At 66.8% G+C, this 56789-nt stretch carries 51 protein-coding genes, 1 tRNA gene and 1 pseudogene (1 of these 53 running past the window's edge); 14 read left to right on the forward strand and 39 right to left on the reverse strand.

Annotation, left to right across the window (positions count from 1 at the left end; all coding sequences use genetic code 11):
• Positions 1-324: 324 nt before the first annotated feature.
• A complete protein-coding gene (locus ACFQEY_RS11405; RefSeq protein WP_379768597.1) occupies positions 325-642 on the reverse strand; it encodes a hypothetical protein in 318 nt (105 codons plus the stop codon).
• 226 nt (positions 643-868) lie between these two features.
• Here ACFQEY_RS11405 and ACFQEY_RS11410 point away from each other — a divergent pair, with 226 nt between their 5' ends.
• A complete protein-coding gene (locus ACFQEY_RS11410) occupies positions 869-1942 on the forward strand; it encodes an NAD(P)/FAD-dependent oxidoreductase (RefSeq protein WP_379768599.1) in 1074 nt (357 codons plus the stop codon).
• 87 nt (positions 1943-2029) lie between these two features.
• Here the strand turns inward: ACFQEY_RS11410 and ACFQEY_RS11415 are convergent, their stop codons facing one another.
• The 21 genes from ACFQEY_RS11415 to ACFQEY_RS11515 form a co-directional block, all read right to left on the reverse strand.
• On the reverse strand, positions 2030-3817 hold the full coding sequence (locus tag ACFQEY_RS11415) for a Na(+)/H(+) antiporter subunit D (RefSeq protein ID WP_379768601.1): 1788 nt from the start codon (positions 3815-3817) through the stop codon (positions 2030-2032).
• The gene (locus ACFQEY_RS11420) at positions 3814-6021 is read right to left on the reverse strand and encodes a proton-conducting transporter transmembrane domain-containing protein (RefSeq protein WP_379768603.1); all 2208 of its coding nucleotides are present in this window, start codon (positions 6019-6021) and stop codon (positions 3814-3816) included. The genes ACFQEY_RS11415 and ACFQEY_RS11420 overlap by 4 nt, the downstream gene beginning before the upstream one ends.
• Positions 6018-7658: a proton-conducting transporter transmembrane domain-containing protein gene (locus ACFQEY_RS11425; protein WP_379768605.1), complete on the reverse strand. Its 1641-nt coding sequence runs from the start codon at positions 7656-7658 to the stop codon at positions 6018-6020. The genes ACFQEY_RS11420 and ACFQEY_RS11425 overlap by 4 nt, the downstream gene beginning before the upstream one ends.
• Positions 7651-8172, reverse strand: coding sequence for a cation:proton antiporter subunit C (locus ACFQEY_RS11430; RefSeq protein ID WP_379769261.1), 522 nt, complete (start codon positions 8170-8172; stop codon positions 7651-7653). Before ACFQEY_RS11430 ends, ACFQEY_RS11425 begins: the two co-directional genes overlap by 8 nt.
• 125 nt (positions 8173-8297) lie before the next feature.
• A complete protein-coding gene (locus ACFQEY_RS11435; RefSeq protein WP_379768607.1) occupies positions 8298-8978 on the reverse strand; it encodes an MnhB domain-containing protein in 681 nt (226 codons plus the stop codon).
• Positions 8975-9607 (reverse strand): DUF4040 domain-containing protein, encoded by a 633-nt coding sequence (locus ACFQEY_RS11440; protein ID WP_379768609.1) that lies wholly within the window; start codon positions 9605-9607, stop codon positions 8975-8977. The genes ACFQEY_RS11435 and ACFQEY_RS11440 overlap by 4 nt, the downstream gene beginning before the upstream one ends.
• Complete coding sequence (gene mnhG / locus ACFQEY_RS11445) at positions 9604-9930, reverse strand: monovalent cation/H(+) antiporter subunit G (RefSeq protein ID WP_379769263.1); 327 nt, start codon at positions 9928-9930, stop codon at positions 9604-9606. Before mnhG ends, ACFQEY_RS11440 begins: the two co-directional genes overlap by 4 nt.
• Positions 9930-10235: a cation:proton antiporter gene (locus tag ACFQEY_RS11450; RefSeq protein WP_379768611.1), complete on the reverse strand. Its 306-nt coding sequence runs from the start codon at positions 10233-10235 to the stop codon at positions 9930-9932. Before ACFQEY_RS11450 ends, mnhG begins: the two co-directional genes overlap by 1 nt.
• The gene (locus ACFQEY_RS11455; protein WP_379768613.1) at positions 10232-11515 is read right to left on the reverse strand and encodes a monovalent cation/H+ antiporter subunit E; all 1284 of its coding nucleotides are present in this window, start codon (positions 11513-11515) and stop codon (positions 10232-10234) included. The genes ACFQEY_RS11450 and ACFQEY_RS11455 overlap by 4 nt, the downstream gene beginning before the upstream one ends.
• Before the next feature lie 169 nt (positions 11516-11684).
• Positions 11685-12854, reverse strand: a complete 1170-nt coding sequence (gene coaBC / locus ACFQEY_RS11460) for a bifunctional phosphopantothenoylcysteine decarboxylase/phosphopantothenate--cysteine ligase CoaBC (RefSeq protein WP_379768615.1) — start codon at positions 12852-12854, stop codon at positions 11685-11687.
• Between the two features lie 122 nt (positions 12855-12976).
• Positions 12977-14131 (reverse strand): DUF63 family protein, encoded by a 1155-nt coding sequence (locus ACFQEY_RS11465; RefSeq protein WP_379768617.1) that lies wholly within the window; start codon positions 14129-14131, stop codon positions 12977-12979.
• A gap of 78 nt (positions 14132-14209) precedes the next feature.
• Positions 14210-14659 (reverse strand): Lrp/AsnC family transcriptional regulator, encoded by a 450-nt coding sequence (locus tag ACFQEY_RS11470; RefSeq protein ID WP_379768619.1) that lies wholly within the window; start codon positions 14657-14659, stop codon positions 14210-14212.
• A gap of 64 nt (positions 14660-14723) precedes the next feature.
• A complete protein-coding gene (locus tag ACFQEY_RS11475; RefSeq protein ID WP_379768621.1) occupies positions 14724-15482 on the reverse strand; it encodes a phosphopantothenate/pantothenate synthetase in 759 nt (252 codons plus the stop codon).
• 154 nt (positions 15483-15636) lie between these two features.
• Positions 15637-17337: an acyl-CoA mutase large subunit family protein gene (locus tag ACFQEY_RS11480; protein ID WP_379768623.1), complete on the reverse strand. Its 1701-nt coding sequence runs from the start codon at positions 17335-17337 to the stop codon at positions 15637-15639.
• Between the two features lie 151 nt (positions 17338-17488).
• Positions 17489-19834: an amino acid permease gene (locus ACFQEY_RS11485; RefSeq protein ID WP_379768625.1), complete on the reverse strand. Its 2346-nt coding sequence runs from the start codon at positions 19832-19834 to the stop codon at positions 17489-17491.
• Positions 19831-20271: a universal stress protein gene (locus ACFQEY_RS11490; RefSeq protein ID WP_379768627.1), complete on the reverse strand. Its 441-nt coding sequence runs from the start codon at positions 20269-20271 to the stop codon at positions 19831-19833. Before ACFQEY_RS11490 ends, ACFQEY_RS11485 begins: the two co-directional genes overlap by 4 nt.
• A gap of 119 nt (positions 20272-20390) precedes the next feature.
• Positions 20391-21959 (reverse strand): TrkH family potassium uptake protein, encoded by a 1569-nt coding sequence (locus tag ACFQEY_RS11495; protein ID WP_379768629.1) that lies wholly within the window; start codon positions 21957-21959, stop codon positions 20391-20393.
• A gap of 130 nt (positions 21960-22089) precedes the next feature.
• Positions 22090-23598: a TrkH family potassium uptake protein gene (locus ACFQEY_RS11500; protein WP_379768631.1), complete on the reverse strand. Its 1509-nt coding sequence runs from the start codon at positions 23596-23598 to the stop codon at positions 22090-22092.
• 1 nt (position 23599) lies between these two features.
• Positions 23600-24937 carry a Trk system potassium transporter TrkA gene (gene trkA / locus ACFQEY_RS11505; protein ID WP_379768633.1) on the reverse strand — a complete coding sequence of 446 codons (1338 nt, stop codon included), beginning with the start codon at positions 24935-24937 and terminating at the stop codon, positions 23600-23602.
• Positions 24938-25015: 78 nt separating this feature from the next.
• Positions 25016-25909, reverse strand: a complete 894-nt coding sequence (locus tag ACFQEY_RS11510) for a mechanosensitive ion channel family protein (RefSeq protein WP_379768635.1) — start codon at positions 25907-25909, stop codon at positions 25016-25018.
• A complete protein-coding gene (locus tag ACFQEY_RS11515) occupies positions 25909-26154 on the reverse strand; it encodes a YhbY family RNA-binding protein (RefSeq protein WP_379768637.1) in 246 nt (81 codons plus the stop codon). The genes ACFQEY_RS11510 and ACFQEY_RS11515 overlap by 1 nt, the downstream gene beginning before the upstream one ends.
• 477 nt (positions 26155-26631) lie before the next feature.
• Between ACFQEY_RS11515 and ACFQEY_RS11520 the strand changes: the two genes are divergently transcribed.
• A complete protein-coding gene (locus ACFQEY_RS11520) occupies positions 26632-27285 on the forward strand; it encodes a TetR/AcrR family transcriptional regulator (protein WP_379768639.1) in 654 nt (217 codons plus the stop codon).
• Between the two features lie 57 nt (positions 27286-27342).
• Here ACFQEY_RS11520 and ACFQEY_RS11525 read toward each other — a convergent pair whose 3' ends face one another.
• Positions 27343-28044 carry an HD domain-containing protein gene (locus ACFQEY_RS11525; protein WP_379768641.1) on the reverse strand — a complete coding sequence of 234 codons (702 nt, stop codon included), beginning with the start codon at positions 28042-28044 and terminating at the stop codon, positions 27343-27345.
• A 142-nt stretch (positions 28045-28186) separates the two neighbouring features.
• Positions 28187-29602, reverse strand: a complete 1416-nt coding sequence (locus ACFQEY_RS11530; RefSeq protein ID WP_379768643.1) for a DUF7289 family protein — start codon at positions 29600-29602, stop codon at positions 28187-28189.
• Positions 29603-30262: 660 nt separating this feature from the next.
• Here ACFQEY_RS11530 and ACFQEY_RS11535 point away from each other — a divergent pair.
• From ACFQEY_RS11535 to ACFQEY_RS11545, 3 genes are all read left to right on the forward strand, one after another.
• Entirely contained in the window at positions 30263-31180 is a 918-nt protein-coding gene (locus ACFQEY_RS11535) for a cation diffusion facilitator family transporter (RefSeq protein ID WP_379768645.1), read from the forward strand.
• Positions 31181-31331: 151 nt separating this feature from the next.
• Positions 31332-31796 carry a PH domain-containing protein gene (locus ACFQEY_RS11540; RefSeq protein ID WP_379768647.1) on the forward strand — a complete coding sequence of 155 codons (465 nt, stop codon included), beginning with the start codon at positions 31332-31334 and terminating at the stop codon, positions 31794-31796.
• The gene (locus tag ACFQEY_RS11545) at positions 31793-33679 is read left to right on the forward strand and encodes a PH domain-containing protein (RefSeq protein ID WP_379768649.1); all 1887 of its coding nucleotides are present in this window, start codon (positions 31793-31795) and stop codon (positions 33677-33679) included. The genes ACFQEY_RS11540 and ACFQEY_RS11545 overlap by 4 nt, the downstream gene beginning before the upstream one ends.
• A 31-nt stretch (positions 33680-33710) precedes the next feature.
• On the opposite strand, the gene ACFQEY_RS11550 is transcribed toward ACFQEY_RS11545, so the two are convergent.
• Positions 33711-34856, reverse strand: coding sequence for an acyl-CoA dehydrogenase (locus ACFQEY_RS11550; protein WP_379768651.1), 1146 nt, complete (start codon positions 34854-34856; stop codon positions 33711-33713).
• Positions 34857-35002: 146 nt separating this feature from the next.
• Between ACFQEY_RS11550 and ACFQEY_RS11555 the strand changes: the two genes are divergently transcribed.
• Positions 35003-36070, forward strand: coding sequence for a phytoene/squalene synthase family protein (locus ACFQEY_RS11555; RefSeq protein WP_379768653.1), 1068 nt, complete (start codon positions 35003-35005; stop codon positions 36068-36070).
• 30 nt (positions 36071-36100) lie between these two features.
• On the opposite strand, the gene ACFQEY_RS11560 is transcribed toward ACFQEY_RS11555, so the two are convergent.
• The 3 genes from ACFQEY_RS11560 to guaB form a co-directional block, all read right to left on the reverse strand.
• Positions 36101-38206 carry a DEAD/DEAH box helicase gene (locus ACFQEY_RS11560; RefSeq protein ID WP_379768655.1) on the reverse strand — a complete coding sequence of 702 codons (2106 nt, stop codon included), beginning with the start codon at positions 38204-38206 and terminating at the stop codon, positions 36101-36103.
• A 66-nt stretch (positions 38207-38272) separates the two neighbouring features.
• The gene (locus ACFQEY_RS11565; protein ID WP_379768657.1) at positions 38273-38857 is read right to left on the reverse strand and encodes a HalX domain-containing protein; all 585 of its coding nucleotides are present in this window, start codon (positions 38855-38857) and stop codon (positions 38273-38275) included.
• Positions 38858-38976: 119 nt separating this feature from the next.
• Entirely contained in the window at positions 38977-40464 is a 1488-nt protein-coding gene (guaB, locus tag ACFQEY_RS11570) for an IMP dehydrogenase (RefSeq protein ID WP_379768659.1), read from the reverse strand.
• A gap of 371 nt (positions 40465-40835) precedes the next feature.
• Here guaB and ACFQEY_RS18790 point away from each other — a divergent pair, with 371 nt between their 5' ends.
• The 4 genes from ACFQEY_RS18790 (at position 40836) to ACFQEY_RS11585 (ending at position 42673) form a co-directional block, all read left to right on the forward strand.
• Complete coding sequence (locus ACFQEY_RS18790; RefSeq protein ID WP_465261635.1) at positions 40836-41042, forward strand: DUF8099 family protein; 207 nt, start codon at positions 40836-40838, stop codon at positions 41040-41042.
• Positions 41043-42086 carry a DUF5794 domain-containing protein gene (locus ACFQEY_RS11575; protein WP_379768661.1) on the forward strand — a complete coding sequence of 348 codons (1044 nt, stop codon included), beginning with the start codon at positions 41043-41045 and terminating at the stop codon, positions 42084-42086.
• Positions 42087-42163: 77 nt separating this feature from the next.
• The gene (locus tag ACFQEY_RS11580) at positions 42164-42388 is read left to right on the forward strand and encodes a DUF5795 family protein (RefSeq protein WP_379768663.1); all 225 of its coding nucleotides are present in this window, start codon (positions 42164-42166) and stop codon (positions 42386-42388) included.
• A gap of 110 nt (positions 42389-42498) precedes the next feature.
• Positions 42499-42673, forward strand: a tRNA-Trp gene (locus ACFQEY_RS11585).
• Positions 42674-42759: 86 nt separating this feature from the next.
• Here the strand turns inward: ACFQEY_RS11585 and ACFQEY_RS11590 are convergent.
• From ACFQEY_RS11590 to ACFQEY_RS11605, 4 genes are all read right to left on the reverse strand, one after another.
• The gene (locus ACFQEY_RS11590; protein WP_379768664.1) at positions 42760-42945 is read right to left on the reverse strand and encodes a hypothetical protein; all 186 of its coding nucleotides are present in this window, start codon (positions 42943-42945) and stop codon (positions 42760-42762) included.
• A 38-nt stretch (positions 42946-42983) separates the two neighbouring features.
• Positions 42984-44195, reverse strand: coding sequence for an LEA/WHy family protein (locus ACFQEY_RS11595; RefSeq protein WP_379768666.1), 1212 nt, complete (start codon positions 44193-44195; stop codon positions 42984-42986).
• A gap of 51 nt (positions 44196-44246) precedes the next feature.
• Complete coding sequence (locus tag ACFQEY_RS11600; RefSeq protein ID WP_379768668.1) at positions 44247-44444, reverse strand: DUF5800 family protein; 198 nt, start codon at positions 44442-44444, stop codon at positions 44247-44249.
• A gap of 180 nt (positions 44445-44624) precedes the next feature.
• The gene (locus tag ACFQEY_RS11605) at positions 44625-44807 is read right to left on the reverse strand and encodes a DUF5786 family protein (RefSeq protein ID WP_379768670.1); all 183 of its coding nucleotides are present in this window, start codon (positions 44805-44807) and stop codon (positions 44625-44627) included.
• Between the two features lie 144 nt (positions 44808-44951).
• Here ACFQEY_RS11605 and ACFQEY_RS11610 point away from each other — a divergent pair, with 144 nt between their 5' ends.
• Positions 44952-46013 carry a polymer-forming cytoskeletal protein gene (locus tag ACFQEY_RS11610; RefSeq protein WP_379768672.1) on the forward strand — a complete coding sequence of 354 codons (1062 nt, stop codon included), beginning with the start codon at positions 44952-44954 and terminating at the stop codon, positions 46011-46013.
• Positions 46014-46034: 21 nt separating this feature from the next.
• Here ACFQEY_RS11610 and ACFQEY_RS11615 read toward each other — a convergent pair whose 3' ends face one another.
• Positions 46035-46799, reverse strand: a complete 765-nt coding sequence (locus ACFQEY_RS11615) for a ribonuclease H-like domain-containing protein (protein ID WP_379768673.1) — start codon at positions 46797-46799, stop codon at positions 46035-46037.
• Between the two features lie 209 nt (positions 46800-47008).
• On the opposite strand from ACFQEY_RS11615, the gene ACFQEY_RS11620 reads away from it, so the two are divergent.
• Positions 47009-47950 carry a DUF4349 domain-containing protein gene (locus ACFQEY_RS11620; RefSeq protein ID WP_379768675.1) on the forward strand — a complete coding sequence of 314 codons (942 nt, stop codon included), beginning with the start codon at positions 47009-47011 and terminating at the stop codon, positions 47948-47950.
• A gap of 132 nt (positions 47951-48082) precedes the next feature.
• On the opposite strand, the gene ACFQEY_RS11625 is transcribed toward ACFQEY_RS11620, so the two are convergent.
• The 4 genes from ACFQEY_RS11625 to ACFQEY_RS11640 all read right to left on the reverse strand — a co-directional run bounded on the left by ACFQEY_RS11625 (position 48083) and on the right by ACFQEY_RS11640 (position 52571).
• Positions 48083-49531 carry a small ribosomal subunit Rsm22 family protein gene (locus ACFQEY_RS11625; RefSeq protein WP_379768677.1) on the reverse strand — a complete coding sequence of 483 codons (1449 nt, stop codon included), beginning with the start codon at positions 49529-49531 and terminating at the stop codon, positions 48083-48085.
• Between the two features lie 27 nt (positions 49532-49558).
• Positions 49559-50332, reverse strand: a complete 774-nt coding sequence (locus ACFQEY_RS11630) for an NAD(P)-binding domain-containing protein (RefSeq protein WP_379768679.1) — start codon at positions 50330-50332, stop codon at positions 49559-49561.
• 137 nt (positions 50333-50469) lie between these two features.
• Positions 50470-51729 (reverse strand): MFS transporter, encoded by a 1260-nt coding sequence (locus tag ACFQEY_RS11635; protein WP_379768681.1) that lies wholly within the window; start codon positions 51727-51729, stop codon positions 50470-50472.
• A 107-nt stretch (positions 51730-51836) separates the two neighbouring features.
• A complete protein-coding gene (locus ACFQEY_RS11640; protein WP_379768683.1) occupies positions 51837-52571 on the reverse strand; it encodes a thioredoxin domain-containing protein in 735 nt (244 codons plus the stop codon).
• 149 nt (positions 52572-52720) lie between these two features.
• Here ACFQEY_RS11640 and ACFQEY_RS11645 point away from each other — a divergent pair.
• Positions 52721-53014: pseudogene (locus ACFQEY_RS11645) on the forward strand (DUF5779 family protein); the annotation flags it as partial.
• Between the two features lie 173 nt (positions 53015-53187).
• Positions 53188-54162: a sugar phosphate nucleotidyltransferase gene (locus ACFQEY_RS11650; protein ID WP_379768685.1), complete on the forward strand. Its 975-nt coding sequence runs from the start codon at positions 53188-53190 to the stop codon at positions 54160-54162.
• Positions 54163-54199: 37 nt separating this feature from the next.
• On the opposite strand, the gene ACFQEY_RS11655 is transcribed toward ACFQEY_RS11650, so the two are convergent.
• Positions 54200-55666: a DHH family phosphoesterase gene (locus ACFQEY_RS11655; RefSeq protein ID WP_379768687.1), complete on the reverse strand. Its 1467-nt coding sequence runs from the start codon at positions 55664-55666 to the stop codon at positions 54200-54202.
• Positions 55667-55768: 102 nt separating this feature from the next.
• On the reverse strand, positions 55769-56789 hold the final stretch of the coding sequence (locus tag ACFQEY_RS11660; protein ID WP_379768689.1) for a TRAP transporter permease. 1682 nt of this gene lie beyond the right edge of the window; 1021 of the gene's 2703 nt are visible here — the last part of the coding sequence; its start codon lies beyond the right edge, outside the window — the gene reads right to left on this strand; the stop codon is at positions 55769-55771.

Consider the following 56789-nt stretch of genomic DNA (forward strand, 5'->3'; position numbering starts at 1 on the left):
GCGGCCGCGGGCTCCCTCGCGGGCTCCTCGCGGCCTATCGGCCGCTCGGAGGCGCGCCACCGACTCTCTATTTATAAATAGCCGTCGCCGCCACATTCGGCCGTTTAAATACCACGTCGGCGACGGTGGTCTGCGATCCTCACTCCCGCAATCGCTCATCGCTATTTCTGGATTGGTGTCCCGAGAGACATATCACAACTATCGAGGATTTCACCAGCGCAACTTCGGCCTCCTTCCGTACGTGCGGTCCCGAGCAACTCCCGTATCTGCGTTTCAGCCGCAAGATCGCACCCGCCGTCCCGTTCCTGCGGCGCTTCGGCTCGATCACGTCCAGAACCCGGCGAAAAGAAGGAGGTTCCGCGCGGCCACCCCGAGCGAGATGAGGCCGATTCCGGCGCACATCACCGTCGCGATGAGCCGGCGGGTCCCGCCCGCGATCGCGACTGGAACGCCGATAACGACCATTCCGAGGACTTTGGTGAGCGCCATCCCCGGCACGAGTCCGAATCGGGTGATGAACGCGCTGCCGATGGGCGACCCCTCGACGTACTCTCCGCCGGCGATCGCGACGTAGGTCGATCCCGCGTCGGCGGCAGCGCCGACGACGAGAAGCGCGGCGGCGACTGCGAGTCGAGAAACCACTGCCACAGGGCACGCGACGGATCGATATAAATGGCAGGGAGGCGACCGAAAACTGACCGGCCCACAGCGATCTGCAGTTCGTCGTCGGAGCCCTCAGTCGAGCGATCGCTTTGCGATGCGGGGCGGTCGTGCGGACGACGCGAGGCGATAGTACCGATCCGTTGGGTGGTCGCGGAGCGCGCACACCACGACGCCATTTAAACCCGAGGCGCTCGTAACCGGCGCAATGAGTTCGTCCGACGACGACTACGACGTCGCGGTGGTCGGCGGGGGTCCCGCCGGACTGACGACCGCCCTGTACGGGGCCCGATTGGGCCACGAAACGGTGCTTATCGACCGCGGCGGCGGCCGAGCGGCGATGATGGCCGACACCCACAACGTGATCGGCGTCACCGAAGAGACGTCCGGCAACGAATTCCTCGCCACCGGGCGCGAACAGGTGCAGTCGTACGGCGGGACCTTCGAGCGCGGCTTCGTCACGGACGTCGAGGGCACCGACGACGGTCGCTTCCGCCTCTCGACGAACGACGCCGAGTTTCTCGCCGATCGGGTCGTGCTCGCGACCGGATTTTCCGACGAGCGACCCGACCCGCCCCTGCCGCGGACCGGGAAGGGACTTCACTACTGTCTCCACTGCGACGCGTACATGTTCGTCGACGAGCCGGTGTACGTGATGGGCCACGGCGAAGCGGCCGCTCACGTCGCGATGATCATGCTCAACGTCACCGACGACGTTGACTTGCTCACCCGCGGCGCGGAGCCGACGTGGAGCGAGGAGACCGCCGCTCAGTTGGAGGCGCACCCGATAGAGGTGATCCGCGAAGAGATCTCCGGCGTCGAGAACGACCCGAACTCGGGCTGGCTGGCGGCGCTGGAGTTCGCAGACGGCACCACCCGCGAGTACCGCGGCGGCTTCCCGATGTACGGGTCGGACTACAACACCGCGCTCGCGGAGGGGCTCGGATGCGATCTCACCGAGAGCGGCGAGATCGACGTCGACGACCACGGTCGAACGAGCGTCGATGGCATCTTCGCGGTCGGCGACGTGACGCCCGGACACAATCAGGTCCCCGTCGCGATGGGGCAGGGTGCAAAGGCCGGGCTCGCGATCCACAAGGAGATCCGCGAGTTCCCCCGCTCGATCGAGGCCATCGCCCGAGACGGGCCAGTCTCTCCGGACGAGGTGCCGGCCATCTCCCCCGAGCTACTGGCGACCGCCGTCGTTCACGAAGGACACGCGGGCGGCCCCCGCGAAGGTGTGGAGGTCGACGCCGAAAAGCCGACCGCTGCCGACGACTGAGTCGATAGCGCCGTTTGCGTCGTTGACGACGACTGACGGATGTCGGCAACTATTTGACGAATTCGGTGGGGCGGATTCGAACCGCCCTCAGCTCAGGACGAACACGAACAGCGCGACGCCCGCCGCGAGCGTCAAGAAGAGGACGCTTCGGCCGATTCCGGTCCGTATCTCGACGTCGACGCCGGCCCGCGCGAGGGCCTCCCGCGGGTGCATCGCGGTCCACTCGATGACCCCGACTAGGTCCATCACGAAGCGGTCGACCGCGGCCCACAGCTCCGTGACGCCCCAGACCGAGCCGCGGCCGAGGTAGAACGCCGCCGGGTACGTCACCGCGTCGACGTCGGGCATCCGGTGAGCGAGCCAGCCGAGCGGCCGCTTCAGCGCGAAGAAGCCGACGAACCCGGCCGCCATCAACGCGGCGCTCTCTGTCAGGTGACTCGTGCTGTAGGGGTGTAGCTGCGGGGCGATCGCCTCGGTGAACGGCATCAGGTCGACGAGATAGCCGTAGGTGGCCGGCGTGCCGAAGAAGACGCACGCCCCGCCCGCTAACGCCATCCCGACCGTCTGGAACCGGGTGGCGTCCTTCGGGTTCAGTGTCGCCGACCCGTGGAAGAACATGTAGTATCCGAGCTTGATGAACGACATGAACGTCCCCACGCCACCGAGGATGAGGAGCCACCAGAGCAGCCCCTCGCCGAGCAGCAGCTCGTAGTTGTGGACCTCGTGAGCGGAGTCGATCACCATCCCCTTCGAGATGAACCCGTTGAATCCGGGAACGGCCGTAATCGAGGCCGCGCCGACGAGGTACACGAGGAAGGTGACCGGCATCACCCGCCAGAGCCCGCCCATCTCCTTGATGTCCTCGACGCCGGTCCGGTAGATCACGACGCCGACTGCCATGAACAGCAGGCTCTTGTACAGCACGTTGTTGAACAGGTGCGCGAACCCGCCGGTGACGGCGAAGTCGCCGACGTAGGTGGCGAGTCCGAGCCCGGCCAGCATGTAGCCGACCTGCGCCTGGATGTGGTACGACAGCAAGCGACGCGGATCGTACTGCAACAGCGCGAAGAACGCGCCGTAGACGGCCATGAACCCGCCGAGGTACGCGAGCCACATGCCGCCGTCGGGGAACGCGCGGTACATCACGTACACCGCGGTCTTCGTCGTGAACACCGAGAGGAACACCGACGCCGCGACGTGCGGGCGCGGGTAGGTGTCCGGCAGCCACGTGTGCAGGAAGATGAATCCGCAGTTGATTCCGATCCCGATCGCGGCGAGCAGCGTCGCCGAGGCGTGGATCCCGGTCGCTTCCGCGAACAGGAAGATCTCGTCGGCCGGGACGCTGCCGAGCATCGACGCGCCGTGGACGACGACCGCGCCGAGCAGGAACGTCCCGCCGATCCCGTGGAACAGGGCGTAGCGGTACCCCGCCCTGACCGCTTTGCCGCCGTACTGCCACACCAACAGCGTGCTGGTGACGGCCATCAGCTCCCAGAAGAAGATCAGGGTGAGCCAGTCGCCGGCGTAGATCGTCCCGACCGTCGAGGAGACGTAGATCAGCGCGAACGCCGTCACCCACGTCGGCGCGTCGCTGCCGTACGCGTACAGCACCGCGGCGGTCGCGAGGAAGCCGACGACGACGCCCATCAGCAGCGAGAACTGGTCGACGTTGAACAGGACGACGTCGAAGCCGAACAGCTGCGTCGCGAGGTGCGCTCCCGCGCCGCCGTCGCCCAGCAGTACCGCCTGCGCGAACGTGAACGCCGTCGCCAGCGCGGCAGCCGCGTGACCCGCCCGACGCGGGAGCGCGAGCACCGCGAGCGCCGCCACCGCGAGCACGAGGTACGGCGGAATCGATGTGAGAACCGGGTTCATGGGCGCATCGCCTCCTCGGGAAGCCGCGTGTCGACGATGAGCTCGATCAGCTCCAAGAAGCCCATCTCGTAAGGGATGATCCCGAGCAGCACCGCGAGACTCATCGCGGTGAGGATCGGTCCGAGGGTGAACCACGTGGACTCGCGCCCGCGGAGGGCGTCGAGCCCCGCGACGTGCTCCCAACCGCCTGCGGGCGGGCCGCCGGCGTGGTCGTCGTGGTCCGTGGAGTGATCGCGGTTCTCCCCATCATCGCGGTTCTCCTCACCAGCGTGGCTCCCGTCACCGTGACCACCGTCGTCGCTTCCGCCGGCGTGTGAACCCTCGCCTCCGTCCCGGCCGCGGTCGTCCTCACCGTCCCCCACGCCGAACGGTACGTCGACGTCAGAGGGCCGCTGATCGACGGCGTAGTCGCCGGTGTCGACGCGCTCTGCCGGCTCCGAGAAGTTGCGCTCGCTCGTGGCGAAGTCCGGCCGCACGACGCCCTCCTCGTCGGTCGGGAGGTCGCCCAACTCCGCGTCCGGGATGTCGGCGTCGTCGGGAGCTTCGGCGTCGTCGGGAGCTTCAGCGTTGTCGAGAGCTTCAGCGTCGTCGTCGGAGGGCGACTCTTCACTCCCGCCGTCCTCCGCGCTCTCAACAACCTCGTCGACGGCGTCGAGGTTCTGCTCGTCGGCCGATTCGTCGTCCTCCGGGCTGCCTCCGTCGGTCGCCGCGTCGTCCGCTGTGCGCCCCCCGTCGTCCGCTGCGCGGCCCCCGTCCGTCGCCGGGAGCGTCGACCGCGACTCGCCGCCCATTCGGAAGTCGACGAGCGGTTTCGCGTCGTGAGCGTCCTCCGCTTCGAAGAAGGCGGTGTAGATCACCGGCCAGAAGTACGCGATGTTGAGCACGCCCGAGAGCAGCAGCGCGCCCACGAGATAGTACGCGACCGGGGTCAGCTCCGCGCCCATCTGTACCCCGCCGACCAGCATGTAGTACTTGCTGACGAATCCGGCGAGTAGCGGGATTCCGGCCATCCCGAGTGCGGCGACCGTGAACGCGCCCATCGTCAGGGGCATCCGCTTTCCGATCCCCGCCATCTCGGAGATATAGTCGGTGTGCGTCGACACGTGGAGGTTCCCCGCACAGAAGAACAGGGTGAGCTTCATGAACGCGTGTGCCGGGATGTGCAGCAGCGCGCCCACGAGCCCGTACCAGCCGAACAGCCCGAGGCCGAGGATGATGTAGCTCAGCTGGCTCACCGTCGAGTAGGCGAGCCGCTGTTTCAGGTGGTCCTTTCGCATGGCGATGATGGACGCCGCCGTCAGCGTGCTCGCACCGATGGTCGAGAGAACGAGTCCGGCCGAGAAGCCGAACGGGAGCGACAGGTCGAAGACGAGTTCCGGGCCGAACACGTCGAGGACGACCCGCGAGACGCCGAACGCGCCCGACTTGACGACCGCGACCGCGTGGAGCAGCCCGGACACCGGCGTCGGTGCGACCATCGCTTCGGGGAGCCACTGGTGGAGCGGCATGATGCCCGCTTTCACGCCGAATCCGATCGCGAGCAGGAAGAAAGCGAGCATCGCGAGCCCGGGGTCGGCGTTTGCCAGCTCCTCGATACCACCGGCGGTAAAGGAGACGTTGCCGGCGATCAGGTAGACGAGAGCGGTACCGGCGAGCACCAACACGCCGCCGCCGAACATCGTGTACGCGAGGTACTTTCGACCGGCCGAGCGCGCCTCGTCGGTCTCGTCGTGGGCGACGAGCGGGTACGTCGCGATCGAGAGGAGCTCGTAGAAGACGAATATCGTCACGAGGTTGCCCGCGAACGCGATTCCCATCGTCGCCGACAGCGACACGGCGAACGCCGCGAAGTATCGGGTCTGGTTCACCTCGTCGTTGCCGCGCATGTAGCCGATGCTGTAAAACGAGGTGACGATCCACAGCCCGCTCGCGAGGAACGCGAACAGCATCCCGAGCGCGTCCGCGCGAAGGACGAACTCGATACCCCCCGGCAGGAACGCGCCGAGAGACCATTCGAAGACGGCACCGCCGAGGACGGCGGGCAGCATCGAAGCGACGATCCCGAACTTCGCGACCGCCGCGGCGATCGTCCACCCCTCGCGGACGTTCGGGGAACGGTACGACGCGACGATGACGAACGACGCGACGAACGAGACGAGAACCGCCAGTAGGGGACGTAAGTCGGTGATTGGAGCGTCAGTCATGCGAACACCTCCGTGATGTAGGGGTCGAACCACTCGAACAGCGCGAATCCGCCGAAGCCGAGCGCGACCGTCGCGAGCGCCGCGGCGATAAGGACGGCCAGCGACGCCGGCGGAACTCGATCGGGCATCCACGACGACCGCGGTGCGCCCTCGACGGGCGTGACGATGCGACCGGCAGCATCCTCCGCGGACGAGCGCTCGCGACCGCCGTCGGCCGCGGCGACGTCGTCGCCGTGATCGGGGGACACCTCGTCGCCGTGATCGGGACCGTGACCGTCATCGTGACCGCCTGGAATCCCGACGCCGGCGAAGTAGAACCGCTCTATCAGCCGCGCGACGTACGACAGCGTGAACAGCGTGCTGACGAAGATCACCGCGGCGATGCCGATTCCGGCCGCCCCACCGCCTCCCAGGCTCGATTCGACTGCGCCCACGCCGATATACCACTTGCCGAGGAAGCCGATCGACGGCGGGATGCCGACGAGTCCGAGACCGAGCACGGCTATCGCTCCGGACGTGTACGGCGCCTCCCGTGCGACGCTCGCGAGGTCCTCGATCCGGCGGGCACCGTAGCCGAACGCCAGCAACCCGACGCCGAGGAACAGCCCGAACTTCAGCAGGCCGTGGCCGACCAGGTGGACGATCGCCCCGAGGAGCGCGGTCTCGTTCGCGAGCGCGACCGCGGCCACGATCATCCCGAACTGGGCGACCGAGGAGTACGCGAACATCCGCTTCAGGTCAGACTGCATCGCCGCGAGTACGGACCCGGCCAGTATCGACGCAGCGGCGGCGATCAGCATGACCGTCGTGATCGCCTCGTTGGCCGCGAGGAAGTCGACGGTGAAGACGGTGTAGCTCACCCGAATCAGCGCGTATGCGCTCGCCGTCGACACCAGCGCCGCCACGATCATCGTGACGGCGTCCGGCGCGCGCTGGTACGCGTCCGGCTGCCACGCGTGGATCGGGAACACGGCGATCTTCAGACCGAGTCCGGCGACGATCAGGGCGTAGCTCGCCCGGATTAGGGGGTCTGCGTAGCTCGCCTGCGCGACGATCTGCGTCTGCATGTCGAGCATGTTCAGCGTGCCCGTCGCGAGGAAGGCGTAGCCGACGCCGAGCAGGTACAGGGAGGCCCCGACCGTCCCAACCACGAGGTACTTGAGCGACGCGTACGCGCTCGCTCCCGACCGGTCGGCCGCGATGAGCGCGTACGTCGAGATCCCGACGATCTCGAGGAAGACGAACATGTTGAACAGGTCGCCGGTGAGGACGAGTCCGGTGAGCCCGCCGACCAAGAGCAGGTAGCCGCTGTAGAACGGGTTCCCGCGCGGCCCGGCGACCCGCGCGAACGCGAGCGTCGCCAGCGAGACGACGGCGACCAACGCGAGCACCGCGACCGACAGCTCGTCGGCGACCAGTTCGATCCCGATCGGCGGCTGATAGGTCCCGAGCGCGTGCGAGACCGGGCCGCCGAGGGCGACTTCCGAGCCGATCGCAGCCGTGAGACCGGTGAGAGCCGTCGTCGCGGCCGCCGCGACCGGCCACCCGACGTCGTCGTACCGACCTCCGAGCGCTATCGGCAGCGTCGCCGCGACGAGCGGCACGGCGATCGCGACCGGGAGAAGGACGTCAGTCATCCGTCACACCTCCGTCGGCCGCGGTGGCTCCGACGTCTCCACCGCTCCCGTCGCCGCCGTCGCTGGCGTCTTCGGCGTCGAGCGCGGCGTCGGTCCCGATCCGGGCACGCTCCGGCAGCGACCCCTCGTCGCGAAGCAGCTCACGGAGGGTGTCAGTCCGGAGGGTCCCGTACTCGTCGTAGATTCGGATACAGAGCGCGAGCCCAACCGCGGTGAGGCTCACGCCGACGACGATGGCCGTAAGTACGATCACGTGCGGGAGCGGGCTGACGTACGTCCCCGTCTCGGCCGCGCCCTCCGCGACGATCGGGATCGACCCGCCCTCCACGTATCCGGAAGTGATGAACAGCAGGAATATCGCCGTCTGGAACAGATTCAGCCCGATTATCTTCTTCACGAGGTTGGGGTTTGCGATCATCATATAGAGCCCGATACACAACAGCATCGCGAATCCGACGTATGCGTGCCGCGTCGTCAGCACGTCGACCGCCCCAGCTGTTGCAACCGTCGCCATCCCAGACGCGACTGTGGCCGCGATATCGGCTCCGACTGTGGCCGCGACATCGGTCGCGACGGCGGCCGAGACATTGTTCTCGATGGCGGCCGCAACATCGACTGGGACATCGGCGAGGAAGCCCGTCATCGGTCACCTCCGTCGTCCGCCGTGTGGCCGCCGTCGGTGATCGCGTCGTCCGCTGTGCGGCCATCCTCGGAACTCGGTTCGTCGAGGTCGTCGTCCTCGAAGCCGTTTCCGTCGGACGCGAAGCCGTTGGCGAGCAGGAAAAACAGTCCCATGAGCACGCCGCTCACGATGGGGGCGATCCCGAGGATCTCGACGGCCTCCATCCCGTACTTGACGGGATCGAGGATCGGGATGGGCAACAAGTCGTACTGAAGGAACGCGCCGCCGAGCGCGGCCGGAACCAGCCCGATACCGGCGAACACCAGCGTTCCCCCGACCGCGAGGGCGACGACGACGGTATTCGCGAGCCAGTCTCGGGTCGCCTCGATGCCGAACGCGAACGCGATCATGAACACGACGGCGGCCATGATCGCGCCGCCCTGGAACCCCCCGCCCGGAGACCCGCCCCCGTGGAAGGTGATGAACAGCCCGAACGTGAACGCGAACGGCGCGACTATCTTCACGGTCGGCATGATCACCTGACTCTCGGTGTACGGGGTTCCCTGCCGCCGCTCGGAGTCGAGTCGCTCCGACCGTTTGACGGCCCGGTGCGGCGCGACATTGGTCGCGTCGTCGTCATCTACAGCCACCGAGCCATCGTCGACGTCGGTCGTGTCGTCGACGTTCGCGTCGCTCATGCGAACACCTCCCGGTGCAGCACGATCAGTGCGGCGATTCCGCCGGCGAAGACGACGACGGCCTCGCCGAAAGTATCGAATCCGCGGAACGCCGCCAGCACGGCCATCACGGTGTTCTCGACGTGGGTCTGCGCGTACGTCTCCGCGAGGTACCACTGGCTCACGTCCGGGTTCGACCACACCGGAGCGTCGGGCGATCCGACCGCCGGAATGTCGCCCATCGTGAGCAAAAGCCCGGCAAACAGGAACCCGGCGGCTCCCGCGGCCGGGAGATTCACCGACTCGAAGGCGGCCTCGTGGTCGATCCGCGTCGTCTTCGCGAGGGTCAACAGCAGGAGCACGGTCGTCACGCCCGCGGAGATCGCGGCCTCCGTCAGCGCCACGTCCGGCGCGCGGTAGAACGTGTACAGCGCCGCCATTCCGAGGCTGTACGCGCCGAAGACGATGACGGCCGCGAGCACGTCTCGCGCCAGCGCTGTCGCGAGCGCCGTGAGCACGACGAACGCGAGCAGGCTCGCTTCGATCGCCGTGATCTGCGCGACTGCCGGCGTCGCGAGGGCCGTCGAAGGGAGCGACGCGCCGATAGCGAGGGGAGCCGATCCAATCGCGAGGAACGGACCTCCCGTCATCGGCGATCGTCCCCCTCCGTCCACGGGACGATTCCCTCCTCGAAAGCGGCCCGAGCGATGGCGTGCGCCGCCGTCGGGTTGGTCACGAAGATGAAGAACAACAGGAGCACTGTCTTGAATCCCGCTCCCTCCCAGCCGACGGTGAGCGCCACGGCCGCGAGCCCGAAGCCCGCGCCGAGGGTGTCGGCCTGCGAGGCGGTGTGCGCCCGGGAGTACACGTCCGGAAGCCGGAGCACGCCCGTCATGGAGACGAACGAGAAGAACAGCCCGAGCAGGATGAGGACCACGACGAGCACGACGCGGGCCGTCTCGATCGCGGCGATCACAGGACGCCACCTCGTTCGACCGTGAACTTCGAGATGGCGATCGCCATCAGGAAGTTCAACAGGGCGTACACGAGCGCGATGTCGAGGAACGTCGGTTCCTCGAGCGCCGCGCTCAGGATGGCGAGGATGACGACGGTGTTCGTCCCGAGGACGTTCACCGCGAGCACCCGATCCTGCATGGTCGGCCCCTTTACAGCGCGGTACAGCATTCCGATCGCGAGCACGGTGAACCCCGCGGCCGAGAGCAGCAGGAAGTCGCCGACCGTGTAACCCGCGGCGACCGTGGCGTCGACGAGGGTCATTCGTCGGTCACCTCTGAGGCGTCGCGAGCGTCACCGATTCCGGAACCGCCTGCGTCGGATTCATCCGTGCCGAGATCGTCTGCCCGAGAATCGCCCGATTCGACACCGATGTCACGCTCCGCCGTCGGGCCGCCGTCGGTCGCGGCGATCGGTAGCTCTTCCGTCGCGTTGGGCCCCTGCAGGATCGCGCAGTCGTCGCGTTCGCGCGGCGTGGGAAGCCGGGCGGACGAGCGGCCGTAGTAGACGAACCGCGTCCACCGTTCCAATGACCCGTCGAAGAGCCCGTCGCGGGCCCACGGGACGAGCGAGTGGACGTAGAGGTCGCTGTCGCGGGCGCGGACCGTCAGCGTCCCCGGCGTCAGCGTGATCGAGTTCGCGAGCGTCATCAGCGGAAGCCCGCTTCCGACGATCACGCGCAATCGATTCATCGTCGGTTCGATCGGGAGTCGCGGGTCCAAGATCACCCGGGCGACCACAAGGTTCGCCATGAGGATCTCATAACACAGGACGGGAACGTAGATCGCGCCCCGGACGAGCCGCATCGGCGTCCGCGGAATCGCCGGATCGGCGTCCAAGCTGATCCGTGAGAGGGTGATGGAAACGACCGCCGCGGTCGCGACGCCGGTCACCAAATCGAACCAGTAGAGCGGATCGCCGAGCACGAGGTAGAACGCGAGCGAAAGACCGAACATCGTTGCGAATCGGATACCGGTCGCCTCGGTCCGGAGCCGCTCGCGTCGCGTGGGTCGAGTCACGGGAGCCGTTTCCACGTCGAGGGACGTGTTCGAGAGCGCGAACTCCAGCGGTTGGAGCAGCGTCGTGTTTCCGACTGGAGTGTACTCCGGATCGAGGAGAACCGCGTCGGCACCGTTGGCCTCGGCGTACGCCGCCAGCACACCGACGTAGTCGTCCGGGCCGAAGAGGTATTCGTCGCTCCCGATGAGTTCGGTCACAATGTCGACATTCACGGCGTCCGCGTCGGAGTCGTCGAGGTCGGCTTCGGCCCACGCGGCCACCCGTTCGAGGACGCGCTCGGCCTCGGCGGCCCGCCGGTCGCTCTCCGGGTCGCCGTCGCGCCACGAAGCGATCTCCACGAAGTGGACCGCCGAGAACTCCCCCTCGGCGGCGGTCTCGACGGCGTGCGCGACCGTCGCGCGGAGGGTCGGCGTGGGCTCGACGGGAACGACAACCGCCCCCGGCGATCCAGCGCCGACTTCGTCGCCAGCTGCGGTGCCGCTTTCGATGTCGCTCGAATCGACGCCGTCGCCGGTATCAGCCACCCACCACACCTCCGACGGATCCGGGGATGACGGTCTCTGTGTGCATCGATATCTCTACCCGGATCGTTTTCCTACCGCCTCAAAACAGTTTGTATCCGAGCGGATATCGGGACGGAACCGTCGCTCGAACCTGCGAAACCCCCCGGCAGCCCGCGGGTCGGAGAACCGCTCAGTCGCCCCGTCCGAGCGCCTCGGCCAGTCTGTCGGCGATCAGCCCAGCGACGACGACCTTCGTGCCGGCGACCTCCTCGGGGGCGGTCCCCTCGTCGCCGACGAGGAGGACGCGAGTCTCGTCCTCGCCCATCACGGTGGCGTCGTTGGCGACGACGAACGCGAGACCGACGCGGTCCCGGATCCGCTCGGCCTCCGCGATCATCGCCTCGTCGTCGCCCGACGTCTCGGCTTTGAACCCGACGATTGGGAGGTCCGGGTACGCCTCGCGGACCGAGTCGATAAGCTTCGGGGTCGGCTGCAGGTCCACCGACAGCGGCGACCCCGACCGGATCTTCTCCTCGACGGCGTCGGCGGTAAAATCGGAGATGGCGGCTGCCGAGATCAGCGCGTCGGCGGTGGCCGCGGTCTGACGACATGCGCGCATCATCTCGTCGGCAGTCTCGACCGCGACCACGTCGGCGTACGGGACCTCCGATCCGTCCTGGACCAGCGTCACTCGCGCGCCGCGGACGTACAGGGCGCGGGCGACCGCGCGGCCCGTCTTTCCCGATGCCCGATTCGTCAGGATCCGGATCGGGTCGATCCGCTCTTTGGTCGCGCCCGCGGTGACGACGACGTGCGTCCCCGAGAGCGTCTGCGGCGTCGTCGCCCGGGCGACCTCCGTCACGATCTCCCGTTCCGCGGCGATCTTTGCCTTCCCCTCCTCGATCCGCGGGTCCGCGAACGTCACCCCCCACGCGTCCAGCGCGTCCAGCGCGTCGATCACGCCGGGATGGTCGTACATGGGCTCGTGCATCGCGGGTGCCATCACGACCGGCACCCCCGCGCCGATAGCGGTCGTCGCGCAGGTTGTGACCGGCGTGTCGTCGACCGCGGCCGCGACCTTCCCCGCGGTGTTCGCGGTCGCCGGAGCGAGCAGGAGCACGTCGGCCCAGCCGTCTCGGCCGCACAGTTCGACGTGTTCGACGTCGCCGGTGATCTCGGTGACGACGGGCTCGTCGGACGCGAAGTCGACCGCCCACGGGTGGACGATATTCGTCGCCGCCGGGGACATGACGGCGCGGACGCTCGCGCCGTGGCGGCGCAACTCGTGTGCAAGTTCGACGACCTTCACCGCCGCGATGCTCCCCGAGACGCCGAGCGCGACGTTGACCCCCTGTAGCATTACCGAGTCGGTTTCCGCCCCGGCGGCTTATAAGGTGTCGTTGGTGACCGCCTCCCGGATCGCAACGAGATTCTACACGGCATCGGAGATTTATAAGCAACCGATCAGACAAGCCCGTCGATTTATATACCGAATGTCGCACGGAGCATATCCCGACTACCGGGACCCAGCCCGACGGCGAGTACGGTGATAAGTAGCATCAGCGTGTATCGCGGCGACTCCTCGAACATTTCACCGTTGAACACCCAGACGACGAACGTCGCCGCCGCGAGCTTCACGAGAAGGAACGGCCACGCGTCGCCGGTGACCGAGACGACGGACTGCGGAAGCAGACGCCCGGTCCAATCGACGATGAGGGCGTTGACGACGTGCTTCGGGACGAGATTCGCCGTCCCCGTCAGCGCCGGCATCCAGTTGAGGCCGATCACGTTCGCGACACCGTCGATCGCGTGCCCCCAGATGATGAGGATCCCGGCGACGCCCGTTCCCTGCCGTATCGTCGGCTCGTAGGCGGTCGCGAGCTTCCACGTGACCGCCGTCGCCGCGGTCGAGATCACCAGCGTCAACGCGAGGATGATCGGGTAGAAATCGACGTAGTCGGTCGCGGCGGCGAGGTACGAGAGGTAGCCGAACGCGGCCGCGAGCGCGACGGACCCCATCGCGAACAGCGGCCGCGCGTAGTCGTCGACGATCCCGCGACCGGCGAGCGCGTACGCCGCGAGGACGCAGAGGAGCGTGAACCCGAAGACGGTGAAGTAGATGAACGGGCTGATGAGGAGCGCGCTCGCCGGGAACGGGATCAGCGGCTCCGTGCCGGCCCGCAGCGCCGCGATTCCCGAGTCCTCGACGGTGCGGAGCGCGCCGCCGAGCAACATGAAGGGAAACAGCGCGTAGAAGAATCGCAGCTCGTTACCGATGTCGAGCCGCCGGAGGAGGAAGACGACGCCGATCAGCATCCCGAGGAGGATCACCACGTAACTCACGGTCGAGACCGTCGTGTACCCCGGGAAAGCGACGACCTCGCCGGCGTCGACGGCCGCCGAACACGCCCCCGAACTGGCCAGCAGTTCGGTCCCGCTCGCGTCCCGAACCGCGCACTGCGCGCCCTGTCCGTCGGCCGCGACCGGCCCCCAGAAGTACTGCCAGACGAACCGGTCGTAGACGACCCGCGGGAACAGCAGCGATCCGACCGCGAGAATCGCGGTGACGATACCGACGACCGCCGCCCACGCACGCTCCGGCGACAGCCCGAACCGTCCCTCGACCCGTGTGCTCATGTTCTATCGATCGGAGTGTTCCCGAGTTGAGCGTTCCGGTCCCGTCTCACGCCGATGACCCCTCTCGCCCACCATCCCTCACACCGGCGGTCCGTCCAACTCGTAGTCGGTGCCGAGGATGATCATCGTCTGCGACCGCGAGAATCCGTCCATCTCGGCGATCTGGTCGAACATCAGCTGGCGGAGCCGATCGGTGTCCTCGGCGACGACCCGGAGCATCACGTCCCACTCGCCGGTCGTCAGGTGGATTTCTCTGACGCCCTCGATGTCTCGGAGGCGGCCGAGTGCGTCCTCCTCGCGACCCTGCTCGACCCGAAGGCCGACAAACGCGCTGACGCCGTAACCGACCGCCTTCGGATCCACGGCGGCGTGGTATCCCTCGATGACGCCCGCGTCCTCCATTCGTCCCACCCGGTCGTGAACGGTCGCGCTGGACATGTCGATCCGGCGCGCCACTTCCGAAAACGGCGTCCGAGCGTCCTCCTGGAGGATACGAAGGATCGCACGATCCGTCTCGTCGAGTTCCATGCGTGCGATACGTTGCCAGCGGACTTGGCCCTTCCGACATCCGAGATGACGACGGCGACAGTCGTCAGGCGGATCGCTCGAACTCGCCCTCGCGGATGGCCGCTTCGGCCTCGGTCAGTGCCTCCTCGGCGTCGAACGAGTCGACGATCGTTCGGAGATCCGCAGGCGATACATCGGCGAGATCGCGCGCGTGTGTCGTTACGTTCGGCACCGCGCGGATCAGGTTGTCGATAATGGGGATATCCGCCGTCCGTGGCGATCGGCTGCCGGGGTTGAGGTCGATCACGATCTCGGTCTTCCCCATCGCGTCGAGCGCCGCCGCGCGGTCGCCGTCCTCCAGCGGGACGACCACGACGTCGGCCGACTCGATCCCGTCGGCGTCGACGGTTCCGCGGGCGTGCTCCAGTCCGGGGATCTCGCCGTCTCCGACCAGCCCTTTCACCTCGTCAGCACCGTGCCCGCGCAGGTGGTCCGCGATCCGGCGAACGCGCTCGTCGGTGTGATTGAAGAGGTTCACTTCGAGATCGGCGTCGACCGCCGCCGCGAGATCGACCGTTTCGGCGGGTGCCAGCGCGGCGACGTTGCCGTTCACCGAGAGCGCGGGGTGGTCGGCCGCGAGGAGGGCGGCGGCCGCGGCGCGCGCGGCCGCGTCGGCGCTCGGAAGCGTTCGTTCGCCGAGGAGGTAGTCGAACGCCTCGCCGCGACCCTGGGCGATGAGCCCCTGCTTCGAGGTGATCCCCTGCTCGACGCCCGCCTCGATCCGGTGACGCGTCACGAGCGACGCGTAGCGCGGGTGGTCTTCGGGAATCTCCGTCTCCGTCATACCGTGATCTGGCGACGCGCGGATTAAAAGGAGCCCGTTCCCCCTCGCGAACCGTATCGAATCGTCCGAATCGATCCGGTCGGGCGATCCCGACCCTGTCGAGCGCCTCCGATCCGGTTGAGTGACACCGATCCGGTCAGTCCATCCGATCCGATCAGGCGACCCCGACCCGCTCGCGGTACGTGCCGTACTCCGCTTCGAAGATCGCCATGATCTCGCCCATCGTGGCGTACGCCTTCACCGCGGCGACGATCGCCGGCATCACGTTCTCGTCGGCGTCGATCGCGTCGCGCAGGTCGTCGAGGGCCGACTCGACCGCGTCGTCGTCGCGCTCGAATTTTACGGATTCGAGGCGGTCGAGCTGCCGCTCGCGGGTCGTCTCGTCGACTCGGAGCAGGTCCGGCCGCGTGTCGTCGTCGATCCGATAGGCGTTGACGCCGACGACCGTCTCCTCACCCTCGTCAACGCGCTCCTGGTACTCGTAGGACGCCTGCTGGATCTCGCGGTGGAAGTACCCCTCCTCGATCCCGCGGAGAACGCCATCGCGGACGGAACCGTCACCCAACTCCCTGATCTCCTCGACGTACGCCGTCGCCGCCGCCTCGATTTCGTCGGTGAGCGCCTCGACCGCGTACGAGCCCCCGAGCGGGTCCACGATGTCGGCCGCGCCCGACTCGTCGGCGATGATCTGCTGGGTGCGGAGCGCGACCCGCACGGCTCGCTCGGAGGGGAGCGCCAGCGCCTCGTCGAAGGAGTTGGTGTGGAGGCTCTGGGTCCCGCCGAGCACGCCCGCCAGCGCCTGTATCGTGGTCCGCACGACGTTGTTGAGGGGCTGTTGGGCCGTCAGCGACTGACCCGCGGTCTGCGTGTGGAACTTCAGCCGCTTCGAGGCGTCCGCCTCGGCGTCGTACCACTCGTCCATGATCCGCGCGTACAGCCGGCGGGCGGCGCGGAACTTGGCGACCTCTTCGAAGATCGAGTTGTGCGAGTTGAAGAAAAACGAAAGCTGCGGGGCGAAGTCGTCGACGTCGAGGCCGCGGTCGAGACACGCCTCGACGTACGCGAAGCCGTCGGCGAGAGTGAAGGCAAGCTCTTGGGCCGCGGTCGAGCCCGCCTCGCGGATGTGGTACCCCGACACAGAGATGGGCTTGAACGTGGGGGTTTCGGTGACCGCGAACTCGATCGTGTCCGTCACCAGATCGAGGGAGGGTTCCGGCGGTATTACCCACTCCTTTTGGGCGATAAACTCTTTGAGCATGTCGTTCTGGAGGGTCCCGCGGAGTTCCTCACGAGGGACGCCCTGCCGGTCGGCGATGGCGACGTACATCGCGTAGATCACAGGCGCGCTCGGGTTGATCGTGAACGACGTGGACACCTCGCTCACGTCGATGCCGTCGAACAGCACCTCCATGTCCCGGAGCGTGTCGACGGCGACGCCCTCCTTGCCGACCTCGCCCAGTGACATCGGGTCGTCCGAATCGAGCCCCATCAGCGAGGGCATGTCGAAGGCCGTCGAGAGGCCGGTCTGCCCCTCGTCGATGAGGTAGTGAAACCGCTCGTTCGTCTCCTCGGCGGTACCGAAGCCCGCGAACTGCCGCATCGTCCACGTCCGGCCACGGTACATCGTCGGGTAGACGCCGCGCGTGTAGGGCTCCTCGCCGGGGAAGCCGAGATCCTCGACGTAGTCGAGTTCGTCGACGTCGGCGGGGGTGTACAACCGGTCGACCTCGTGGTTCGACACCGTCGCGAACCGGTCGCGCCGCTCTCCGCGTCGGTCGAGGGCCGGATCGAGCGTCTCCGCCTCCCACTCCGCGTGGGCCTCGCGGATCGCGGAGAGCTCGTCGTCGTCGTACATGCTCGAAACTACCCGCCGGCTGCGTATAAATATTCATTACAGTTCGTGCCGACGGCCAGCCGAGGATCGTCCCCCTCGAGGATCGACGTTACGGTTCTTCGACCGGTGGGTTCGACGCCTTCACTCCTCTTCGACCGGCGGGTCGACGCCTTCACTCCTCTTCGACCGGTGGGTTCGACGCCTCGGGCGAAACGCCGGTGTCGGCTGCCATCTCGGTGCCACCGTCCGGGGCGTTCTCCCGGGCACCGCCTCCGAACAGCCGTCCGAAGAGCCCGCGGTCGCTGCGTTTCTCGGCGAGCAGCACGGAACACTCGACGTCGTCGAGCACCTGCAACACGAGCGACCCGCGGACCAGCCGCGAGAGCAGCCCCTTCTCGGTCGCCCCGATGATCAGCATCGTGGCGTCCCGCGCGGCGCGGTCGATGGCCGCCTCCACGTCGCCGCTCTCGATCCGGAGCGTCGCGTCCGAGAGGTCGTGATCCGCGGCCCACTCCGAGAGGAACCGCCGTCCGGCCTCCTCGTCGTCGGCGACGTGAAGCAGGGTGACCTCGCCATCGAACTCGGCCTGGAGCATCTTGGCGACAGCTCCGGACAGGTCCGAGGCCGGGCCGCCGGCGGTCGGTACGAGGATCCGCGAGGGGTCGAACCCGCGGTCGCGGAACACGAGGAAGTCGGAGGGGAGCGAGTGCGCAAGCTCGTCGACCGCCGTCTCGGCGCGCCCCGGCGCTCCGTGAGAGTCCGCTCCCCACCCCATCACGGTGAGGTCAGCGCCGTACGTCCGAGCGGCGTCGAACACTTCCTCGAACACCCGGTGTGACAGGACGACGTGCGTCTCCACGTCGACGCCGAACGTCTCCGCGTCGTCGCGGGCGCGATCGAGCAGGTCGTGCGCCGCGGTGTGCGCGCCGCGGTCGCGGGCGGCCTCCAGCGACGTCTGGTCGGGGACGTTCGCGATGTTGACCGCGACGACCGTCCCGTCACGCTGCTTGGCGATGGCCGACGCGAGAGTGATCAGGTGTTCCTCGGTCGCGGGATTCGCGAGCGGTACCATCACCCGGTAATCGCCGCCACTCGGTTGAACCGACGTGGCCGCCGACACCGCGGACTCGGGAAGCTCGTCGGAGCGGTCGAGGACCCACGTCCCCAGCACCCCCCTCGACTCGACCTTTCCGCGGGCGTACACGAGGTACCAGATCGCGGCGAACACGACGAGACCGAACGACAGGAGGATGATCGTCGGATCGATGTAGGCGATCAGCGCGAACGACGACACCGCGCCGATGGCCGGCACGAACGGGTAGAAGGGGACCTCGAAGTCGGGGTCGTACCCCTCGACCTCCGACTCGCGCATCACGATAAGCGCGATATTGAGCAGTCCGTAGACGATGAGGTGAAGCACGGAGCCCATCGTCGATAGCGACTCGACACCGCCAGCGACGAGGAACACGAGGATGAGCGCGCCGGTGAGTCCGATCGACTTGTAGGGAGTTCCAAACCGCTCGTGGATCTCGTTGAGCGTCGGCGTAACGATCTTCTCGCGTCCCATCGCGAAGTTGATCCGTGACGAGGAGAGGATCGACGCGTTCGCGGAGGAGGCGGTCGCGAGCAGCCCGCCGATGAGGAGCATCCCCGCGCCGACGGCTCCCATCGAGTAGCCGAACACCTCGTAGTTCCCGAACAGCAGGCGGGCGGCGTCGACGACCGCGGTCTCGTTGTTCGCGACGAGATCGGTCGGGACCGCCGCGAGCAACACGACGAGGAACAGCGCGTACACGACCGTGACGATGACGACCGATCCAAGCACCGCGAGCGGGAGATTCCGACCGGGGTTCTTGATCTCCTCGGCCACTGACGTGATCTGCACGAATCCGAGATACGAGACGAAGATGATCCCCGTCACCGGGAGCACTTGGCTCGTCGTCCCCGGCGGTGCGATCGGCCGTAGCGACTCCATGTCCGCGTTCAACATCCCGACGACGGTGAAGACGGCGAGGATCCCGAGAAGCGACATGACGATGACGATCTGAAGCCCGCCGGTCTCCTTCGCGCCGAAGTAGTTGACAGCGATGAACAACAGGGCCCCGGCGAGCCCGATTACCTGCGCGGCCTCCAGCGTCACCGGCCCGAGCCCGACTGGACCCAGCCCGACGAGCGCGTTGACGTACTCGCCGAATCCGTACATGTAGAAGGCGGAGGCGAACGCGAGCCCGAGCCAGTTCGCCCAGCCCGCGATCGAGCCGAACAGAGGACCGAGCGCGCGGTTGACGTAGAAGTACGCCCCGCCGGACTTCGGCATCGCGGTGCCGAGTTCCGAGGCCGATAGCGCGGTGAACAGCGCGATGACGCCGCCAAGGACGAACGTCGCCGCGGCGAGCGGTCCCACACGAGCCACCGCAGTCCCGGGGAGGACGAAGATACCAGCGCCGATCATCGTCCCGATCCCGATCGTGAGCGCGGCGAGGGGACCGAGGTCCTTCGCGAGCTCCTCGTCGCTCATTCGCTCGATCCCTCGCGCGGGAGCGCGATGACCGGAACGGTCGCGTTCGTCACGAGCTTCACCGAGAGGTCGCCGGAGAGGAACTGCGTGAGTCTGTTCCCCTCCCGTGGTCGGTAGGCGACGGCGCTCGCGCCAACCTCGTCCACGGCGTCGAAGATCGCGCCGACGACGTCTCGGGCGTACGCGGTGTGGTCGGCGGCGTCGGGGAACACCGTCCGAACCGCGGCGTACGACTCAGTCGCGAGTTCCTCGGACTGCTCGACGGGCGTCTTGTCGGGGACGCCATCGCCCTTCTCGACGACGTGGAGCGCGGTCACTCGCTCCGGCCGATACGGTTCGAGCGCGCGCGCCGTTGCCAGCGCGTCGGTCTCGTTGGCGACCGGAAGAAGAACGTGGTCGAGCAGATCCCGTCCGTCGGTCTGGTCGGTGCTCGTCATACCGATCACTACTTCTCTCGGCAGTTAAGAAGATGTGTTCTCCACGCTCAACGGATCATCGACGGTTATAGCTCCTCTCAACGGGAGAGCGCTCGCTGTCTCTGTTCTTCAGTCAATTGTCACCGACTGTCTATCGCCGAGATAAACACCGCGAGCACCGGAACGATCTCCAACCGGCCGACCCACATCAAGAAGATCATCAGGAGCTTCGACGTGTCGGGGAAAAACAGGTAGCTCCCGAAGGGACCGAGACGTCCGAACCCCGGCCCGATGTTCCCGAGCGTCGCGAGCGACGCGCTGATCGACTCCACCACCGACAGCTGGATCCCGATCCGCGCCGTATCGAGCGCGATGAACACGGCCGAGAGCGCGAACAGAACGGCGTACAGGAGGGTGAACACCATGATACCACGGATCGCATCCTCGTCGACGACGCTCCCGCCCAACCGAACCGGCTTGACGACGTTGGGGTGCGCCGTGGTGAATAGCTCCCGGCGTATCGCTTTCACGACGATGAGCCATCGAACGATCTTGACCCCCCCGCCGGTCGAGCCGGCAGATCCGCCGATGAACATCGCGAACAGGAGAACGATCTGCGCGTGCGTCTCCCACTGCGCGAAGTCGGCGGTCGCGTACCCGGTGGAGTTCAGAAGCGATCCAATCTGGAACGCGGCTTGCCGAAGCGAGTTTTCGGGGACTCCCTGTGTCGCACCGCCGAGCTCGATCGCTGGAGCGGCACCACGGAACAGCAGCACCGCGAGAATCGCGGTGATGACGGCGAGCGCACCGGCGTAGGCCCGAAATTCGGCGTTCTCAAGCATGACATCGACCTCGCCACGCAAGACGTGCCAGAACAGCGCAAAATTGACGCCGGCGACGACCATGAACGGGATGATGATCCACTGTACCGCCGCTGAAAACGCGCCGATGCTATCCGCCTGCGGTGAGAACCCGCCGGTCGGGAGTGTGGTGAAACCGTGTGCGACCGCGTTGTACAGGTCCATGTTCGGCGCAGTGCCGAGGAGGTGCAGCCCGTACAGGAGCAGGACCAAAAGAACGGTAAACCCGAAGTAGATCAACCAGAGCGCCCGCGCCGTCTCCGCGATCTTCGGCGTGAGCTTCTGGAGCTCCGGCCCGGGTGCCTCGGACTCCATCAGCTGAGCGCCGTTGACGGCAACCTCGGGGAGGATAGCGATCATCAGGACGATGATCCCCATCCCGCCGAGCCACTGCGTGAGCTGACGCCACATCAGAAGCGCGTGGGAGTGTCGGTCGGTGCTGATCTCGCCGAGGACGGTCGCTCCGGTCGTCGTGAACCCGCTCATCGACTCGAAGAGAGCGTTGACGATCGACCCCGTGAGCGCGCTGACCGACCCGGTCTGGAGCCCGACCGTCGACGCTGTCCCGTATCCGGCGAGCATGTACGGGATGGTGCCGATGACCGCCGCCGCGAGCCACGCGAATGAGACGAAAAGCAGCGCCTCTCGGGGACCGAGATCCGGATCGGGATCGACGCGTTCGACGGCGAATCCGATCGCGGCGGTGAGGACCATAGAGACCAGGAAGACCCAGACATCCTCGCCGTACGCGACAGCGACGACCAGCGGAACGAGCATCGTGACGGCGAGGTACTTGATCCCGACGCCGAGGAGACCGACGCTTGCTTTCCAGTTGACGCCCCACGACATGATTGTTCGAACGATATGGGAGTAGCCTGTTCGCTGTATTAAACTGTCGAAGGGACGATTGCCGGTCGGCCGCCGCTAAACGCGCTTCCCTCCGTTCGACGCCCTCAGTAGGTCTCGTGTCGATTCGCCCTCAGGATGTCCAGAACGCCTTCGTGAACAGCACGAGCACGGGGATGATCTCGATCCGGCCGATCCACATCAGGACGATCATCACCACTCGCGTGCTCATCGAGAAGCTCGCGAACGTTCCGTAGGGGCCGGCGTCACCGAACGCGGGCCCGATGTTGAGGAACGTCGTCGCCGCCGCGCCGAGTGCCTCGAACTCGGTCACTCGGAGTCCGGTTCGCTCCGCGTCGACGACGATGACCACGGTGAGCAGAAAGAAGATGACGATGCTCAAGAGGAGGTACGCGTAGATGTCGCGGATCGCACCCTCGTCGATTGGTTTTCCCGATATCCGGACCGGCCGCACCGCTTCCGGGTGGATGGACGTGTAGAGGTTCCGCCGAAACGACTTCAGCGCGACCAGCCACCGCAGCGACTTGATTGAGCAGGTGGTCGACCCGACCATCCCGCCGACGAACATGCCCATGAACAGCATGTGCTTCGCCGCGGGTGCCCACGCCACGTAGTCGGTGCTGGCGTACCCGGTCGTCGTCACCATCGACGAGACGTTGAACACGGCGTGGCGGAGCGTCGCCTCGGCACCGAATGTGCTGCCGGGATCGAGGAGCAGCGCTCCGGCGACGATAGCAGCGAGAGTGGCCATCGCGCCGAGGTAGAAGTGAAACTCCTCGTTGCGAAGCAGCCGCATCGGCTCGCCGTTAATGAAGAAGTAGATGAGGACGAAGCTCGTCGATCCCACGATCATGAACGGGACGACCGCCCACTGGATGAGCGGGTGGAACGCGCCGACGCTCAAAGGCTCCGGCGAGAACCCGGCCGTCGAAACCGACGTGAACGCGTGTGCGACCGCGTTGTACAAGTCCATCTGCGGATCGACCGCCAGCCCGAGCAGGTAGTAGACGACGACCGCGAGCCCGGTGAGTCCAAAGTATATCCCCCAGATGAGCTGTGCGGTCCTGGATATCTTCGGTGTGAGCTTGTTGAGGTCCCGCGTCTGCGTCTCGGTCTCCATCAGCTGTGCCCCACCGACGCCGACCTCGGAGAGCACCGCAGTCGCGAGGATGAGAATGCCGAGACCTCCGAGCCACTGGATCACCTGCCGCCACATCATGACGGACCGAGAGTGGATCGAGAAATCCTCCAGCACGGTCGCTCCGGTGGTCGTCAGTCCGCTCATCGCCTCGAACATCGCGTTTACGGGGTGTGCGACCGTCCCGACGCCGGCGACGACGAAGGGGATCGCGCCGACAGCGGCGACGAGGAACCAGATCAACGCGACCGCGAGGAACGCCTCCCGCGGACCGAGGTTCTCCGCCGGGTCCTGTATCGATCGGAACGCGGCTCCGAGCGCGAGCGAGACCGCGATCGCCACGAGGAACGGGAGCGGCGACTCACCGTAGTAAAACGCTAGGAGCAGCGGGAACGCGAGCGGAACTGGGAGCGCGGTGAGGACATCACCGGTGAGGCCAACGCTCGCCCGCCAGCCGACTCGTATCCTCCATCCGGAGAACATCTCAGGCCATCGAGGCGATGTCGCTCACGGAGTCGGACTCCACGAGTAAGATCACGTGGTCACCGGCTTGGAGAACTGTGTCCCCCCGGGGGGTGACCAGTTTGTGATCGCGGGTGATCGCGCCGATGACGAACCGCACGTCGGTCCCGGCGACGATTTCCGAGATCGGACGGCCGGTGAGCCCGCATCCCTCGGTGAGTTCGAGTTCGAGGACCTCGGCCTGATCGTTTTCGAGCACCGCGATGTTCTCGGCGACGCTTTCGTACGTGAACCGAGTGATTTCCTCGGCGGTCACCGTGCGGGGGTTGATCGCGATGTCGATGCCGATCTCCTCGAAGACGGTCACGTAATCGGGGCTGTCGACGACGGCGATCACTCGATCGACTCCCAATCGCTTAGCGAGCACGGAGACGAGCAGATTCTTCTCGTCGGACCGGAGCGCGGTGACGAGAATGTCGGCGTCGTCGACGTGTTCCCGGGAGAGGAACTCGGTGTCGGTGGCGTCGTGCTCCATCACGACAGTGTTCGGGAGGTTCTCTGCGAGCCACCGCGCGTGGTCGGCGTCCCGCTCTATGAGCCGCGGCTTGAAGTCGCGCTCTTCGAGCAGCCGAGCGGTCTGGTACCCGATTTCGCTACCGCCGACGACGACGATCTCGTCGGCGTGATCTGGGGTCGTCTCCGGTGCAACGTCGGTCGCGAACGACTGGACGCTCTCCGGGCTCCCGATCACGACCGCGCGGTCCCCGACCGCGATGTCGGTGTCGCCGCGCGGGATGGTCATCTCCCCGTCGCGGAACAGGCCGACGAACGTGAGCGACTCGAAACGGTCGGCTTCCGAGACGGTCTGTCCGGCCACCGGGCTCCCATCGGCGATCTCGAACTCGGCCATCTGAACGAGCCCGCTGGCGAAGGGGTCGACGTCGATCGCCGCCGGCAACCCGATGACGCGGACGATATTCTCGGCGGTCAAGAGGTCCGTACACACCATGAAGTCGACGCCGAACGCTCCCTCGTTCCCCTGCCAGGTCCGGAGGTACTCCGTGCTCTTCACCCGGGCGATGGTGAACGCGTCGCCCATCGTCTTCGAGGTGCCGCAGGCGACGAGGTTCGTCTGGTCGTTGTCGGTACAGGCGATGACCATGTCCGCGCGGTCGACTTCGGCGGTCGACTGGATCTCGCTCGTCGTTCCGTCGCCGGCGATCGTGAGCACGTCGAGTTCGTACTTGAGCTGTTCCGCGCGGTCGGGGTCGACGTCCACGACGACGACTTCGTGGTCCGATGCGAGGCTCGCAGCGATGCTCGTTCCGACCTCGCCGGCCCCGATGATGACCACGTGCATGGACGCAACGAGTTTCCCGACCCTCAAGTTCGTTACTATCGATTGCGGGTCGAACAGCCGAATCGCACCCAGGGGTCGCTACTGCGCGCCGTCAAACGATGCCGGCTGCTCCCACGCGTCTCGGCCGGAGACGGTCCGCTGCGGGAAGGGGATCGTGATGTCCTCCTCGTCGAACCGCTCCTTGACGGCCTTCACGTAGTCCGCGCGCGCCTTCACGAAGTCGGCCCGCGAGGGGTCGTCGATCCAGATGCGGGACTGCAGGCCGACGTACGAGTCGGCGAGTTCCGTCAGCCGCACCGAGGGCGCGGGGTCGTCGAGGATGGCGTCGCTCCGCTCGGCCTCCTCAACGATGATGTCGGTCGCCGTCTCGACGTCGTCCCCGTAGTCGATCCCGAAGACGAACTTCAGCCGGAGCGTCTTCTTGGCGACGGGATTCTTCACGACGTCGCTCGTCAGGGTGTGGTTCGGTACTGTGAGCAGTTCGTTGTCGAAGGTACGCACGCGGGTGACCCGGAACGAGATGTCCTCGACGATCCCCGAGTTCCCCTGCCACTCGATCCAGTCGCCGATGCGGAACGGCTTGTCCGTGTAGATGAACACGCCCGCGACGAAGTTCTTGATCACGTCCTGGAGCGCGAGGCCGATTGCGAGCGTCGCCGCGGCGGCGATCGTCGCCAGCGACCGTAGGAACCCCTGGTATCCCGCCGCGCCGAACGCAACCGTGACGCCCGCGAACAGCACGAGGAACGTGACGATCTTCTGGAGCGGCCGTCGCGCGTGCTCGCCGAGCCCCTGCTTGTCGAACAGGCGTCCGACGAGTGGCGCGATGACCGCCTTATGAAGGGTGTACGCCGCCGCGACGACGGCGAGGAAGATCCCGGCGTCGACCGCGAGGCCGGTCGCCGGTCCCAGGTACGGCCGCACCGCGCCGGAAACCGCGACGGTTCCGAGCGCCCCCGCGGGGGCGGCCATCAGTGGAGCACCGCCGTATTTCCGCGCGTCTCGATCAGCTCCGCGTCGACGGCGTCCGCGAGCTCCGCCGCGAGTTCGTCGGTCGTGGTCCCGCCCCGGGCCGCCCGGAGGAACTTCACCTTCACGAGCTTGCGGTCGTCGAGCTGGTCGTCGAGTTCGTCGACGACCGAATCGATTCCGTGTTTCCCGACCCAGACGGTGACGTCGAGGTCGTGCGCCTCCTTGCGAAGCTGTTGGTCGCTCATACGCCGAGGAGTGGCCCGCGCGCATTGAAGCTTGAGGTTCGAGGGCGAGGCTGAGGCCTGCGAAGAGAGAACGATCCGCGGACAGACCGGGATCCGGACGGATCGGGATTTGAACGGATCGGGATCCGGACGGACCGGAATTCGTGCGGGACACCGACGATCAGCACCTATTTTTAGATTAGTCTAATCTTTTTCTTTGATCCGCTAGCTGAGGCAGGTGCGGTTGCGCCCGCGAGCCCGACGGCGATGAGCGCGACGGCGGCGGCGCAGACGAGAACAACGGTGCGGAACCAGCCGCTCCAGCTCATCTCGTGCCCCCGGTACCGAATCGGTCAGTCGCGGGGACGTCTCCGTCCGCCGCCCGCCCGCCCGCCGCGTCGAGTCGAGTCATACGGTCGCGTCGGGCGCTCGTGGCATAAGCGTGTTGAATGAACGTTCAATCAGGACAGCTAAATCCCTCGGCGCGGTACGTCGCCCATGCACGACCCGTTCGCGGAGCCGACCGACACCCGACAGGCCATCCTCGGGGCCGCGTTTCGTGCGCTCTGCGAACACGGGTACGCCGATCTCACGATCAGTCGGATCGGCGAGGAGTTCGACAAGAGCCCCTCGCTCGTCTACCACCACTACGACGGGAAAGACGACCTCCTAATAGACCTCCTTGAGTTCCTGCTCGACGGATTCGAGGAATCGATCTCGACAGGCGCGTTCGATCTCCCCCCGCGAGAGCGGCTCGACGTCTACGTCGCGGCGACGATCGATCCGACCGCCGTCGACGCCTCCGAGCGGGCACCGGACGCGCAGTTCGTGATCGCGATCGTCGAACTCAGAGCGCAGGCCGCCACCGACGACGCCTATCGGGACCACTTCGACCGCAGCGATCGCGTGTTCGGCTCGTTCCTGAAGCGAACGGTCCGGGAGGCGGCGGCCGATATCGATGCGACCGCTCGCGACGTCCAGGGCGGCGACTCGGTACCTCCGATGGAGGTGGTTTCGACGCTTCAGACGCTGGCGATCGGCGGGATGTTGCGCTGGGCGACGACGACCGATCGCGACTGGACCGGCGCGACGCGGAGCGGCGTTCACCGGTATCTGGAAACGGTGCTTCCGCGGATCGACGTCGAAGGGTGAGAAAGGACTCGCGAAGGGGGATGAAACGGGACTCGCGACGGGATCTACGGGTCTACCTCAGCGGTCGGTGACGCCCTCCGCGTCCATGCGGGTGACCTCCTCTTCGAGCCACTCCCGCAGCCACTTCACGCGCTTTATTCGCTGGTGGGCGATGCTCTCGGCGCTGTCGGAGACGACGCGATCGGTGTGATCGTGCGCCCGCTGGAGCACCCGGTCGACCATTTTCGCGGCGTCCATGTGCGTCCGGGATTCGTAGCCCATCCGGAGCAGCATCAGGACCGCACCGTTCGCACCAACCTTGTCGAGCACGTCGGCTTCGATCAGACACCGGCTCTCCAGGGGGACGTCCGCGAGATCGCCCGTGTACGAGTGGTCGACGATCGCGCCGCACACCTCCTCGATGAACGATTCGGGGTAGTTTCCGCGGCTCTGGAGGTACTCCCGGGCGACGCGGGCACCGGCCTCGGCGTGGACGTCCTGTTCGGCCTCCAGCTTCGCGACGTCGTGGAACACCGCGGCGACCCGGACGACGTCGACGTCTGCGCCCTCTGCTTCGGCAATCTCCGAGGCGAGGTCGACGACGTTGAGGATGTGATTGAACCGGTACGACGACGAGTGCCACGGATACCACCGCATCCGTCCGCCGTCGTCCTCGCTCTCGACGCTGGCCGAGAGGTAATCTCTCACAAACCCTTTCATCTCCGCGAAGTCCTCGTCGCTCACCTCCGTTTCCTTAATCTCGACGCCCACGGGGACCACCTCGGACGAAAAACTCGTAATTCATTATCCTACCCGAGGAGCGTTTCGTTCTTAGTCGTTACGACGGGGGGATCACGCTCGATCGTCGGCCGGATCTCGGGCCGAAAACGGCGTGTGAATTGAACGACACCCCCCACGAGTGTCAATCGAACTGTAGCTCCACGACGTTCTCGCTCACGTGGAGGTACGTGATGGGATTCTGTCCGGCACCGCCGGTGACCGTGATCTCTCGACCCAGCAACGACTCGTCGTGCTCGATGGCGAATGCGTTACTTTGGGTGGTCAGGCTGTTGAACACGAAGCCACCGCTGAGGGCCACGTTTCCACCGAGTTCCGTGTCCGAGTTCGGCGCGTACACGACCGCGTCAATCTCGATCGTGCCGTCGGTCTCTTCGAGGAATCCGTCCCGGACGTAGAACTGGTTTCTGTACGACTCGGTTTCCGCGTTTGTCGTTCCGACGACGGCGTTCCCGTTTGCGAGTACCGACCCGTTGACGTAGTATTTCACAGAATTTTCGCTGGAGTCGTTCACCTGCAGATCGCTGTTGCCGATGTCGAGGTCACCGTTGACGACGATGGTGACATTCCCGCCGCTCGTGTCGAAGTCGGTGTCTCCTTCGAGGTCGACGTCATCGGGCGCGTAGTACGTCCCGTTCTCGCACGGCGACCCGTTAAGGCAGTCGCTGAGGTTGCCGCCCGACTCGCCGACGCTCTCCACGTTGGAGTCAATAAGCGACTCGACGCCGGGATGGCTCTCCCCCTCGGAGTAATCCGACTCGTCGAGCCCGCTCCCGCCGCCGTCGTGCGTGTAGCCTCCGGAGCCGAGAGAGATCGGCCGCTCGAACGTGACATCGTCCGGCACCACGAGCCGGGCGGTCGTCGTCCGATTCGCGTCGTCTTTGGTCACCGAGCCGTCGGCGCGCTGGCTGAAGAAGTCGTACCAGCCCTCGTAGTACTCGCTCTGGATCTCGACGACGACAGTTCCGTTCTGCAGCGGGTTGTCCGTCACGTTGACGGCGTCGGGATCGCCGGGGGACCGACGGACAATCCCGTTCCCGCTCCGGGGATACCGTTCCTCGCCGGTCAGCCGTACGATCGGGAACGTGAGCGTTGTCCCGCGGTAGTGGTACTCCGGCGGCGAGATCATCCGCCCGTGGCCGCCGTCGCTCGCCCAGACGCCGCCTCCCTGCAGCGCGACCGTGCGATGCTCGCCGACGTACTCCAGCGTGCCGAACGATCCGTTGTAGACGCTGTCCGTCTCGTTTTCCGTCTCGATCCGAACCTCCACGCGCCCGGCGTTCTCGTCGAGCCTGAGCTCCCCGCCGTCGACGGAGCCGAGATCGAACCGTCGCGCGTCCGCCTCTCCGAGCGCGACGAGGCTCCCCTGCGAACTGAGCTGCGACATCCCGTTTTCGACGCCCGAGGACTGCGCCTCGTCGGTAACCAGACCGAGCGCCACGCTCCCCGTCGCGACCGTGACGGTCACGGCCGCGATCGTGATTCCCAGGAGGAGCACGACCCCGATCACCTCGCTCTGGCCGCGCTCTCCGGAATTCATGCGGAGGGATACTCCGTCAGCGTATTTAAAATACGACCGCCAGTAATCAGCGTTGATACGCCGAGACCGCGACGTGACGGGAGAGACGCAGGGGGACGAGATCTCTCCCCGTCGTTCATGAGCGCCAGTCGTGGCACCCGAGAACTGGTGTGTCCGTAGGGGTCGGTTATCAAAAAGCCGTGGACGGCGTGGTGAACGCCGCGAAATCCCACCCGCTCGCTTATAAGTGGTTGCGGCTGGCGATTCCGACGTGATGACCACCTCCAAAGCCCCAGTCGCTCGTTTATATATCGTTGCTGGCGCGGTGAGCATTTCCAAAGCCCCAGTCGCGACGACTCGCGCGACTCGCTGCGCTCCTCACTCAGTCGCTGACGCTCCTTCGCTGCGGTGCTTACTTCGTCGAGCTTCGCCCTCACGACTGCCTCTTTGAGTCCCACCCCGCACCGCACCGCAACCGCACCTCACGCCTCCCCAGCCTTGCGGCTCACTCCGTTCGCCGCGTCCCTCGTGCGGGCGGTTCGCGGCCCTCCGGGCCGCTCACCGGCGCACGCCAGCCGTAATCATTTATAAATAATCGGTGTCGCCGTTGCGGTCGGTCACACAACTCCGTCGCCTGCCGTCCACGAGGTTCTTAAGCGCGGCCGTCGACGACCCGCACGTATGTGGCACCCGTGGGGTGACGGCGATAAGGCGCGATTCCGACGAGCCGCGGGGATGAACGTCCTCGGCAACGCCGTGAAGATCCTCGTCGAGGGCGCTGCCGGGCTCACGTTCGGGAGCGTGGCGCTGGTCGCTGACGCCGCACACTCCGTCGCCGACCTCGTCGCCAGCGCGGTGGTGTTCGTCTGGGGCGGTTCGCGGTACGACGACGCCGACGAGACCCACCCGCACGGTCACCAGCGAATCGAGCCCCTGACGGCGCTGTTCGTCGGGGCCACGATCGTCCTACTCGGGCTTCTCTTGCTCCGCGAGTCAGTCGCCGGCCTGATCGGCCCGCACGACGTCGCCGCGAGCCCGATTCTCGTCGTCGCGCTGCTGTTCGCGGTGGCCGACATGTACCTCCTTTACTGGTACACGGAGCTGGTGAACGCGGACCTCGGGTCCACGGCGCTGACCGCGCTCGCGGCCGACTGCCTCAACGACATCTACACCACGATCGCGGCGCTGGTCGGAGTGTTCGGCGTGCTGCTCGGATTCCCCGTCCTCGATCCGGTCGCAGGCGCGCTCGTGAGCCTCCTCGTCGTCTACCAGGGCGTCGAGATCGCCCGTGAGAACGTCACGTACCTGGTCGGAGCCGCGCCGCCGGCCGGCGACCGCGAGCGCGTCACCGAGGCGCTCCGCGATCACCCCGCCGTCGAGGGGGTTCACGATCTGACGGTGTACTACGACGGGACGGATCTCGAAGTCGAAGTTCACGTCGAAGTCGACGGCGGGATGACGCTCCGAGACGCCCACGACATCGAGACGGAACTCGTCACCGGGCTCCGAAGCCTCGATGACGTCGGCGACGTCCACGTCCACCTCGACCCGTCCGGAGTCGGCGAGTGGAAGGAGGCCGAGGAGGCGTTCGATCGGTAATGTGCGGTCCCCTCAACGGGTTCAACGCAGGCGGGAGCGACTTCGCTTTCTGACCGGACGTATCCGTCGGCGTCGACAGTTCGGCCGGACTTATACGTCGGCGTCGACAACGGGGCGTCATGACCCACGATCACGCGACGGGTGAACACCGATGACGGCACAGTCGCTACACCCCCGCGTTCAGGTCGTTTGGATCCTCCGTTCGGTCCTCGCCGCGGCGCTGTTGACGGCTCCGTTCGCGGGCGGGGCCTACTTCGAGTACCTCCCCGTGTGGACGCCGATCGTGGCCGGCACCGCCTTCGTGGCGCTCGGGGCGGGCCACGCACTCTTAAAGTACCGGCGGTGGAGCTACGAGATCCGTGAGGACGCGCTGTACCTCGACCGGGGCGTGATCACCCAGGTTCGGACGACGGTGCCGCTGGTGCGGATCCAGCACGTCGACTCCCGGCGCGGCCCCGTCGAGCGGACCGTCGGCCTCGCGTCCTGCGTCGTCTACACCGCCGGCTCCCGCGGGGCCGACGTTCGAATCCCGGGGCTCACGCCCGACGGTGCGAGCGACCTACGCGAGGAGCTGAAACGGCTCGCTATCCGCGCGGACGGGGAGGACGCGGTGTGAAGTTAGCCCCGCAGTCGGTCCCGTACCGGGCGCTTCAGAAGGTGTCGGGGTTCGTGGTGATCCTCCTGTTCCTCGCCAACAGCAACGACTGGGGGCTGCCCGCGGCCGTCGGGCTCTCCGGCGCGCTGCTCCTCGCAGCACTCGCGTACGAAACGGCGTACTACCGCCGGTTCGACTACCAGCTCACGGCCGACACGCTCGATATCGCCTCCGGCGTGATCTCCCGGCGCGAGCGCGAGATTCCCTACGGCCGGATCCAGAACGTCGACGTGAGCCAGAGCGTTATTCAGCGGGCGATCGGCGTCGCCGCGGTCGACCTCGAAACGGCCGGCGGCTCCAGCACCGAAGGGTCGATCCGGTTCGTCACGCCCGACGAGGCGACGAGGCTCCAGCGCGAACTTCAGCGACGAAAGTCGAAGGCGTCGGGTGCTGGCGGCGATGCGTCGAACGGCGCGTCGAACGGCGTATCTGACGCGAGAGCGAGAGCGAGAACCGGTTCGAGACCGGAAACGATCGAGGATGACGCCGGACCCGACCCGGCCGGTCCGGCGGAAGAGGAGCTGTTCGCGATCTCGCCGGGCGAGCTCGCTCTGGTCGGCGCGCTGTCGTTCGACGGGCGGCTCATCGGTCTGCTCGCTTTCTTGGGATCCGGATCGTTCCCCGTCCTCTCAAGTTTCGTCCCGGAGGCGTCGGCGGCGGCGATCACTGCGACGGCTATCGTCGCCGTCGGGGGCCTGTTCCTCGTGTCGTGGGCCGTCGGCGCGGGGATTGCCTTCTCGAACTACTACGGATTCACGCTCTCCCGCGCCGGAGACGAACTGCGCTACGATCGAGGGCTGTTCCGCCGGTACAGCGGGTCGATTCCCACCGAGAAGGTACAGACGCTGACGATCTCCGATAATCCCGCGAAGCGGGCGCTCGGGTATGCGAGTCTCTCGATCGAGACTGCCGGCTACGCTCCCGGGCAGGGCGGCGATCAGGGGAGCCAAGCGGCCGTCCCGATCGCGACGACCGATCGCGTCTACCGGCTCGCACGCGAGGTCGAATCGTTCGGAACGCCGACGTTCGAACGCCCCCCGAAGCGGATCCGGTGGCGGTACCTGTTCCGCTACGCGCTCGTCGTCGGCCTACTGGTCGCCGTCGCGTTCGCGGTCGATCGATACCTCGCGTCCGTGCCGTGGTACGGTCCCCTCGCGCTGCTGCTCGCGGTGCCCCCGGCCGCGCACCTGAAGTGGAAACACCGCGGGTACTGGGTCGGCGAGGACCACCTCCTCACCCGGAACGGCTTCTGGAGTCGCACGGTGACCGTGGTCCCGTACTATCGGATCCAGAACGTCATCGACAGCCGCACCATTTTCCAGCGTCGCTGGGGCGTGGCGACGATCGTCGCTGACACCGCCGGAAGCGGCTCGCTCACCAGTAGCGCCGCCGCAGCGGTCGACTTTGAGGTCGACGAGGCGATCGACCTGCGTGAGACGCTCCGAGAGCGGCTCCACGACGCCGTCACGGAGCGTCGGAGCCGCAGGAGCGCATTCGAGTGGTTCGAGGGGGACACGGCGGCGCTCGACGCCGACGTGACCGACCGAGCCGACGCGACCGATGGAACCGACACCACCACACCGGACGAACCGGACGCCCAGGACGAACCGGACGCGCAGGACGACGGCGTGATCCGGCCCGACTTCTCGGCCGGCGAGCGCGACTACTCCGAACCGGCCGAGCGCGTCGACACGGGCGAGTACGCCGTCGATAGGTACCCATCCGACGCCGACGTGGCGAACCGGTGCCAGCGCGACGACTCGGACACCGAAGCCGCCGCCGAGAACGGTGATGGAACCGACGATTCCGGTACCGAAACGGATGCCGACGGCAGCGACGCCTGACATTCAGGGTGTCAGACTGGTCGATCGTGGCCTACTCGTCAAGCAGCCGCTGGGCGATCGTGTTTCGAAGCACCTCACTCGTCCCCTCGTAAATCTCGTTCAGCTTCGCGTCGCGATAGAACCGCTCCGCTGGGAAATCCTTCGTGTAGCCGTAGCCGCCGTGGATCTGGATCCCCTCGTTGGCGACCTCTCGAGAGATCTCGGAGGCGTACAGCTTCGCCTGCGCGGCCTCCTTGATGAAGTCCTCATCGCGCATCTTCAGATCGGCCGCCTCGTGCATCAGCAGCGCCGCAGCCCGGACCTTCGTGTCCATGTCCGCGAGCTTGTGCTGGATCGCCTGGAAGTCGGCGATGGGGCGGTCGAACTGCTCGCGCTCCTGTGCGTACGCCTTCGCCTCGTCGAGGGCGGCCCGCGCGATTCCGACCGACCGTGCAGCGATGGTGATCCGCCCACCGTTCAGCGTCTTTAACGCCTGCACGAACCCATCTCCCTCCTCGCCCAGTAGGCGTTCCTCGGGGATCCACATGTCGTCGAACCGAAGCTCGGCCGTGGGACATCCCTTGTCGCCGAGCTTGTCCTCCGTCCCCTCCACGACGAACCCGTCGTCAGCTTCGGGACGGACGACGAACGCGGAGATCCCATTCCGGCCCGCGTCGGGGTCGGTCTTCGCGAACAGCGTGACGGTGTCCGCGACGGAGCCGTTCGAGATCCACAGCTTCCCGCCGTTGACGACGTAGCCGTCGCCGTCGCGCTCCGCGGTCGTCGACATCGCGGGCACGTCCGAGCCGGCCTGCGCCTCCGAGAGTGCAAACGCCCCGATGTCCTCGCCGGTGTTCAGCGGCGTGAGGTACCGCTCCTTCTGGTCCTCGTCGCCGAAGGCGTACAGCATGTTGCCGGCGAGGGAGGTGTGAGCGGCGACGACGGTTCCGAGGCCGCCGGATCCGCGCGAGATCTCCGCCAGCCCGATCGCGTAGCCGTGGTAATCGAGATCGGCTCCGCCGTACTCGACGGGAAACGGCATCCCCATGAGTCCGAGGTCAGCCATTTCGTCGACCAAGTCGGCCGGAAACTCGTCGGTCTCGTCGATCTCCGCGGCCCGGGGAACGACCTCCTCGTCGACGAAATCGGCGACCGTGTCGCGGATCTGACGCTGCTCCTCCGAGAGCGTGAAGTCCATGTCGGATCGCTTCCCGCAGTGGAACTTAGCCGTTTCCACACGGTTGTACACGGATCCGGGCTCACCGGTGCGCCGTTGCCCGGTTGGCACCGTTGCGGCGTTCCACGAGGCTTTTTATGCGTTGTGCCGTAAGTGTCCATAACCGAATGAGCGGACGAGCACGCGGTCCCATCGAACCCGACCTCTCGTGGTGTCACGAGGCGGTGCAGGGCGTTTCCCGGACGTTCGCGTTGACCGTCGACGTGTTAGAGGAACCCATGGCGTCGCAGATCTGCGTGGGATACCTCCTCTGTCGGGTCGCCGACACCGTCGAGGACGCCGGGCACATCCCTCCAGCGGCCCAGAGCGACGTACTACGGACGTACCGGCGAGCGATCGACCCCGACGACGACGTCGATATCGCGGCGTTCCGCGACGCGGTCGACGAGTGGCTCCCCGAGCCGACGGACCGCGACGACGACTGGGAAGTCGTCGCCGAGGCACCGACGATCGTTGCGACGTTCGAGGACTTAGATCCCGATGCCCGCGAGGCGATCGTTCCCCCCGTCCTGGAGATGGTCGACGGGATGGCGATGTTCGTCGACCGGCACGCCACCGAGGGCGGGCTGCGGATCGACGACCGGGACGAGTTGGAGCAGTACTGCTACTACGCAGCCGGCACCGTCGGGAACCTCATCACGAACCTTCTCACCCGCGGCGACGTGACGGAGGACCGCGCGAAGCGGCTCCGCGACACCGCAGAGGAGTTCGGACTTCTCCTCCAGCTCGTGAATGTCTCGAAGGACGTGTACGACGACTACACCGAGGAAAACAACGTCTACCTCCCCGCCGAGTGGCTCGACGATGAGGGCGTCGACCAGGAACGAGTCGTCCACCCGGAAAACCGCGAATCGTCCGCCCGCGTCGTCGGACGGACCGCCGAGTACGCCCGATCGTTCCTCGACGACGCGCAGGCGTACCTCGAAACGATGCCGCTCTCGAACGGGAACACGATGGAGGCGTGGACCGTCCCCTACCTGTTGGCCGTGGGCACCCTCCGCGAGCTCCGCTCGCGGCCCGAGGACGCACTCACGGAGACGGGAGTGAAGGTCTCCCGTCAGGAGGTGTTTGCGGTGATGTCCGTCGCCGGCGAGGCGGGTCGCGATTCACTCGCGGAGCTCCGACAGACGATTGCCCGCACGCCGTTCCACCGCGCAGTCGGGGCCGCCGACTGACGGGGACGGGTCGCACTTTTTGGTCGCCGGTCACAGTCGGGAACGCGCCTGTGGAATCGCCGGTACGGCGACGCCGACGGTCTCCGCGAGCGCCTCCGCCGCGCTCAACAGCCACTCCGCGCGCTCGACCCGCGAGTCGAGGTCTCCGGGACCGATCCGATACGCCTCGACGAGCTCTTCGACCGTGGTGCCGCCGATCCACTCGTCGAGGATCCGCGCCGTCTTCACGGACTCCAGCCACTCCTCGAAGTCGTCCGTTTCGTGCATCGCGGTCGTCAGCTGTTCCGCGTTCGACCGCGCGAACCGATAGATCTCGGCCCGCTCCTCGTTCCCGAGGTACGTGTCCTGCATGTCGGGCGTGTCGCAGATCACCTCGAACACGGTCAGGGTCGTCGTGTTCAACATCCCCGCCGCTGTTCGGAGCCCCGAGACGATCCGCTCGCCGGTCTCCGGTCTGACGTACTGCTTCGAGGTGGTCTCGCCGACCGGCGTGGCGACCAGTCGGTAGTCCTCGACGCCGCCGGTCTCGCGACGCACCATGCCGGCGGCGACGAGGTCGTCGACCGCGACCGCGACCGCGTCGGCTAGTCCGCCCGCGCCCGCCTCCCGGGCGTAGAACGTCCCCTCGAACACGCCGAGGATCTCCTCTTCGGTCTCGGCGAATCCGGTCGCGATCGCGGAGAGCACGTGGGTCCGGAGTGACGCGGGGTCGGCGAGCGTCGATTCGACGGCCTCCGGCTCGCCCCCGACGTACCGGTTGACGAGCGTTTCCCTCGTGTCGTCGTCGCCGACGAGTACGGCCTCGCCGTGCGGATCGAGCCCGGGACGCCCCGCGCGGCCGCACATCTGGTGAACCTCCAGCGTGGGGAGCCACTCCATGGCCGAACCGGCGTACCGCTTCTGATCGCGGACCACGACCCGGCGCGCGGGGACGTTGACCCCGGCGGCCAACGTCGGAGTGGCACAGATGCAGGCGACCTCGCGATCGCGGAACGCTGACTCGACGACGGCTCGGTGGCCGGACCGGAGCCCGGCGTGGTGGAACGCCACGCCCGACCGGAGGCAATCGGCCAGCTGTCGGCCGGTGACCGTTCCATCGACGTCTGCGGCCTCATCGCCCGCGTCAGCCGCGACCGACTCGATATCCATCCGCTCGGCGAGCCCGTCGTCCGCGAGCCGCTGTGCCAGCGTCACCGCCTCCGTCCGCGAGCGGACGAACGCGAGGCACTGCCCGCCGTCGGCGACGGTGTCGGCGACCAGGGCGGCCGCGATCTCCGTGTCGTCGAGATCCTCGTCGTCGACCTCGTTCGGTCCTCCCCCTCCGCCGTCTACCTCGTTCGGTCCTCCCCCTCCGCCGTCTACCTCGTTCGGTCCTCCCCCTCCGCCGTCTACCTCGTTCGGTCCTCCCCCTCCGCCGTCTACCTCGTTCGGTCCTCCCTCTCCGCCGTCGGTCGTCGCCTTTCCGTGAGCATCACCGATTCCGACCGTCGTGCCGTCATCGAATTCGACCTCGCCGCCGACGGCGACCCCCGTTCGGAGGTCGACCGGACGCCAGTCGGACTCGACCAACGCCGCGTCCAGCCAGTCAGCGATCGCTTCCGGGTTGTCGACGGTCGCTGAGAGCGCGACGACTTGGACCGCTGGATTTCGGCGTCGAAGCGTCGCGAGGGTCACTTCGAGGGTCGGACCGCGGCGCTCAGCGCCGAGGAGGTGAACCTCGTCGACGACGACGCACGCGAGTTCGTCGACCCACGACGCCCCGTTTCGGATCGCGGAGTCGACCTTCTCGCTGGTGGCGACGACGACGTCGTTGCCCGCGAGCGCCTCGCCCGTCGCGTCGAAATCGCCGGTGGAGATACCGACGTCGACGCCGGGAAGCGCGGCGAACGTCTCGTACTTCTCGCGGGCGAGCGCCCGGAGCGGACAGACGTACAACCCCGGGCCGTTAGCTGTCAACAGCGCCAACTCGGCGATGAACGTCTTTCCCGACGCGGTCGGGATGGCGGCGACGACGTTCTCACCCTCACAGACGCCTGCGTCGACGGCGGCCGCCTGCGGCGGATACAGCTCCCGGATCCCCTGCTCAAGGAAGTGCTCGGCGTACGGCGCGGAGAGCGGCAGTTCCCGAACGCGCATGTGATCTTCAGTTCGGCGGCAGTGTATTTAAAAAGTCGCCGGCGAATCGACGGCAGGACCGACCGTTCACTCCCCCGCGTCGAACTCCTGGAACAGCGCATCGAAGTCGTCGCCCTCGGTCACCGCTTCCAGTGACTCGTCGGCCTTCGATCGGAGTTCGTCGATCCGATCGGTGAGTCGTCGGTACTCGTCGTTGTCGGCGAGTTCGCCCGCGCTCTTTTCGGTCTCCAGCATTGCCTTCTTTGAGGTCAGCGAGAACAGCTCCTGTACGTCCGTGTCGTACTCGCCGCGACGTAACAGCCCCTCGACGGTTTCACGGAGGGTGTCGCTGGTGACCGGCTTCACGAGGTAGTCATCGAATCCCATCTTCAGGATGTCGAAGTCTGGCTCGACGGCGGTTACCATCGCGACCCGACAGTCGATTCCGCGCTCGCGAACCGCCGCGAGCACCTCATCGCCGGAGAGCCCGGGCATCCGTCTGTCGAGGAGGATCGCGTCGACCTCGTCGTCCGCCTCGTCGAGCCGGTCGAGCGCCTCCTGACCGCCGTACGCGGTCCGGACGCGATACTCGTCGCCGAGCCACGCGGCGTACAGGTCGGCCAAATCGGGTTCGTCCTCGACCACGAGGACCAGCGGCGAGTGCTCACTCATGGATTCTCGGAGCGACGACGTGTTCGCTCACACGTTTCGTCTCTGCACGGACTATATTAAAATACCTCTTCGGGTTCAGGTTTCCGCCTTCGGTGCGGTCCGTTTGCCACCGACCGCGGTCACTCGTTCGGGCTGTAGTTGGGGGCCTCGTCCGTGATCATCACGTCGTGCGGGTGTCCCTCCGTCTGCCCGGCACTGGAGACGCGGACGAACTCCGCTCGTTCGTGGAGCTCTGGAACGGTTTCGGCCCCGACGTATCCCATCCCGGAGCACATGCCGCCCGTGAGCTGATGGAGCTCGGAGGCGAGACTCCCTTTATAAGGGGTCGCGGCCTCGACCCCCTCGGGGACGAACTCCTCGTCTTCGTCTTCCTCTTTGAGGTAGCGGTCGCCGCCGCCGGACTTCATCGCACCGACCGAACCCATCCCGCGGTACTGCTTGTACTTTTTCCCCTGCATCGTGATGACGCGGCCGGGAGCCTCGTCGGTGCCGGCGAAGTACGAGCCGAGCATGACCGCGTTCGCACCTGCCGCGAGCGCCTTGATCGCGTCGCCGGAGTAGCGGATCCCGCCGTCGGCGATAACGGGAACGTCGTGTTCGACGGCGACGTCTGCGACCTCCGAGACGGCGGTCATCTGTGGCATTCCCGCGCCGCTCACGACGCGCGTGGTGCAGATCGACCCCGGTCCGATGCCGACTTTCAATCCGTCGGCGAAGTCGACGGCTGCCTCGGCGGCCTCCCGCGTCCCGACGTTACCGACGACGACGTCGGCGTCGACCGTCTCCTTGATAGCGCGCGCGGAATCGAGCACGTTCAGGTTATGCGCATGCGCGCAGTCGATGAAGATGACGTCGACGTCCGCCTCGTCGGCCGCGACCGCCCGCTCCTCCTCGAACGGTCCGACGGCGACCCCAGCGATCAGTCGTCCGTCCCCGTCGCGAGCCGCCTCCTCGTGCTCGCGTCGCTGGAGGATACCCTGCATCGTGACGAGGCCGACGAGTCCGTCGCCGTCGTCGACGATCGGTACGCGCTCGATTTTGTGATCGTACATCAGTTCGAGCGCCTCGCGGGCGTCCACGTCCTCGGGGGCCGTGATGACCTCGTCCGTCATGGCCTCGCGAACGGCGTCGTCCTCGCCCACTTCCAGGTACGGTCGGATGTCGGTCCCCGAGATGATCCCGAGGACGACGTCGTCCTCGTCGACGACCGGCGCGCCCGAGACGCCCTCGCGCTCCATCAGGGTGTCCGCCTCCCGAACGGTGTCGTCCGGAGAGACCGTCACGACGTTCTCGCGGCGGATAACGAGCTCGTGGGCGCGCTTGATCCGTTCGACCTCCGCGGCGGTTTCCGCGACGGTCATGTTGCGGTGGAGCACGCCGAGTCCGCCCTCGCGGGCCATCGCAATCGCGAGATCGCTCTCTGTGACGGTATCCATCGCAGCCGAGAGGATCGGAACGGTCAGTTCGACGTTCTTCGAGACGCGTGCGGAGAGATCGGCGTCGTCGGGTTCGACGCGACTCTCCTTGGGTCGAAGGAGCACGTCGTCGAACGTCAGCGCTTCCGGGACGTCGAGCTTCGCGGAGAAACGGCCAGAATCTGTCGCCATATAAACCGTCATGGGTCGTCGATAAAAAGCGTTGCGAGTCAGCACGGACGTGCACGTCATTGTCATCCGAATCCGCTCAGTATCCACTATTGTGGATCGGTTTCCGTCGAATCGGTGAATCGCGATTCGCGCGTGAACGTGATATGCTAGACTGCTCCGATCACGTTCGGCTGCCCGCTCAGATCTCGTCCGCCTGCCCGCTCCGATCACGCATCGACACGCTGATCGACCGAATGCCGAGAGATCGTCACCGGTGTCGGTTGTTGATCGTCGTATCGATACGAAGCATATAAATCTGTACTTGATATCTTCCGGTTCGTGCGGACCGGTCTCACACAACCTTTAACGCAACCGAAACACGTATGGTATGTATGGACTCCGACAGTCCCGTGAATGCGCGCATCACCGGCCAGCCGATCTCTGATCTCGGCACCCGCTTTACAGCCGGCGCTACGCGCAAACGCTTTACATGGGCTCGTCGGGCCGCTCGCGGCTTCGATTCCGCACGCCGTGCCCTCGGCTATCGCGGGTCATCCGCTTCCCACCGTGTCCCCCTCGGTCAGGGCTATCGTCCCTGAATGAGCGTTTCACGTCACCCGGTAGCCCTCCGCTTGGAGCGGCGAGTCGGTAGTGCGACTAAGCTGCTCGCGACCGTGATGGTCCTGCCGCTCGTCGACGGGATCTTCCCCGCCTTAGTCGTCGCCGGCGTCTTGGGAACGGCAACCGGTATCGTCGAGACCGGAATCCTGATCTTCGGCGGGTCAGCGACCGCTGCCGTGATCCTCGCCGAGATGGACGGCGACCGGAAGCAGATGGTCACGTCCGTGCTCGTGATCGGCGCGGTCATCATCCCGCTCGCGGCGCTGGAGGCGGCGTTCGCACCCACCTTCAGGGGATTCCTGAACCTCCCCGTCTTCGAGCGCTTCGCCGGCCTCGTGATACTCACGATCGCCGCCAAGACGGCCAGCTCGGAGATCGGCGAGTACCTCCCGAGTCCCGGCGTCATCATCGCGCTCGGGCTCGTCGCGAGCTTCGAGCCCGCTGGCTTCGCGATCGAGACTTCACCGGAGTACGTCGTCAACGGCGCTGCCGCCGCCGGAGTCGGGGTCGCGTTCGCGCTGGCGATCGCGATGCTGTCGCCGCACCTCCGCGGCCGCGTCGACATCGACCGATTTCGATTCGGCTCCGCGGTCGCCCTCGGTGTGCTCGCACTGCCGATCCTCCTCGGCCCGTTCGACGTCATGCAGACCGACGCCCCGATCGCGCTGGCGGTGCTCGCGGTGACGACCCTGTTCGCGTACGATCCGAACGCCGGTCCGGCGGTGGGTTCCGGGTCAGACTCTGATTCGTCGGACTCCGGGCCGCCGGACTCCGGCGGTGACGCCGATCGCGTCGATGGCGCGTCGGCCGACGAAGACGGATCACCGGCTGGAGGTGACGGCAGCGCGGACGGGGAACTGGATCCGACCGACCCGCCGCTCGACGCTCCACCGACCGCTCCCGGCCGGATCGTCGACGACGACGTGGCCGTGCTCGCCAACGGCGGCGAGCCTTCGACGGCGGGCGACGACGAGGGAACCGATCCGTTCGCGGACGACGATTCTCGGGCTCCCTGGTTGTAGCAATTGGGACGCGGACGGACGCTCTGCGTTCCATCGCGTGTCGCCGGGGTTTAGGTGCTCCGCGGGATCCATTGGGTATGTCCAATCGCGTCGTGCAGGGGCGGATGGTGACGCCCGAAACGCTCGCCGAGCTGGTCGAAGGCGAGTCGATACTCGAGGCCGAATCGATCGAGGACGCCGACCGCGAATGTCCAGAGTGCGGCGGCGACGTCATCTCGGTCGGCTACATGCCGAGCGTGACCGAATTCGTCACCGGCTACAAGTGCCAGGATTGCGACTGGAGCGCCGACGACAGGGAGTGACGATCATCGAGTCCACAGACGAGAGCACGTCGCGTTCGCGTCCCCCGATCGCCCGCGATCGAAACCCCTTTATCCGCGTTTCGGCAACCAACTGATGCGAGATCACGCGCGGGGCTGTGGCCAAGCCAGGCATGGCGACTGACTCCAGAGGCTCGCGCCCGGGACGACACTCCAGACTGATATACCGAGCGGGCGACTGATCATCGTTCGCGATGACGACCCTCTGGAGTTCCGAGGCGCACCGGAGATATCAGTCGATCGGGGGTTCAAATCCCTCCGGCCCCACTATCTCAGCTGCGAACTAGATCGTAAGCGGCAGTACTCTTCTCGGCTGGTTGGCAACCCCAGCGCGAATCTGCCGTCCGGATCGATCAATCGTCGAACCGTTCCGACCACTCGATGAACTTCTCGAAGCCGAAAAACACGGCCAGAAAGATGACCGCGAAGACGGTCCACCGGAACACGTCGAACTGTCCGGTGAAGGCTAGGACGTTGAAGATGTACGAGATAGACGCGCCGACGAACCCGGCCACGTAGAGTCGCCTTCGGGAATTCATACGTCGACGTACAAATGTAGGGAATATATTATTTCCGCTCAAACCGGTAACACGCCGTCGTCATCGTCGTCAGACTCATTTTCGCCGTCCGTCGTGTTTTCGTCGTCGTCCGTTTCGTTCGTCGAGCCGTCGGTGCTGCCGTCTGACCCGTCGTCCGTCTCGCCGTCAGTACTTCCGTCGTCGGTTGTGTTTTCGTCGTCGCTCGTGTTCCCGCTGTCGGTCTCACTATCCGAACCGTCACTGTCCCCGTCGCTACCGCTTCCGCCGTCGCGCACGTCGTCGCCCTCACCAAAGATGTCGGTCTCGATCGTCTCCTCGTAGGTCAATTCGTCCAGCGGGACGGTGACCTCGGTTCCGGACGGCAACTCGATCACCGCGTAGAACTCGATCCGAAGGTCGCTCACCTGGTGACCGTTCACCTCTTCGTCGAGGTGAGTCACCCACCACTCGTCGAGCCGTTCGTTTTCGAGCGCGGCGGTGAGACCGATCGTCTCCAAACTGCGCGACTGGATGACGTACTCCTCGTCCGTCGCGCCGCCGCCCATCTCCACGTCGTTCATCGTGACGTCGTAGCCGATCTCGGTGATAGCGTAGGGTTCGATGTTCGGGTTATACACCGTGAACTCCATGTCGATCGGCGTCTCCGACTCGCTCACCGACCCCCACTGACCCCGAGTCTCGTTGACGTAGAGGATCGGATCGTCTGTCAGCGCGCTGTCCGCGTTCACCGGGCGCGTCTCGTCGGAGTTGAAGGCGCTGAGGAGGTCGGTTTCGATCTCGCGCTCCCGTGTGAAGTCCACGCTCCGGCCGATCCGGTCTGAGGTCACGGTCGCGTCGATACTCACCGTCGTCCGCTCGTCGTTTCTGACGTGGCTGACCCACCACGCCGGGATCGCATCGTTTTGGAGATCCGTTTCGAGGTCTATCGTGGAATTTCCGGTTCCGACTCGGACGCCCTCACGCCCGCCTTGGGCCATCTCGACAGCGTTCATCGACACGGTGTAGTTCACGGAGACGCCGTCGAGTCCGATCCCGACCGGGTTCGGGTTCGAGACGACGAGGTCGGTTTCGACCACCGTCGTCTCGTTCGTGACGTCGCCGAACGTGTTGTCGACGGCCGCGACGCTCGGGATCCCGAGTATCCCGAGGGCGAACGCGCCGCCGACAGCGCCGCCGACGAGCAGCAGGCCGACGAGAACGATCCTGAGTTTCGAACTCGTGAGCGTCGAGAGGACGGTCCCGAGTTTCATACGCGCTCAAGCCGACCGGACCGTAAAATCGTACCGCTTCGCGGGCCCCGTTTATAAGACGTCGCCGATCCGAACGGGTTCGCCGTCGATTTCGGGCTCCTCGGCGACGATCTGCAGCACCTCGTGATCCGTTACGTCTCGGTATCCCTTCCCGGTGGCCTCTTCGATCAGGTCCTTCTCCAATTCGAACTCGGTACCCTCGTAGACGACGTCGACGCCGTCCTTGCCGAACGTCAGATCCGTGCTCATGGGATGTCGTAGTCGTCGGCCGGATAAAAGGAACGTGACACGAACCGCACCCGCTTTGCGTCCGATTCGTTCGTTCCTGGATCGACCGTTACACGTCGTCGGGATCGACCGTTACACGTCGTCGGGATCGACCGTTACACGTCGTCGGGATCGACCGTTACTCGTCGTCGGGATCGACTGTTACTCGTCGTCGGGATCGTCTTTCATCTCCGCGAGGCGTCCGACGAGGTCGTCGGTGGACGCGCCGCCCTCGATGGAGACCTCGCCGTCGTGGTCGTTCTCGTGAACGTTCACGGCGTCTTCGTCGTCGGTGTCCACGTCCTGATCCTGCTGCTCGCTCTCGTCGTACGATCCGAAGCCCATACCGACTTCTTCCGCGCCGGACTTAAAAGGGTAGTGACCCCGTCGCACTCCGACAGGGATCCACACGCACTCTGCCACCGCTCGCGTCCGACGCGCGTCCGACGACCCCGTACGGTTTATACGCGCGGAGGGAGTTCTCCCGGTGTGTCGCTGCGAGGAGACGGTCCGATAGAGGAGCTCGCGGTCCCGTCCGGAACGACCGTTGAAGAGCACGATCTCGTCACGGACGGCGACGTGCTCGTCGGTGGCCAGTCGACGGTGGAGTTCGGGCTCCGCGGACGCAACGTCGCAATCGGAGAGCGAGTGAGCGTCGAGAACGACATCGAGGCCGAGGGCGACTGTCGACTTGACACCTGGTGTTCGGTTGACGGCAACGTCCTCGTCGGCGAGGACGCCTATCTGGGCGAGCGGGTGACCGTCACCGGTCGGCTGATGGTGTCCGGCGACCTCGATATCGGTGACGACGTGTCGATCGAGGAGGGGTTCGAGGCGAACGGCTGGATCGTCATCCGAAACCCCGTTCCAACCCTCGTCTTCTACTTCATCGTCCTCTCCCAGCTTCTGCGGGTCGGCGAGACCGACGCGGCCGACGAATTGGCCGCCGCGCTCGCCGACGGCGACGACGTACGTGACCCGCTGTTGATCCCGCGCAGCGCCGAGATATCCGACGATGCGTGGCGCGTCTCTACGCCCGCGGCCGTCGGCGACGACTGCCGGCTCCACGGCAACCTCCGCGCGGAGTCGATCCGTGTCGGCGAGCGCAACGAGGTGTTCGGCTCCCTGCGCGCCCGCGAGGGAATCACGGTCGGCGCGGAGACGATCATCCACGGCGACGTGACCACCCGCGGCGGAACGGTCACCGTCGAGGCCGACGCGCGCGTGCTCGGAGACGTCTCCGCCGGCGATCTCGTCGTCCACGACGGTGCCGAGATCGACGGCACGCTCCGCGCTCGCGGCGAAATGCGACTGGTTCAGGAAACCGCCGAAGAGCAGGCTACCGAGGGATCGGACGAAGGTGATCGGAAGAACGATAGCGAGCGCGATGAGGACGAAGAGACGACGGACGATGCCGATTCCAACGCCGAGAGCGACGATGACGAAGACGCCGAGAGCGACGGTGCGATGACGGAATCGGACGACGACGCGGCAGCGGCCGATGAAAAATCGGAGGCGGACGAGATGCGGGCCGACGCGGAAGCGACGTAACTCGCCGGATATCGGCGGTCGTTACTTCCCTGAGACTTCGCCGACGAACACGTTCTCGTGGAGCGACTCGCAGACGACGTCGGCGAGCGACCGGAGGTTCACCGCGTCCTCGCGGTTGTACGAGACGAGGGTGTCGAGGGCGTCGTCGTCGCCGCGCTCGTACTCCCGCCACAATCGGACGGCGTCGCGACCCGATATGTCCGGGCGGTCGCGCTCGATCCCGATCTGGGCTTCGATCGGTTTCAACCCGCCCGAGAGCCCGATCCGCTTGCAGGGGTACATGAGATCGAGGTGGGGCGTGTCGACGTCGATCCCGAAGGACGTCTCTAGGAACGGCACGTCGAACCGCGCGCCGTTGAACGTCGCCAGCAGACTGGCGTCCGCGAACTGCTCGCGGAGCCGCTCGGCCGTGAGATCCTCGCCGGCGACGAGCGTCGTCGTCTCCCCGTCACTGTGGAAGCTCACCGTCGTCACGCGGTCCCGGCGCTCGTCCAGTCCGGTCGTCTCGATGTCGAAAAAGCAGGTCTCCTCGCGGAAGTTCTCGTAGAGCCGCCAGCGTTCTCCACTCGGGAACGCGCGGTCGAAGTAAGCGGAGTCGCCGTCGTCGAGCCGCGCCAGGGCCTCGGAGATAAACGACTCGATCCGGCCGGCGGTCGTCGGCCCGACGCCGTCGACGTCGACCCGCGGGTCGAAGGACTCCCACGTCGTGATCCCCTCGAGCCAAAGCCGGCGCTCCGTCGCTTCGCCGACCCCCTCAACCGGGATGAAACTGTTCTCGATGCGCATACTCGACCGCGGCGACGCGCGAACAAAAACCCGACGGGAACGGCCCGGTTAGAGCTTCCTTTCCTCCCGGCCACTGAGGACCTCCGACACCGAACCACGTCGACAAACCCCGACACCGTACCACGACGCCGGGCACCGTCTTCGACGAGGGACAAGTCGCTGTTTGTCCCTTGGAAGCTTTTACCGTGGTAAGCGTCGATCCTCCGGGCATGAAGACGAGACGGCTGCTGTGCATCGTGACACTCGCGATGTTCGTGGCGCTCGCCGGCTGTGCAGGCGCTGGCGGCGGGGACGCCGGCGACTCGAATGCGCGCGAATCCGGTACCGTCGAAGTGGACGGGGGCGACGGATCAGGATCGACCACAGAAGACGCCGGAGACGACGCGAGCGGAGAACTGTACGCCGCGGCCGGCGGAGGCGACGGACAAACCGACGCGGCGGAGGCGGACCGCCAACTCATTCGGACGGGCGATCTTCGGGTGACTGTCGACTCGTTCGAGGACGCTGACGCCGAGGCCCGTTCCATAGCCGGGAGTCACGACGGGTTTGTGAGTGATTCTACTCGAGAGACGCTCGAACGGGGTGACGAGCGGTACACGGTCGGCGAGCTCACGCTCCGCGTGCCGAGCGAGGAGTTCGACTCGGCCACGACCGACCTGGAGTCCCTCGGGAACGTCGAGCGCTCGACGACGGAGAGCCGTGACGTCACCGACCGGCTCGCGGACCTCGAGGCACGACTGGAGAACCGACGGGCAGAGCGCGATCGGCTGCGGGAGCTTTACGAGGACGCTAACACGACGGAGGACGTGCTGGCGGTTCAACGCGAGCTTGCAGACGTACAGGAGGAGATCGAACGGATGGAGGCCGAACAGGCCGCCCTGGAAGAACGCGTCGCGCTGTCGACCATCCGGGTCGAACTCCGCGAGGAGCCGCCAGAGGCCGACTCGGTGACCGCAGCATGGCACGACACCGGTGTCGTGACCGCGTTCATGGAATCCGTCAGCGGCGTTAGAACCGTCCTGCGGGCTGCAGTCGTCGGGAGCGCGTACGCCGCACCGTACCTCCTCACGGCGCTCCTGCTGCTGATCGGCGTCGGGCTTGCGATCCGGTACCGAACCAACCGATCGGAGATGGCGAACGCGGAGGAGTGACGGGCCGCCGCGCCGGCGACCGACTGCCGGCTGCGTCGGTGAGCATGGTAGCTCCCATCCGTCGCTGACCTCGCAGACCGCGACTCCGGAGTTCACGACCCCCAAGACCCTGAACCCACGGTCCACGTCGCCTCAGCGTGCGACGAGGTCCACGACCGTCTCGTCGTCGACGACGACGTTGTACGCGCCCTCGTCGTCGTTCCACAGGACGAGACCGTTCTCGACGAACACGACCGAGCCGTAGTCGGCCGTCCGGAGGTCGTCGTTGAGCGCGGTCTCGCGCGTGCAGACGAGGTAGTGGTCGATCGCCTGTGACCCGTCTCCGACGCGGTACAGGGCGTTTTCGCCGCCGCTGAGGTCGTGGCTGAGCTTCACCGCCAGGAGGTTCACGCGATCGGTGACGTGCTCCTCGGAGTCCGCCATCCGTGCGCAGCGGCCGGCGCTCGCGCGCACGTCCACTCGTCGCTTCCCGTCGGTACGCAGGAGCGCGTACGCGAACTGGACGTCGACGTTGACGAACTCACCGGGGTCGTCGTCGGCGTCGCGCGCGGCGGCCTCGTCGAGTCGGCGCTGGAACGGCGGCACGTCGAGGTCGTCGGCGACGTCGAACGACCACCCGTCGTCCGAGGGGGTTGCGTTCGGCCAGAGCCGGAGCGTGGGCGAGTACGTCTCGACGCCGCTCGACGGCGTCGCGACCGCGCGCTCGATCTCTCGGATCCCCATGGCGGTGTTGCGGTCGGCCGGGGCGAACGCGACGACGCTTCCGTCGGCGGCGAGGCGGTCGAGGGCGGCCTCGACCACCGCGACCGGATCGTCGAGTTCGGAGAGGACGTTGCCGAACACGACGAGGTCGAAGGGATCGTCCGGGACGGCGGACGACGGGGACCGATCAACCCCCGTCCCGAGGAACGCCTCCGCCGTCTCGCGGTGGATCGTCGTCCGGAAGTTGCGATCGGTCTCGTCCAGCATCCGATCGAGCACCTCGGCGGCCGCGCTCGGTTCGACGGCGTGGTACTCGACCACGGCGTCGTCGGGAAGGTAGTCGTGGAGTCCGAGCGCGGGGCCGCCGACGCCCGCGCCCACGTCGAGGACGCGGAGGGTTCGATCGAGCAGCCCGTTCTCGACGAGGTCGTCGAGGACGTACCCGATCGTCGCGTAGTAGGCCGGAAGGTGATAGATCGCGTATCCCAGCGCGGCCACCGTACCGTACTCCACGTCGTTCTCGTGGAGGTAATCGGTCTTCAGCCGACGGACCGCCTCGCGCAGCTCGTTGCCGGACTTCCCGCGGTGCCAGTTTGCACCGAACTCGCCCACCAGCAGGTCTTCGAGGGCGAACGAGTACCCGTCCGGGAACGCTCCCGGCCTCCACTCCGGGTCGGGGATCGGCCCCTCCGCGACGGGCTCGAAGGTACCGTTCTCTCGCTCGCGCAGCCGGAGATCGAACGCCTCCTCCCGGAGCGTCTCGCGGACGACGGCGGGGTGGGGCGTCCCCTCGATGTACTCGGCGATCTCCTCGGGGTCGATCGGCCTGACGTTGCGCAGGTAGTTGGCGTTGTTCCGGACGGCGTCTCTGTCAATCATGGAATCACTGTCGCGTGGCGGATCATCTCACTCGTGTCGCTCTCGGCTCTCGCGGTCGCCCCGAGCGGCCTCGTAGAGGGCGACGAACGCCTCCGGGTCGGCGTCGGCGATCGCTCGCGCCGCGGCGGCCACGTCGTCCGCGCCGTCGAAGGCGCGCTGGATCTCGCCGTACACCTCGGGGGCCCCCTCGGTGACCGTGTCCGCGACGTCGTCGAGCGCGGCCGAGACCGGCGTGTGAAACTCCTCGCGCACCTCCTCGCCCGCGAGCCGCCACGCGAGAACGGCCGCGTGCGCGCCGGCCTGTACGGTCTCCATAGCCTCGTCGTGTTCGGCGGGCGTCGTCTCGAACACCTCGTTTCCGCCGGCCTCGATAGCCGTCGATATTCCGTCGATGGCCGGTCCGGAAGCGTCGACGACCGCGGCGACGTTTCCCGGGACCCGCGGCGGCGCGAAAAGCGGGTGGTAGCTCGCGCGTTCGAGGTCCGGGGCGTGTTCGCGCATCGCCGCGACCGCGTCGGTCATCTCGCCGGAGACGTCGAGAATCGCCGCCTCGGCGCGGGGCGCGTACGCCTCGACGGCCGCGGGGACCGCCGACATCGGCACCGCGAGACACACCGCGTCGTGGGTCGTGTCGCCGTCGACCGAGACCGCGTCCGCGTTGCGCGTGGCCGCCGCGTCGGCAGCCACGTCGGGGTCGCGGTCGGCGAACGAAACGGACGCGTCGACCGGCGATCCCTCTGCCGACACGGTGTCGGCGATCCACCGACCGATCTCGCCAGCCCCCACGACGAGGAAGTCCATCTGTCGTCCGTACCGAAGGCGTGCGGGCCTTAAAAGGGCTCGACTCCGGCGTCCGGCGTTCGGACCGGGCGTTCGGGTTGGACTTTCGACGTTCGGGTCGGACTGTCGGCGTTCGGGTCGGACCCCCGGCGTGCATATCACCCGTCCGTCCCGAACCGCGCGATCATCCCGCCGTCGGGCGCGATCGCTCGCACGGCCGGAAGCAGCGCGATCGCGACCCCGAGCTCTAGCCCTCCGACCGCGAGGAACGCGGGCGCGTAGCCGAACGCGTCGGTGGCCCCGCCCCCCACGAGAAACCCCGTGAGGAAACCGAGCGATCCGAACACGTTGAACAGCCCCATCGCCGCGCCCCGGGCCTCCGGCTCGACGAGATCCGTGACTAGCGCCATCGTCGCCGGGGCCATCAGCGCCCCGCAGACGCCGACGAGCACCATCAGGCCGGCGGCCAGCGGGTATATCGGGGCGACGCCGACGCCGATCGTGACGACGCCGTACGCGAGCGACCCGGCGACGATGGGAACGAACCGCCCGATGCGGTCCGATAGCGCCCCGAACGGGGCCTGCAGCAGGGCGAACGGAACGAAAAACAGCGCGAGCGTCGCCCCCGCCCCCGCGGCCGACAGCCCGAACGTCTCGGGATCCTGGAAGTAGTACACGCCGACGAGCGCGAAGAAGCCTGCGGTGAGCCGGTCGACGAATCCGAACGCGAGCGGAACGAGGATCCCGCGCGTCGAGCGCGCCCGCCCGAGCACCTCGCTGAAGCCGACGTCATCCGCGTCGCCGACGCCGTCCGCGCCGCCGCTGGCTGCATTGTCATCGCGGCTCAATTGATCCCGTTCGTCGACGGTCGCGGCGAGTATCCCCGCACCCGCCAGTACCCCCGCGGCGGCGTACACGGGGTAGAACGTGTTCGCGTCGGCGAGCGCGCCGCCGACCACGGAGCCGACGGCGGCCCCGAGTCCGATCGCGACCCCCGCGGCCCCCATGTTTCGTCCGTTGCCGCCGCGGAGGTCCATCAGCATCGTGATCGCGAGCGAGAACGCGCCGATGGTCAGGGCACCGCCGACCACCCGGACCGCGAGGGCGACGCGGAAACCGAAGCCGAGGTCGGGGATCGCCGCGAGCGCGACGTAGGAGGCGGCCCCGCCGAACGCGCCGGCGACGACGAGCGGGACGCGTCGCCCGAGCGCGTCGCTCGCGGCACCCCAGACGACCGCGAAGGAGACGAAGGCACCGAACTCCGCGACGAGGAACCACATTCCGGCGTCGATGCCGGCCGGTGCCCCGAGCGCGACCACGAGGTCCGGCACCCCCGGATACAACAACACCTGCGAGATCAACACCGCGAGCACGACGGCACCGAGTCGCCGTCGCGTCCCCCGGTCGTCGTCGCTCATTGCCTTATAAAACGGGCCGCGCGCTCAAAAGGCCGACGCTCCGGAACGGTGGCTCCGTCCGGAACGGCGGCTCAGACCGGATCACCGGCTCCGTCAGGATCGACGCCTCACAGCGCGGACTCGATCGCCGCGGAGATGGCGTCGGCGTCGGCACCCTCGACCGCCTCTCCGTTCACGAAGATCGTCGGCGTTCCGGTGAGTCCCATCGATTCGCCTTCAGACCTGTCTTCCATGGATGCCTCCTCGTACGCCGCGAACTGAGCGTCCGCCATGGCGGCGCAGGGATCCGCGCCGGCCGCCTCCGCGGCGTCGCCGATCGCCTCGCCACTGTAGTCGCCCTGCGCCTCGTAGATCGCCGAAGAGAACGCGAAGTAGGCCTCGTCGCCCTCACGCGCACCGACTCCTCTGGCCGCGCTGGCGACGGGAACCGCCCACGTCTCGTCGACCGGAATCGGGAAGTCGAAGTGCTCGTACCGCACCTGACCGGTGTCGACGTACTCCTCGCGGATCGTCGGAAAGTGGTCGAGCTTGTAGGTCGCACAGTGGGGGCACGTGAAGTCCTCGAACGCCCGGACGACGACGTCCGCGTCCGGGTCGCCGAGTGCCGGCCGGTAGTCGAGGTCCGGATCTGACGGCTCCGCGAGATCGCAGTTGTACGATCCGGTGTCGAGGTCGACCGCGACCGCGTTGTCGCCGTTCTCCCCGCTTCCGCCGCCTCCACCGCCTCCGTCGTTGCCGCCGGTTTCTCCGCTCCCTCCGTCGTTTCCGCCGAGACATCCCGTCGCGCCGACGACGCCGGCTACCGCCGCGCCAGCGAGGAGGGACCGTCGCGTGTGCTCCATGGACGGTTTCCGTCTGGAACGCACTTAACCGCACCGCGACGGCCGCGACGACCGCGATAGCTGCGACGGCCACGACGGCCGCGACAGCTGCGACGGCCGAGTCGTTCGCTCGTGCGAACGTTTTTGCCGTCTCCTCGCAACCCTGTTGTATGAGCGACTGGGATCTCGACCTGCGCGACGCCGAAGAGCAGATGGACGAGGCGTTCGCGGCCGCCGGCGACGTCGTCCTCGGCGTCTTAGACGGCACCACGGACCCCGACGAGTGGGTCCGCAGCGTCGACTACGGCAACACCCTCGTGTTGTCGATCGACGGCGATCTCAACGAGCTCGCCGCCGGATTCGCACGAGACGTCAAGGACATGGGCGGGGAGCTGATGCACTTCCGCGGCTTCCTCGTCGTCACCCCACCGGGAGCGAGCATCGACACGGAGAGACTGAGCGACTAGGTGGCTGGGAGTCGCTGTGGACGGTTCGGTGACTCCGGGTCGCTGTGGACGGTTCGGTGACTCCGGGTCGCTGTGGTTGAAGCGGTGGTCCCCGTTCGTCTACCAACGCGGCGTTTCTGCGCGTTGACAATAGCGCAAGAAGTATGCCGCCGGGGTGAGACTGAGGCCACATGAAAGCCGTCGTGCTCGCGGGTGGCTACGCGACCAGACTCTGGCCCATCACCCAACACCGACCGAAGATGTTTCTCCCGGTCGGCGAGAACACCGTCATCGACGAGATATTCGCCGACTTGGAGGCCGACGAGCGCGTCGACAAAGTGTTCGTCTCGACGAACGAGCTCTTCGCAGACGACTTCGCCGAGTACCTCGCCGACAGCGAGTTCGAGAAACCGACGCTCTCCGTGGAGGAAACCGTCGCGGAGGACGAGAAGTTCGGCGTCGTGGGGGCGCTCGCCCAGCTCGTGGAACGCGAGGGAGTCGACGACGACCTCATCGTCGTCGCCGGCGACAACCTGATCAGCTTCGATCTGAGCGACTTCGCCGACTTCTTCGAGGAGAAGGGCGCGCCGACGCTCGCCGCCTACGACGTCGGGTCGAAGGAGCGCGCGAAGTCGTACGGGCTCGTCGACCTCGACGGCGACGAAGTGATCGACTTTCAGGAGAAGCCCGACGACCCGAAGACGACGCTCGTCTCCATCGCGTGCTACGCGTTCCCCGCCGAGACGCTCCCTGACCTCGCCACCTACCTCTCGGACGGGAACAATCCCGACGAGCCCGGGTGGTTCCTCCAGTGGCTCCAGGAGCGGGGTGCCGTTTACGCGTTCACCTTCGAGGGCGCGTGGTTCGACATCGGGACCGCCGAGAGCTATCTCGACGCGGTCGCGTACGCGCTCGACGGCGGCACGCTCGTCGCGGACGACGCGAGCGTCGAAGGGTCCGATCTCGGAGACGTCGTCCACGTCATGTCCGGTGCGACCGTCACCGACTCGACGCTCGACCGGACGGTCGTGTTCCCGAACGCGACGATCGCCGATTCGGCGGTTCGTAACTCCGTGATCGACGAGGGCGTCACGCTCGAAGACGTCGATCTCTCCGGCGCGCTGATCGGCTCGTACACCTCGATCACCGATGACGACGGGTTCTAGCGGTCGCTTCGATAACGGTTTCCAAAAGTGGCTGCGATCACGATCCGTTCCCGCCGTCGCTCCCGCCGCCCTCGACGCCGAGCGCGTCGAACAGCTTCCGGCGGACCGCCTCCTCGGTGAGGTGGAGGAGGGTGTCGCGGTTGTCGCCGCTCGCCTCGATCCCGGTGAAGATGCCGAGCGGGATCTCTAGCGATCCCTGCGTCGAGTGACCGGCGGCGTCGCCCATCTCCGAGAACGCCTCCTGAAGGACGTTTCCGATGTTGAGCCGGATGTCCTTCGATCGAGCCGCGAGGTAGATCGTGTCGTCCGCGATCCCCAACACCGCGGTCGTCGTGATGCCTTCCAGGTTGAGCAGGTGTTGCGCCGCCTGCGCGAGCGCCTCGCGGTCGCGGATGAACCCGGCCGTCGAGAACAGGTGACTCCCCTGGACCTCGCGGTTCTGGATGGCCTCCGCGAGCACGTCGAGCGTCTCCGGCGACATCGACGGCGATTCCACCTGTTCGAGCGTGTCGTGATTCGCGAACGGGTGGAGGTACGCGGCCGCGGTCAGATCCGCCGGGGTCGTGTCGCGCTTGAAATCGAGCGTCTCGGCGCGGATGCCGTACAAGAGGGCGGTCGCGACGGCCTCCGTCGGCGATTGATCGAACTCCTGGAGGTACTTCGTGAGGATCGTCGACGTTGAGGAGACGTTGGTCCGCACGTCGACGAACCGGGCGTCGAATGGGACGTCCGCCTCAAGGTGATCGAGGTAGACGTCGATCTCGACGTCGAAGTTGAAGCCGTCCTCGGCCGACTTCGCCAGGTCGACCGCCGCGACCGTCTCGTACTCGGAGAGGTCGGCCGCCTCCGACCGAGCCATCAGCTCGATCCCGAGCAGGTTCACGAACGCCCGGTTCTCTTGGTGGCCGACATCGCCGGTGTAGAGGATGTCGGCTTCGACGCCGAACTCGTTCGCTATCGCCTGGAGGGCGGTTGCCGATGCGATCGAGTCTGGCTCCGGGTTGTCGTGGGTCAAGATCGCCATTCGACCGCCCCCCTGCTCGATGATCTCCGCGAGCTGACGCGCCATGTACTCCAGTTCGCCGGTTTCGAGCGACTGGAGCGCGCTGTCCGCGATCACCGTCGAGGGGTTGATAACCACGTCAGCCCCGCGTTCGCGGAGTTCGTCTTCGCTGACGGGATCGGAGGCCCGGACGACGACGTAGTGATCGCCACCGGTGTCCCGAATCGCCGAGACGGCCGCCTTGTTGGCCTCGACGTCGCTCGCGAGGATCAACACGATGTCCCGATCGGCGAGCGCGTCCACAACGTCCGGGTCGGCGATGTCCTGCACGCGGGCGTTGAGATCCTGATCGCGAAGCGCTTCGACGCGGCTCTCGTCGCGATCGAGGATGAGCACGTCCTTGCCGCGGCCCGTCAGCTCCTCCGCGACGGCGTGCCCGACGCTCCCACAGCCAAGGATCGCGTACCGCGTCCGCGCCGATCCGGATGCCCCACTACTCATTGGCGGTGTTTCCGCGGGACGACACTTAACGAGTGCGCTCTTCGTGTACGGCCGGATATCGGGGTGAGAACCGTCAAACGGTGCACGGGCGCACCTTCCGAGCTACTGCGCCGCGGGATCGCCTGCGTCTTCCCCGTGGACTCCAGCGACGTCGGATGTACCTTCGGCGCGCGCGCGCCGACGGTTTCGGACCAGCGCGATCACCAGCATCGCCGCGCCGAGCGCGCGCGCGATGAGATCGTTCGAGACGGAGTACAGTGCGACGTCGACGCCAGCGAGTCCGAAGGCGGCGCTCGCCGGCAGCAGCACCATGCCCGGAACCGACAGCAGCACCGCGGCGGCGACGAGCGAGACCCGCGAACCGGAGGCGACGTCGGTTCTGTAGTAGCCGATGATCGCGACGCCGAGCGCGTACACCCCAGCGAACGTCGCGACGACCGGTGCTGCGACTTCGGGGAGGAAGAACCCGAGGTCGGTGACGTCGGCCGGCGTCAGGATCGACCCCTGTCCGTCGCGCGTCCGAAGCAGCAGGATCCCGGGCGAGAAGACGAACGCGAACGGGACGAGGATCTTATTCAACGAGAGCAGGAACGCCTGCTTCCCGGTCTCGAACGGATCGGACTTCGCTATTCCGGCCGCGGCGTACGCGGCGACCATCACCGGCGGCGTCACGTCTGCCATCAGCCCGAGGTACAGGACGAACAGGTGGACCGCCAAGATCGCGATCCCGAAATCGGGGAGGACCGGGCCGAGCAGGACGACGATGATGATGTACATCACCGTCGTCGGCATCCCCATTCCGACGATCACGGCCGCGAGTCCGGCGAGGATCAACAGGAGGACGAGCGACCCGCCGCTCACGCTGATGATGAGCGCGCGGAGACTCCCGCCCAGCCCGGTGATCCCGATCACGCCGGGGATGATCCCGGCGGCGGCCACGGCGACGACGACGATCGTCGCGGTCTTCGCGCCCGAGTCCATGGCTTTCAGGATGAACGCTCCGAACCGGCCCGCCCGGGAGTCGGCGATCCCCAGTCCGACCCGGTCGTCGAACCACGCGACGGACTCGTCGACGCCGTCGTCGAGATCGAGGAGCGGGGCCTCCCCGCGCGGGTCTGCGACG

Origin of the sequence: Halorubrum trueperi (genome assembly GCF_042662525.1) — an archaeon.
Lineage (GTDB): Archaea > Halobacteriota > Halobacteria > Halobacteriales > Haloferacaceae > Halorubrum > Halorubrum trueperi.

Bases quoted from the DNA above. Each gene is read 5' to 3' on its own strand.
- ACFQEY_RS11410 (WP_379768599.1), top strand. From the start codon at position 869: ATGAGTTCGTCCGACGACGACTACGACGTCGCGGTGGTCGGCGGGGGT.
- ACFQEY_RS11415 (WP_379768601.1), bottom strand. From the start codon at position 3,817: ATGAACCCGGTTCTCACATCGATTCCGCCGTACCTCGTGCTCGCGGTG.
- ACFQEY_RS11420 (WP_379768603.1), bottom strand. From the start codon at position 6,021: ATGACTGACGCTCCAATCACCGACTTACGTCCCCTACTGGCGGTTCTC.
- ACFQEY_RS11425 (WP_379768605.1), bottom strand. From the start codon at position 7,658: ATGACTGACGTCCTTCTCCCGGTCGCGATCGCCGTGCCGCTCGTCGCG.
- ACFQEY_RS11430 (WP_379769261.1), bottom strand. From the start codon at position 8,172: ATGGCGACGGTTGCAACAGCTGGGGCGGTCGACGTGCTGACGACGCGG.
- ACFQEY_RS11435 (WP_379768607.1), bottom strand. From the start codon at position 8,978: ATGAGCGACGCGAACGTCGACGACACGACCGACGTCGACGATGGCTCG.
- ACFQEY_RS11440 (WP_379768609.1), bottom strand. From the start codon at position 9,607: ATGACGGGAGGTCCGTTCCTCGCGATTGGATCGGCTCCCCTCGCTATC.
- ACFQEY_RS11450 (WP_379768611.1), bottom strand. From the start codon at position 10,235: ATGACCCTCGTCGACGCCACGGTCGCCGCGGGTTACACGGTCGGCGAC.
- coaBC (WP_379768615.1), bottom strand. From the start codon at position 12,854: ATGCTACAGGGGGTCAACGTCGCGCTCGGCGTCTCGGGGAGCATCGCG.
- ACFQEY_RS11465 (WP_379768617.1), bottom strand. From the start codon at position 14,131: ATGAGCACACGGGTCGAGGGACGGTTCGGGCTGTCGCCGGAGCGTGCG.
- ACFQEY_RS11470 (WP_379768619.1), bottom strand. From the start codon at position 14,659: ATGGAACTCGACGAGACGGATCGTGCGATCCTTCGTATCCTCCAGGAG.
- ACFQEY_RS11475 (WP_379768621.1), bottom strand. From the start codon at position 15,482: ATGACGGAGACGGAGATTCCCGAAGACCACCCGCGCTACGCGTCGCTC.
- ACFQEY_RS11480 (WP_379768623.1), bottom strand. From the start codon at position 17,337: ATGTACGACGACGACGAGCTCTCCGCGATCCGCGAGGCCCACGCGGAG.
- ACFQEY_RS11485 (WP_379768625.1), bottom strand. From the start codon at position 19,834: ATGAGCGACGAGGAGCTCGCGAAGGACCTCGGTCCCCTCGCCGCGCTC.
- ACFQEY_RS11490 (WP_379768627.1), bottom strand. From the start codon at position 20,271: ATGACGAGCACCGACCAGACCGACGGACGGGATCTGCTCGACCACGTT.
- ACFQEY_RS11495 (WP_379768629.1), bottom strand. From the start codon at position 21,959: ATGTCGTGGGGCGTCAACTGGAAAGCAAGCGTCGGTCTCCTCGGCGTC.
- ACFQEY_RS11500 (WP_379768631.1), bottom strand. From the start codon at position 23,598: ATGTTCTCCGGATGGAGGATACGAGTCGGCTGGCGGGCGAGCGTTGGC.
- trkA (WP_379768633.1), bottom strand. From the start codon at position 24,937: ATGCACGTGGTCATCATCGGGGCCGGCGAGGTCGGAACGAGCATCGCT.
- ACFQEY_RS11510 (WP_379768635.1), bottom strand. From the start codon at position 25,909: ATGGCCGCCCCCGCGGGGGCGCTCGGAACCGTCGCGGTTTCCGGCGCG.
- ACFQEY_RS11515 (WP_379768637.1), bottom strand. From the start codon at position 26,154: ATGAGCGACCAACAGCTTCGCAAGGAGGCGCACGACCTCGACGTCACC.
- ACFQEY_RS11520 (WP_379768639.1), top strand. From the start codon at position 26,632: ATGCACGACCCGTTCGCGGAGCCGACCGACACCCGACAGGCCATCCTC.
- ACFQEY_RS11530 (WP_379768643.1), bottom strand. From the start codon at position 29,602: ATGAATTCCGGAGAGCGCGGCCAGAGCGAGGTGATCGGGGTCGTGCTC.
- ACFQEY_RS11535 (WP_379768645.1), top strand. From the start codon at position 30,263: ATGTGGCACCCGTGGGGTGACGGCGATAAGGCGCGATTCCGACGAGCC.
- ACFQEY_RS11540 (WP_379768647.1), top strand. From the start codon at position 31,332: ATGACGGCACAGTCGCTACACCCCCGCGTTCAGGTCGTTTGGATCCTC.
- ACFQEY_RS11550 (WP_379768651.1), bottom strand. From the start codon at position 34,856: ATGGACTTCACGCTCTCGGAGGAGCAGCGTCAGATCCGCGACACGGTC.
- ACFQEY_RS11555 (WP_379768653.1), top strand. From the start codon at position 35,003: ATGAGCGGACGAGCACGCGGTCCCATCGAACCCGACCTCTCGTGGTGT.
- ACFQEY_RS11560 (WP_379768655.1), bottom strand. From the start codon at position 38,206: ATGCGCGTTCGGGAACTGCCGCTCTCCGCGCCGTACGCCGAGCACTTC.
- ACFQEY_RS11565 (WP_379768657.1), bottom strand. From the start codon at position 38,857: ATGAGTGAGCACTCGCCGCTGGTCCTCGTGGTCGAGGACGAACCCGAT.
- guaB (WP_379768659.1), bottom strand. From the start codon at position 40,464: ATGGCGACAGATTCTGGCCGTTTCTCCGCGAAGCTCGACGTCCCGGAA.
- ACFQEY_RS18790 (WP_465261635.1), top strand. From the start codon at position 40,836: ATGGACTCCGACAGTCCCGTGAATGCGCGCATCACCGGCCAGCCGATC.
- ACFQEY_RS11575 (WP_379768661.1), top strand. From the start codon at position 41,043: ATGAGCGTTTCACGTCACCCGGTAGCCCTCCGCTTGGAGCGGCGAGTC.
- ACFQEY_RS11580 (WP_379768663.1), top strand. From the start codon at position 42,164: ATGTCCAATCGCGTCGTGCAGGGGCGGATGGTGACGCCCGAAACGCTC.
- ACFQEY_RS11590 (WP_379768664.1), bottom strand. From the start codon at position 42,945: ATGAATTCCCGAAGGCGACTCTACGTGGCCGGGTTCGTCGGCGCGTCT.
- ACFQEY_RS11595 (WP_379768666.1), bottom strand. From the start codon at position 44,195: ATGAAACTCGGGACCGTCCTCTCGACGCTCACGAGTTCGAAACTCAGG.
- ACFQEY_RS11600 (WP_379768668.1), bottom strand. From the start codon at position 44,444: ATGAGCACGGATCTGACGTTCGGCAAGGACGGCGTCGACGTCGTCTAC.
- ACFQEY_RS11605 (WP_379768670.1), bottom strand. From the start codon at position 44,807: ATGGGCTTCGGATCGTACGACGAGAGCGAGCAGCAGGATCAGGACGTG.
- ACFQEY_RS11615 (WP_379768673.1), bottom strand. From the start codon at position 46,799: ATGCGCATCGAGAACAGTTTCATCCCGGTTGAGGGGGTCGGCGAAGCG.
- ACFQEY_RS11620 (WP_379768675.1), top strand. From the start codon at position 47,009: ATGAAGACGAGACGGCTGCTGTGCATCGTGACACTCGCGATGTTCGTG.
- ACFQEY_RS11625 (WP_379768677.1), bottom strand. From the start codon at position 49,531: ATGATTGACAGAGACGCCGTCCGGAACAACGCCAACTACCTGCGCAAC.
- ACFQEY_RS11630 (WP_379768679.1), bottom strand. From the start codon at position 50,332: ATGGACTTCCTCGTCGTGGGGGCTGGCGAGATCGGTCGGTGGATCGCC.
- ACFQEY_RS11635 (WP_379768681.1), bottom strand. From the start codon at position 51,729: ATGAGCGACGACGACCGGGGGACGCGACGGCGACTCGGTGCCGTCGTG.
- ACFQEY_RS11640 (WP_379768683.1), bottom strand. From the start codon at position 52,571: ATGGAGCACACGCGACGGTCCCTCCTCGCTGGCGCGGCGGTAGCCGGC.
- ACFQEY_RS11650 (WP_379768685.1), top strand. From the start codon at position 53,188: ATGAAAGCCGTCGTGCTCGCGGGTGGCTACGCGACCAGACTCTGGCCC.
- ACFQEY_RS11655 (WP_379768687.1), bottom strand. From the start codon at position 55,666: ATGAGTAGTGGGGCATCCGGATCGGCGCGGACGCGGTACGCGATCCTT.